Genomic DNA, 57,671 nt, shown 5'->3' on the forward strand with positions numbered 1-57,671 from the left:
TCTAGGTCGTATATTGACGCTTGGTTTAGAATTTATTGTTGCAGCAGATCTTATAAGTACTACCACAGCACCTGATTACTACACAATAGGAATTGTTGCTATTATTGTATTAATTAGAACTGTTCTAAGCTATACCCTAAATCGAGAAATAAATTCTATAAGCGAGAAAGAAGCAAGTTTAGATAAGCAAGGGTAGCCTGATTTCCCTTTGTTTCGCCTAAGCTACTTACTGCAATAATCAGATACGACCATCGCCTGGATACCGTGGTCAAGCCACGGTATTTCGATAGCGTAGAAAGAAGCCAAAGAGAAGCATAAAAACAATCGTTTATGATTCTGCACGCTATTTTTGTGTGGCTTTGATTCGCAATTTATCTTTGTACATACGTTGGTCAGCGATGGATAATAATTTCTTCATTTGTTTGCTATCTTCAGGATAGCGCGCCATGCCAATAGCAATGTTAAGTTGGATATCCTGTTTAATACTACGATAGGGGTAGCTAAAAATATCCCTAATGCGTTCCATAATCTTATAGGGTATCTCTTCTTTATTGCTATTTGAAACAATGCCAATAAACTCATCACCACCTAAGCGGGCTATAAAATCTTCATCACGAAAGCAATGGCTTAAACGTTTGCTAGTTTCCACTAATACTTGATCCCCTATTTCATGGCCATAAGTATCATTGATATCTTTAAAACCATTTAAGTCCATGTATAGTATGGTTAAATTATTCTCACTGCGTATTCTTTTTCCTAACTCTTCATAAAAATACTTGCGGTTAGGTAATTTGCTTAATGGATCATGTAAAGACATATGAAGCAGCTTTTCTCTATCATTTTCTAGCACTCTTTTTTGCTGCAAATTTTGCTGTTCAAAAGCATGAATCTCTAGGAGGAACGCCGTGAGCACCGATAAGATTAATATCATGGCAAATATAAAATTCATCACCTGAACATACCACATCATTGATTCTGGCGGGTAGAAAATAGCCTCATGTGGCAGCACTACAAAGGCGATTACGGCTAGAATGCTTATCCCTCCATAAATTATCAGGCCTAGAAATCCAGTTAACGTCGCAGCAATAATGGGTATCAAATAAAACCAAACAAATAAAGACGTATTAATACCACCTGAAATATAGTTAACGCTTATAATCGTCAATAAAATCAAAATAGTTAGAAAGTGGCTAGAAAAACGAGCGCAATGATATATTTTTAGAATAATCAAATTGCTTATAGATAACACCATGCCTACCGATAAAATGACAATAGTTAGCCAATGATGCATTGAGGGCAGTAATAGCATCAGCATGACGAATAGAATAGTTTCTATACCAATTACAAATGTCATTCGACATTGACGCCCAAACTGTGGGCCATTGATAATTTCTTCCAATTGACTGGGCATTTTCCCCTTGGTCATTTAAAAAATAATTTATGGTAATTATTTGTACAAAATATAGATTATTAAGGAGATGAAAGCAAACGTAGACTGGATAAAAGAAGTAAATTGGCGTGTCGCTACGGTGGCCTATATCAAGGCTCTTCACTCATTTAATTTGAATTACTGAATTAAATTTATTAATTTTAAAAGCTTTGTATTATTAAGCTGTCTTAAAATAACTATAAAGTAGTTGCCATTTATCTCATAGGGTTATTCCAAAATGATAAATCAAAGGAATAATCATGACTGGAATAACTTATTTTGGGCATCCTAGAGAAGGTGCGGTTTCTTCCATTTGCTGCCGACGTAATTCATTATAAGTTTTTTGAACGACATAATAATAGTCTCCAAAATCTTTTTTGTTTAGTTCCTCTAATTTTACATCTAACGATTTGAATACAGTTTTTAGGTAATTATAATCCTCATTTACATAAGCAATTACTGTGGAATTGGTAATGAATTCTTTGCGATTTATGGGCATCTGGTTATTATTGTTCAATAGTTCTCTTGTTTGGCTGTCTCCTTTGCGCAACTGCAATTCCTCAATTAGTTTGCTCATTATTTCAAATAAAGCGATGTTTTTTTCTGCAGAATTTTCCATAGCGTATTCTTTACTAATTAATCGAATTAAATCGCCTTCTTCATCAAAAAAATGATGAGTTTCTATATACGTTGTTAAAGAATCAATAAGGGTTTTACAAGTGTTACTCTCTTGTAATCTTTCTAAACATCCTTTTAAAAAGAGCTGTAGAGGACAAAAAGGCGCGACTGGCCTAAAAGTATTTGTGTCATCAAAGAGACTTAACACGGATAAACTAAAGCTATCATCTGAAAGATTGTCTGGGTCTTTTACAATATGCACTGGAGCATAGTCATTATCGATAAATACAGCATGTTTGCCACGAATTTTATCAAGCTGAGGAATAATGGATGCGGAGAGTACAAAATGAATATCTACTATTTCTTGATTATCCCGAGGAACAAACAAGTTTAAACCGTGCTCACGGCAAATTTGTAAGAGTGCACGTGTATTTGTATTAGACAGTTTAAAAAAAGAATTTTTTCCACGGCCTTTCCCTGGTTGAAAAACCGTATTTGGAGTAGGCGCTAAGTTCTCAAGAATAAAGCCACCGCGACTGTAATCAAATGTGGTATGACGATTTACTTCCATATAGGGTGCTTTTTTTCCAATCGGTTGGACAACCAATTGTTTCTCATCCCGGCTTACATAGTACGCAGAATTTTTAACCGAGTTAAATGGACCTTTAATATTATCTACTTCCTTTAAATTTGCTGTAAAGTGTTTATTTTTAATATTATCAAAGACATCTCTGTGGCTTAAAGGCTCTAAATCATCTACCCATGCGAGTTCCCGATAATAGTTTTTTACTTTAGCAATATTATTAAATTCCCGTTCTTTTTTGATTAAAGTAGGACCCACTAGAATAGAGAGATTGGGGTTCGCTGCAACTAATTTTTTTATCTCATCTAGTAAATATTTTTTGTCATTATTGGTAATGTATTTTGCGTCCTTTGCATCCGTAATACCATATTCCCGCCATGTAATTAAAATATTAGCATTAGAGTTAATAGCTTGTGCTTTTTCATAGGCGGTAATAATTTTATTAACTAGTAATTGGATTTTTTCCTGCGCGCTCTTGTGACGTTTATAAGAAATAAATGCAGGGTCTTTATGGCCTATATCTATAGCAATAACATGTAACTTCTTATCTTTCATTTTACAACTCGATGAACTGTTTAAGAGCTATTTTAAGTAAATTAAATATACAAATATTGTAAAAATACGACATATTATAACATTTTTGAAAATACTTGGGGTAAAGCAATAAATAATTTAATTAGTGCATGCTTAATGAGATTGCTTCCCGTGTGCAAGCAAACGAACTACACTTGCTTAAATTTTTAGGCAGCAATGATAATCATTGATTTGTTCCTGCCTCAAAAAATCTGACAAGTCGAGTTTTACTAAAGCTTATTTAGGTTTATGAGGATTGGAAGCGGTTTCAATTTTTTTAGTTGCGCATGCTCATTAAATCTAATTAGTTAGGCAGGAATAGGGAATGAAAGTAATACATGATGGTGATGCTGCTTATGAGGATATTATAGCATTAAGTTTGTTATTGCTTAATGCAGATGTGGTAGCAGTCACGGTAACTTATGGTGAGTCAACACCGCATATAGGGGCTGCAAACATGGAGCGAATATGCCGAATGCTGCGGCCAGATGTGAAAATTCCTGTTGCTTTTGGTGTTAACTTTGCCCTTGATTTTCATGGAGAGCCTTTTCCTGAATTTATTAAAATAGAAGAAGATAGTATTTTAGAGAGCACAGAAGTACCGCTAGTAACTGACTCGCAAGTGACAGATTCAGCCGTGCATTTATTGTATAACACGTTAATGGTTAGTCATGAAAAAATAACTATACTTGCGACAGGTCCCCTTACTAATATTGCAGAGCTGGTTTCTACCTATCCGGAATGCATAGAAAAAATTGAAAAAATAGTCATTATGGGCGGTGCGGTACATGTACCAGGTAATATTACTGATTTAATTTTTGATGCAACAAACACAGTTGCTGAGTGGAATATTTACGCTGATCCAAAAGCTGCAGAAATTGTTTTTAATACACCTCTGCTGCCAATGGTACTTGTCCCACTTGATATTACCCGCCAAATGCCCATGACTAGAGACTTTTATGCACGATTAGAAGGTGAAGTGTTACCCGCATTAAGATTAGTTAGACATATGCTAACTTCCTTATTACAGACCATGGGTGAGGATTTATTCTATGAAAAATTACAGTTTTGGGATAGCTTAGCGGCCATGATAACTTTAAATCCTGCCATGGCACAATTTGAGGAACTTTCACTTACCGTTGATTTAAACACAAGTCAGGTCATAGAAAATACTACCTTAAATAACAGCTCGCCTAAAGTGCAAATTGCAACGACACTGATTGATATTGAAAAAGCTTATGATACCTTCTTGACACTAATGAAAAAACGCTCAAAATCTTCATCTATGCTCGCCAATTATGATAGTCATTTCTTTAGCAAAGCTTCGTCTAACGCACCCTCTGTAACATCAAGTTTAGAGTTTAAACCAACAACTATGTGAAAGAAATTCTTCGTCTAGCTTCATAAAACAGGTATTCAACCCAAGAACGCTATTGTGGGCCTGATTGTGCTTACTTCCTGTTTGCAAACAATTGGGCTAGGGTTTCTATCTGATTTAAAAAAATTAAAATAAGAACGGCTTAATTTACTTTCGCGCTTTAAAAGTAATGATTCGGTTAAGGTAATCTTTTTCATGATGGGTATTAGGGCATGCTTTGTTAATTTTTCTTGCATTGAAATAAGCTCGGTATAAGCTGAATTTTCTTGTTTAGAAAAATAAATTTTCTGTTCATTATAGTTAAGGTGTTGTTGCAGGCGAACCCTTAAAACATAGCTTAAATTAATGAATAAAATGGCTTTCATTTTTTCATTGATAAGGCCATATTGCGCTAATAAATTAATTTTTTTTGTGCTAGACAGATTTCTATTTATACCTAGGGCGATAATTAAATCATCAATGAAGATAACCATAGGACGGTATAAGTATTTCTTATGATTAATCTGGTGAAGTTGGTTTAATTCTCTAAGACACGGGAGGTATTTTGCGAGATCATGTTGTATGAGGGCTTGGCTATAAGCCCTTGAGTCTAAGGTGCTCGTTTCTAAAGCGCTAATAAATTCGCCATAAAGCGCTTTGTTACCACAAATAAAACGAGATAAGCGCATTAATTGTGGGAAATAAATATCGAAATTAAAGCCTTGTTGGGAAGCAAAATTATTAACTAATGTAGGTGCTGTTCCTATTAATCTAAAAATAACGTCTGATCCTACTTTTTTACCCAGTGGTGTTTTACAAGCTTGTGGTTGATTGCCATCAAAGCAAAATCCTTCTTTAGTATAATAATCATAAAGCGCTCCACTAAAGCTAAATAAATTTCCTGCTTCATCTTGAATAGTAATCCCAAGCATAGGAAGAACAGTTTCTCTTAGGTTTAAAATTTTTAACAAAATTAATTTAGTGACTTCTTTAGCAAGGTGAAACAAATCATCATGTTTAATGATGATAAAAAATTCGATATCAGTAAAAGGCGTATTTTGTTTTCTAGCATTCGATCCTAAGTAAACAAAGGCAAAATGCATAAGATCAATATTGAGTAAATCACATGATTGCTTTACGATTAAGGTAAAAAATTTTTGCATATTTTTAGTAGCTAACTTATATAATTTTTTTAAGGATAAATTTTCCTTAAATGATAATGACAAGGATTGCCGAATGTTTGCTAAAAATTTTTTATTTAAATAATCTTCTGTATGCAATCTATTGATTAAAGGCTTGTAAGAAAAATATAAGGGTGTTGGTTGAATAAAATTTTCTATATTTTTTAATGTGGCACGGCACAATAACTTTTTTATAGTTGCCGTTTTTTTATCTTCCAATCTTTTTGCAACATTGATTGCAAAATTTAATAAACCGCCTGTCTTAACGAGGTCTTTGTGCTCAAGCTCGCTGTTATAATTAAAAGAAAAATCTACCGATGAAGAGGTTAGTCGTAGGTAATCTTTAAATTGATGATGGTGGATCATTTCTTTAATAAAGCGCTGAGGATATTTAAAGCGATAGACATTTATAAAGGCGTCAATGTGGCGCTTTATATTATTTTTTAATGGGAAAATAGCCTTAGCTAATGCATCAAATAACCAATTCTCATTAAAATATCTACTTTCTGAGGCATAAAACTTAACTTGTTTATATTGTTTTCCAGAAAGTTTATCTACAAAACTTGCTAACTTATTTTCTAAATTTTTTTTGGTGAGCGCATTTTGATAAGTCGCTTGATGCAATAAATATTGGCGTGCAAAGGGTAAAATATGCATTCTATTATCTAGGATAAAAGCGATTTCTTCTCCTTGCTCGATTAAATTAAAACCATAGTCGTTAAGCCAGGTAGAAATGGTATCATCCATGGTTGTTAGTTTATTTCCCTGGCCTAAAGCCACAACTGGGATAAATTTTAGAGGAAAACGGCCATTAAAATATTTTTTTAAATAATAAGCCCCTAAATCAGCGGCGACTGGCCAGGCTCCGCCTAAGCAATTTAATGGCTCTCTACCTGCAAGCTTTGCTGCTAAATCATACTTATCTTGATGCAAATAATAATAGCTTTGTTGGGCTTCAGGCCACTTTTGTAAGCCTACTCCTTCTAAGATTTTCTTTTTTAAACCCGATAAATTTTGATGCCATTGCAATGGATCGCAACTATTTTTATGCTGGTTTAAGAGAGTAGCAATTGCTTGTTTTCTGTTGGGCTTATTAAGCCAGTGAGCTAAAATTGCAGCTAGGCTTTTTTCATGATTAAACACACCCCTTGGTCCAGTTAAAAAATATAGATTTCCTTCGATATCAGGTAAACAATCAATTCGTTCTTTAATAAATTTACTGATTGAACTAATTAAAACAATATGCTTAACATGAGATTCCTTTTTTAGAGGTTTGGCATTTATAAAACCTAAACTTTTTGCTGATTGATATAATTGAAATGCTTTAGATTGCGGATGCTCTAAAATGCAATCTATAGACTCTTCTTTTTCTTCCCAACGCTTCGTATTAATGCCCTCTGACTCATCGGTTATACTTTCATATTTCATGGTTTGTCTTAAACAGAATTCATCTAAGGTATTTGCCAGCCAATGAAAGCCTTCTTCTAAAGAATAAAAAGGAAGCGTTAATAAATAATTTGCAGCAAAATCATCAATGATATTGCCTGCATATTGATAAGCTAAGGGTAAGTTTTTAAAGCAGTTCCTATAAGCTAATAGTTTTATATAGGCTAATTTCTCTAATGTTGCGTGATAGCCAATTAAAGACAATACAGTGCTTAGTGTAACGTTTAAGTGTTCTAATTTAGTATTCATAGGCAGGTGAGAATTAATAATTAAAATATAATCTTCAAAAACTATAAACTTTGTGTTTAGTAAGGCAGGTTTTGCTAATTTATTTTCTTAAAAAGCCGCAATAATAGTTGGAATATAAGTTAAGCTCAATGCTTTGAAAGATTATAATATTTTCCCTACAGCAGTATCTTCTGGCGAACTTTCGTAGCCATCCGGATCATTAAAAGGCATGCTGATATAATGATTATCTCTATAAAATTTTAGTGCCTCTGGCGATGACTCAATATGCAAACTTTTATACCCTTGGCCTTTGAGCCATTTTTCACATAATGCTAAAAATTGGCTACCATAGTTATGATTTCTTTTTAACTCATCAATAACAATAATACGCATGGCTGCTCGCTCATCAGGCCATAGTTGCAAATGTGCATAACCGATGATTTCTGGGCCTTGATAAACCACAAAATGGATATGGGTATCTTTAGTGAATGTCCAGGTATAGGGATCTAAAATTCCTGCCTTATCAAAAAAGTAAAATTGCCTAAAATGACGTACTGCATGCCATTCTCTGATAGTTAAAGCTTTGACTATTCTTAATCCATTAAAACCTGCTTTTCTATCAATGTCGGCAATGAATTCATCTTTACCTAGACAATAGGCATTTATATCCTCAGAATATTGACGTGCTAAGCCTTGTTTTAAACGAGCATAGGCTTCTCTATCTTCTGGATGGTTTCTCATCCAGTCCCGAAATTTTAAATGGCGCTCAATTTCAGGACTACCTGCCTCAAAAGCATGTACGTGATATGTTCTTTGGTTACCTCCTTTTTGAAAATAGCGACGAAAAGGCATGCCATATTCACCTTTAGCCTCGTATCCAAGTGCTAACATTGCAGTATTAGCATCATCTACCTTTGTAATATCCAAAACCACCGGCACCATATCAATGACAGGTTTGGCAGCCAAGCTTGGAACGGAAGTTGAGCCAATATGATGAATCGCAAGGCAATTATCGCCTAAAGCAATTTTGATTTTTTCTGCTTCTTCGGCAAAATTTATAGGCCAATTAGCATTGTAAGGCACTACTTGAACTCGTCGATTTTGTGGTTTGATTGTCATCAGTTAAACCTTTATGTTTCTCATTTTCTATATTCCATACTATCCTTATCAATTCTGCCATTAACAAAGTGTCGTAAATGGGTTACAAGGAGGTAATCTCTATGAAAACCAACTATTTTTTGGGCGCGTCAACCGATGGTTTCCATCGGATTGTCTACACTGAATGGGGACAGCCTAGCCCAACAAAGCCCGCGGTATTTTGTGTGCATGGGCTCCTTCGTAATCGACATGACTTTGACGCGCTGGCTACTTTTTTAAGCCAACAAGGACGCCATTTATTTTGCCCTGATATTGCAGGTCGTGGCGATAGTGATTGGTTTAAAAATCCTCAACATTACAATTTTGAACAATACATTGCCGATATGACGGCTCTTATCGCCAGGTCAGCAGCTACAGCAGTTGACTGGATAGGCACGTCAATGGGCGGGTTAATTGGTATGATGATAGCCGCCATGCCTAATTCTCCCATTCGCCGTTTGGTACTCAACGATGTTGGCCCGCAAGTTCCCCTGCATGGTTTGCGCCGTTTATCCAAATATGCTGATACTCGTGTTGTATTTTCTAGTAAAGAAGAAGCAAGGCAATATTACCAGAAAATCTATGCAGATTTTGGTAATTTAAGCGAGTCGCAATGGATGGATTTTACCGAGCATAGTATTAAACTTCAATCTGACGGTAAATACACGGCCAAATGTGATCCCAATATTACCCATACTAAGACAACTACGCAATTTATGTGGGAACTCGTACAGCATCCTCACAAGACCTTGGAAGGAATTTTCTTCGATATTGATTTATGGCATATATGGCAGCAAGTCACCTGTCCAGTACTCATTATCCATGGCCGCCACTCAGATATTTTATTACCTGAACATATTGCTAAAATGCAAAAAACTCATCCACAGATGGACTTGCTACAAATAGAAAATGCCGGCCACGCCCCAGCACTATTGGAATTGGCAGAGCATGAGAAAATTAAAAACTGGTTACAGGCCTAGAAGCTGTCTTACCAGTTTAATTGGAGTATAAAGAGTAATGAAAAATTGAAAAGCAGAATTAATTGGCGCTTCGTTGAGTCTAGGTAAAATTATAATTTATTCAATTGCAGCCAGTATTCAAGTAATCCAATTTGCCATAATTTTGATACCCCTAATGGGGTTATATTTTTTTCTGAATTCTTAAATAAATCTTGAATCATATCCCATTGAAATAGACCACGCTGTTTTATATTAGCGCAGGAGAGGATATCTTGCATGAGCTCGAGGGTATGGCCTTTTAGATGCTTTAGAGCTGGAACAGGAAAGTAACCCTTAGGCCGGTTAACCACTTGATGAGGAAGTAGCTGTTGCCCAATTTTCTTTAGAATATACTTACCTTCATTAGGCAATTTATAGCGAAGTGGTAAAGAAGCTGCAAGCTCAAGGACTGCCTCATCTAAAAAGGGGACGCGGGCTTCAAGGCTTGCTGCCATGGTCATATTATCTACGCGACAAAGCGGGCCATTAGCTAGAGCAAATGTGCTTTCATAAAGAAGTAAATTATCTATGGGATACGTAGAGCCATTTTGCAAGCAAAGCTCTTCTAAAAATAAGAGGGATTGCGGTGGTGTTTGAAAACTAGGTGTAACCAGTTGCTGGTATTCTTGGTAAGAACGATCGGCAACTAAGTTAAAAATCATTTGTGCTGATTGAGGTAAAGGGGCTTGCTTATCTTTAAGTGCATGAAACCAATGATAGCCTGCGAAAATTTCATCTGCTCCTTGTCCTGACAAAACAACCTTAACATGTTTAGCAACTTCTTGAGCAAGGAGATAAAAGCCAATATTATCATGACTAAGCATCGGTTCAGACATGGCTAAAATACAATCTTTTAAAGAATAAGCCAGTTGCTTATTGGAAATAAACAATTGTTGATGATTGGTTTTAAAATGAGAAGCAATTAAATTTGAATAAAAGAATTCATCGCCTTGCTCATTTAAGCTGCTTTCAAAACCGATGGAAAAAGTATGAAGGGGTTGGCTGTATTCTTTGCTAGCCATTGATACAAGTAAGGAGGAATCTAATCCCCCTGATAATAATATCCCAATAGGGACATCTGCAGCTAATTGGCGTCTTGTTGCTTTTGATAAAGCACTTTCAATAGTTTCTAACCAATCTTGCTCAGTTAGGACATGATTTGCTGCCTCTTCATCGATCTTTAATTGCCAATATCTTTCTTGCTCTACTTTTCCATTCGCATGCACCGTCATTATGGTGCCTGGTTGTAATTTTCGTACACCAGCAAGAATGGTAAAAGGCTCAGGAACCGCATGGAAGGTAAGGTAATAATGCAGCGCTATTTTATCAATCGTTGTATCAATATTGCCAAATTCAAGAAGCGCGGGTAGGGTGGAGGCAAATTTAAAACCACTCGTGTAATTGGTATTATAGTAAAGTGGCTTTATACCTAAGCGATCACGCACGAGGATTAATTTACCTGTCTCTGTCTCCCATAAAGCAAAAGCAAACATCCCTTGTAGTCGGGAAATACCTTGCTTACCCCAAGCGTGATAGGCTTTGATAATGACTTCTGTATCGCTTGTTGATTTAAATGTATAGCCTTTTGCCTCAAGCTCTCGACGTAGCTCTAAAAAATTGTAAATAGCACCATTAAAGACTAAGGCTAAGCCTAAATCTGCATCAACCATAGGCTGAGCAGCTAGGTTTGAAAGATCAAAGATTTTTAGCCTTCTGTGCCCAAATGCCAACCTTTCTTGATGGTAGATATGGCCATCATCTGGGCCCCGGCTATATTGTTTTGAAATGACTTTTTTCAAATTAGGCAAAGAGACTTGTACATCAGAAAAATGATATTCCCCAGCAATCCCACACATAACGCTCCATTTTGTTGCTCAGTAATATATAAAAAATTTGCGTCTTTATTTGATAATGTCCAAAATTAATTATCATCGGACATAGGTTAATGACTTTGTTGATAAGCTTAATTAAAGCGAATAAAAATCTTAAGCGATTATTTATAGGTATTAAACAAACTATAGCCTCTAATTGCTCAAAAGGGAAACTCAGGCTTAAGAAGCTATAAAAAATGATATAGAGCTATCGCATTATGCAGCGAATCTTACCTTTACTCATAGAAAGGTTTTTGTTGTAAAAATTCTTTAATATTATGTTTAACGACTTCTTTAAAGCAGCCTGTGTTCTCCAATACCTGTTGTTGCCGCTCTGAGCTTGTGCCCTTATTCATAATCGTTGCTAGGGTTTCGAAATAGTTTTGATAATTCAATTGCTTGATGTAGGGCGTTAACTTACTTAACCATTCTAAAATATCTTCCCGAAGAGGTTTTAATTTTCCCTCAGTATTCATGACTAACTCGGCATCTAAGCCATATCGAATTGCGCGCCACTTATTTTCGCGTGAAAGCCAATAAGGTGGATAAGCAACAGACTCAAGCCAACTGCCATTGTCTCTAAACCAATAAGCAAGCGTGTGAATGAAGGCAATGATAGCTAAGGCTTCAGCTAAAGTAGCTGTGCCATCACAGACACGTATTTCTAACGTGCCTAAAGTAGGACTAGGACGCAAATCCCACCATAAGTCATGCAATGATTTAATAGAGCCGCATGCTTTAAGTGCTTGACACATACGCTCAAATTCCTGCCAATTTTTTACATGATAGGGATGTCCTGCGGTTGGTAAAGCTTCATAAGTGGTAGGTCGGCAGGATGAAAGCCCGGTATTTATACCTTGCCAGAAGGGTGAGCTTGCCGACAGAGCTAAAAGGTGAGGTAGAAAGTACATAAAAAAATTATTGAAACGAATGCATTCCTCGCCACTGGTCATACCAAGGTGAAGATGCAGTCCATAAACGCTCATGCGTCGAGTAACCCACTGGGTGCGTTGGATTAACTCTTGATAACGCGCCGTAGGTGAGATAATCCAATCCTCATACTTAGAAAACGGGTGGGTGCCTGTGGTTGAAAGCAAAATACCAAATTTTTGCGTGATAAGCTGTAGTTCGTTAAGTGTGCTACCTAAATCTGCTTCCGCTTCCTGCACTGTTTCACATTTGTCGCTGTTGATTTCCAAGGTACTTAAGAAGAATTCAGGTTTTATTTTTGGCAGATGCCGAGAGGCGATTAATATCTTTTCGGCACATGAATTGAGATTATAATCCGTTTGGTCAATTAATTGCAGTTCAATTTCTACCCCTAAAGTAAGCGCACCTGCACTTTTAAAATGAAGTTCCTCATCGTCACTAATTGATGACTTAGAAAGTGAGTTTTCGTTAATGTGCAAAGTATTATTAAGTTCGTTCATTTAATGTTCGTAAATAAAAATTTACTCCGTTGTATACATAAAAAGGTTTAAAAGAAAGTTTATTTAACTATAAAGTGAAACTTTTATATAAAATCGTTTTGCTTTTAGACTGATAGAATTGATTTATATCAACATCTATAATTTCTTAAGTAGCTATTTTTCAATTCTAAATGGCACATCTAATTTTAATGAAAAGCCTGTTTATAAGCTTAGTATTAAAAGTAATAATTTGAGAAATATAAATTTAACTATACTTATATAAGCTAGGCAGAAGAAGTAAGACTAAGAAAAGCGCTAAGACATAGTAAAATTTATAGGGAGATAAACCATGGTCACAATGGTTGGAACACAAGCAGAGTTTAGGGATGCACTTTATGAGCTTTGTGAATTAGATTACGACGCAATAGCTGCTTATGAAGCGGCAATTAATCTCCTGGAAAAGGAAAATCATATAAAAAAAATGGAAGAATTCAAGCAAGATCACCAACGCCATGTGATTGAAATTTCTAATTTATTGCACAAGCACAAAGTAGAGGCGCCTGATGGCCCAAGCCCTAAAAATCTTTTAACTCAAGGGAAGGTCTATTTAGCTAATCTTATGGGTGACGAAGCAATTCTCCAAGCGATGTTATCAAATGAGCAAGATACGAATACAGCTTATGAGCGCTTAAATGAGTTTAAAGATAAGTGGAAAGATGGCATTACTATTTTAAAACAAGGCCTTAAAGATGAAAAAAAACATAAACAATGGCTGCAGTTAACTTTAAATGGGTATAAAAATAAATAGCTTAAACAGGTAACCTTTAGTTGTTCAAGAATCTATACATTTGAAGATAGTTTGCTACAGTATAACTAATTAAATAAAGGCGATTATTATCCACAGGATTTATTATGAATACAAACAATATTAACCCTATAGAAATTGATCCAAATGTTAAAACCGCTATCATTTATTCCTTAGAGGATTTATTTGCCTACACTGTTGAAATTAGGGAGGCAGACAAACGCTATTATGTGGCTAATAGTGAAGGGCCCATATCCTTTGGTAATATGAAAGATGCAAGAGACGCGGCTATAAAAGAAGGTGCAGTGGCAGCCTATCTTGCCTTAAGTAAAACATACGATAAAACGGGTATAAATAATCCAAATCAAAATCCTCAAGAGCGGTTTGATTATAGCTCTATAAATTTAGATGAAGCAGATGAGTAGCGATAAAAAGACATAGCCAGCAGACGGGTGTTTTAAATTTAAGCAAATTTACATATAATGATCACTTTATAGTAATTAATCATTAAAACGTATAGTTAATCCCGTGAAAATTTCCGATATTTTAAATTTTGAGCTTTATTTTCGTACGTCCATAGTCACACTATATGCATTAGCGTTATTCAGGGCAGGCTCTTCACGTTTGTTAGGAAAATACTCTCCCCTAGATTTAATCATCACCATTGTCATTGGTGCGGTATTAGGAGCATCTATTGTTGGCACGTTACCCTTAATATCATCCTTAGTATCAACAGGCCTTATTGTTATTATTCATCGTGGCTTATTATTAATTTCGTTTAAATACAGTTGGGTTGAGCGATTTATTAGAGGTAACGAAAAAGTAGTGGTTAAAGATGGTAAATACATAGAAAAGAACTTACAAAAAACGCATTTGACTGCGGCAGACGTATTGCAAGCTTTACGAGTTCAACAAGGAGAGATTAACATAAAAAAAGTATACCGCTCCTTTGTTGAATCCGATGGCCGAATTTCCTTTATCATGAGTAATGACTAATTACGCCTACCTTTTAATTAGCTTGTTCTTACATTTAAAATGGTATTCTCCTTGGCAGGTTTAGCAAAGGTTTCACGAATACCAAATAAAATAATAAATAAGCTAACTAAAGGCATTAAAACCAATAAGCTAAAGGAGTAATGATAAGCGGTAAGTAAAGGGACTTGCTGGGATTCCCATAATAAAATACTGCCTATAATGGGTGCGGTTATTGAAACTAACAACATGATAAGGCCATTATTAAGCCCTAAGCCTGCTGCTAAATAACGTGTTTTACATTGCTCACCAATAACTACAATACCAATGCCTGATGCACCGATTCCTAAGCCGAGAAGAAGAAAACAAGGCGCTATGATGGTGTTTAAGTTTGGTAGATAAATAATGCCAATAAGGGCTATAAAAGTAGCTAGAGCACTAAAGAGTAGGAAAGGTTTTCGTCTTTTAATTTTATCTGAAAAATAGCCAACGATAGGGGAGCCAATAGCAAAGCCTAACCAGGCTAAAGTAATCATATAAGATGAAAAATTAGAGGAAAAACCACGATGCATTAAGAAATTTTTTCCTTCATTTTCTGACAAATATTCCAAGCTAAAATAAATAAAAGCACCACCTAGCATAATACACCAGATTTGTGGCTGCTTAATTAATATACGCAGATTATCTAATGTTGCTTGCGGGCGAGATAAAATAATGAAATTACCGGCGTGCTGTTTGTTTTTCTCGACAAATAATAAAATAACTAAAGAAAGAATAATACCAATGCCTGCTAATGCAATGAAAATTTCACGCCAGCCTACAATGCCCGTACTCGCCAAGGTATTTAGAGGTCCTCCAGCCAACATAGGGCCTAGGGTACCAAAAAATTGTGATAAGCCAATAAAAAAAGCAATATTAGGCTTGGGCATCCAATCATAAACAGCGACTAATAAACAGACGAAGCCAAAAGATGAGCCAAGCCCCATAAGTATGCGATTAAAAACAGCCATCTCATAAGTCGTGACAAAGCCAAATCCTAAATTAGAAAGCGCACAAATTAGAACTGCGACAAACATGGATTTTTTTAAGCCGAATCGGTCAACGATTATACCCACAGGTATTTGCATAAGGCCATACACCAGCAGATAAGAGGTTGAGCTTAATAAAGCAAATTGAACCTGCGTAAGATTTAATTCATGCATAATTGGCTGCTGAAAAGTACCCAAAATAGTACGCAGCAAAAATTCATATAAATAAAAAAAGACACATATTAACCATACTAAAATGGCTTTAGCCGTTGGTTTAGTTAAGTTCACTGTTTTCTGCCTCTTGTTGCTCAGTCCAAGCCTCTAATGTCATTTCAGCCTGGTTATTATCGATAAAGGAAGCAATTTTAAAGATGCTTTGCCCTTCATGAATTAGGGGATTACGATTTATACCAACAATGACCCCATCTTGACTGGCTTTGACAGGTTCTATTGTATCGGCACAAAAAGGGTCAGTTATTCGACCTATCGTTTGTCTTTTTTTAATAAATTGCCCTAATTCTACTTCAACCACCAACACGCCACTGCGATGAGCACGCAGCCAATCTTGCTCTTGTGAAAAGACCGGTTTGACATTACTAGGCACTTTTGGCTCCTCATTATCAATCATATCTAACGATTCCATGATATTTTTAATGCCTTTAATACCTAGGTTAATAGCTGATTCGTCAAAACGCTGCGCTTCACCCGCTTTGTACACTAAAAGAGGTATATTTAAATCATCAGCAGTTTTACGTAAAGAGTGATCTTTTTTAACATGGTTAATAACGGGTGCTGAAAACTGTCTAGCGAGTCGCTTACTTTCTGGCTGATCTAAATCACAATAAATTTGGGGTAATAAGTCATGATTGATTTGACCGGTTACAATTTCAAGACAATAGGAAGCTTTCGCTAGTATTTCGCGCGTAAATACTTCAGCGATACGCTCGCCATAAGAACCCTCGCTATTTCCTGGGAAACACTGCTCTAAATCAGTTTCATAGGGAACAAGATTAGACTTATTAATTAAGCCAAAAACATTTAATACAGGGACTGCTATTAATGTGCCGCGAATCGTTTGTAATTGTTGCGCTTTAAGTAAGCGATTAATTATTTCAATGCCATTAAGCTCATCCCCATTAACACCAGCGAAAATTAATAAACAAGGGCCTGCTTGTTTGCCATGGAGCACTTTAATAGGCATGTAAAAATTTGTACAGGAGTAATACTCGGGCAAAGGAAGCGCTAAATTTGCAGTTTCACCTGGGTGAATGATGGCATCACAAATCATTAAATTGGTATTTTTCATAGTTGTTTGGCTTTTAGAATTAATAATCATAAAATAAATATGATTATTTATGTTAATAAAGGTATAAATTGCTACATTATACCAGAAATTGCTATCTTAATTAACAAAAATGAAATTATGTATTCCTGGCAATTATTGCTTAAATTTTTGCTAATTAAACTAAGATTTATACGAGTAACGATGTTTAAACAACGACGCTTAATGTCCTGGCTCAATTGGGGGACCGCGACGATTTATGTCTTTTTTCAGTTTTTCCTGCAAGCTACGACAGGGTTAATGGCTGCGGGCTTAAGCCAGGATTTCCACTTAACCAAGACGCAGGTAGGCACGCTATCAGCGGCATTTTTTGTAGCCTATGTGGTGATGCAAATCCCAGTGGGACTCGCTTACGATAGACTTGGTGCACGTAAAATTTTAATAGCTGCGTCTATCTTGCTAAGTCTTGGGATATTTGGCTTAAGTTTAAGTCAAGCTTATTGGCAAGCCTATGTTGCTCGCTTAATTATGGGCTGTGGGAGCGCTTTTGGCTTTGTTGGCATGCTTTATGTGACTGCATCGTGGTTTTCCAATCGTCAATTTACCATGCTAGTTGGAATTTCCGAGACTCTGGCATTAATGGGGGTCGCTTTTGGTGAAGTCGGTATGGCGTCCCTGATTACCCATTATGGCTGGCGTTCTACGCTTTATATAGCTGGTTGCTGTGCCTTCTTAGTTACCCTGTTTGTTATTTTTATAATTCGCGATCCAGAAGTCAATTTGCAAGCTAAAGAACCTGAAGTAATCCCTTTAAAGCTAGCACTTAAATGCGTCCTTAAAAATAGACAAATATGGTTAGCTGGATTATATGGCTTTAGTTTAGTTTCAATCATTAATGTATTTGCTAATTTATGGGGCGTACCCTTTTTGGCTCAGCGTTACCCCACGATGTCATTACATTTGGTTAGTACGTTAATATCGGTAATATTTATTGGCACGGGGATTGGTGGGCCATTTTGTGCATACCTCGTGCAAAAAAAGATAGATAGACACCACGTGATGGCTTTATTTGCTTTGCTGGCAGGTTTATTTTTTGCAATTGCTGTCTATTGGCCTATTTCTCCACTGGGAATACTCTATTGCCTGTTGTTTTTAACAGGTTTTTTCTCCGCTTCTTATATTTTGGTTTTTGAAGTAGTTAAAGACAGTATTGCAAAAGAACTACGTGGTACCGCATTATCCGCAGCAAACATGATTTTAATGATGAGCGCGCCAATACTACAGCCATTAATTGGTAAGCTATTAGAATTAAATTTTAATTTTAAGCAAGCATTGTCGCTTATTGCAATGATGCTGATCACAGCGACATTCTTAGCGTTGCGATTAAGTAACAAAGAAAAAAAGCAAAACTTGATAAGGCGCCACGTCATCAAGGCTTCTGTATTTAAAAAGTAACCAAAAAAAACTATGTTTACCAGAGCGGCTCTTTTAAGTCATTTAACGCCAATGTAAATTGCCACTTGTTCAGGAGTGGTGTAACGCTCAAAATCCGTGGCAAATAGTCGCTGATCGTTATTTTTTCCTGCAAAATAACGCCAGATTTGCCGCCATAGATCAATAATAAGAGTCGGCATTGGGCCATTGCCTCTAAAAACAAGGTAATTGCCAGGGACAATGATTTGGCACTTGCTGGTTGATTCAACTATAAGCTGTCCTACGGTAACTGTATAAAAACCATCGGCATCTGCTTCATAATCTGAGTACACCCCAAAGAGGGGCATATCAGCTGTCGCAAAGCTAGAATAGAAGTGTTGCCATAATACGGCTATTTTAGCAGTTTGCGGATTGCTTTCATTGCGGTTATTAGTGCGCATGCTTAAACCTACTACTGTCATTGGTTCTACATATTCTATGGTTGGTTTAATAATTGTCACGTTAATTTTCCTTTTCGCCTTAAGGCGTAGCTATTTGCTTTAATACACCCGTAAGTCTTTGCGAGCGAAGCAATCCAATTTGAGCTTTAAAAACGTATCTAATTAGGTTGCTTCACCTTTGACTGCGTAAACGTTCGTAACGACTTAGTTCTTCTAGCTTGGCATAGTATGTAGCAGTGCCGCTACGCGCAGTCGATTGCCATCAGGATCAAGGGCTACGAAAGTATAACCGAAGGGTAAGTAGACTGGTTCGGAAACAGTTACGCCTTTTTGCTGCCATTCTAAAAATAATTCATCAACCTGTTGGGTATTAGCGAGAGTGAATGCCAACTCGCCGCCACCATGCCCTTCAGGACTTGGGTGCACAGTTTGTTTATCTTTTAATCCTAGGTGCATGCCGTTTGAGAATGCAAAAGCTATAAACGTAGAAGAGTGGGTATCAGGTTTAATGCTGAGTAAGCTTTGGTAAAAAGATTTGCTTTTGGCAAGATCATCAACATAAATAATAATAGTACTTGGCTCTAGCATGATTAGATTCTCCTTGGTTAGTTACAAGAAGTATCTTAATTGCAGACGCTGACAATTTCTGTCAGTAGTCATTGCTCAGGGATGTGGTATCTATCACGCCATCGTTTTAACAGTACTGCGCGCCTTTGCTTAAAAGGCGTATCTGTTAAAGATAATTGGATAATTCGGTCAGTGCGAAAATGGCGAAAGTCTTGTCTTAGCTCACACCAAGCCACAATGACGCGGGTTTCTTCAAAAAAACCTAATGCTAATGGCCAGATGAGACGTTGCGATGTTTCTTCTTTTGCATCAGCATAGCATAGTTGCACTTTATATTCTTTGCGCATGGCATAGCGAATTAAAGCTTCATAATCTTCTTTAATAGGATTAGTCTGGGCAGGGCCAATTAATAAACCTGACGATTCGAGTTGATGACGCAAGTGGCTAGGAAGAATAGCTGATATTTTAGCCAATACCTGGGTAGCTGCACGTTTCAAATTCGTGTCAGCCTTACGAGCTACCCAACGTGAGCCAAGCACCAAGGCTTCAATTTCTTCTTCAGAAAACATCATTGGTGGCAGCATAAACCCTGGGCGCAGCACATAGCCTAATCCTGGCTCACCTACAATATCAGCTCCTTGAGCTTGTAAAGAGGCAATATCACGGTATAAGGTGCGCAAGCTGATGTTAAGCTTATCAGCCAAAAGCTGCCCTTTGATAGGGTAGCGATATTGACGCAACAGCTCAAGAAGCGCTAAAAGACGTTGGCTACGAGACATGGACTTCATGTAAGATTTATATAAAACTCATGACAAGGCTAGTGCGTTACCTATGCTAGCCTTTGTCATGTGCAGATTAGACACTATAGCGAATACCTAAAGCACCCATATTATAGTGTTGTGTACCAAAATTAGCTACCCAAGCAGTGGTTGGTGCATGGCTTGGATAAACGGTGGAGCCAAAGGTAAAGTGGGTATTGGCAAGATAAAGCCAGCGATACTCAGCAAAGACACTGAACTGTTGGCTTAAGTCAACGCTTAATCCAACCTTTGTTTGAGCAGCAAACGTTGAAACTTTATCATCTGGGTAAGCATTATAGTGATTAACCCCTAACTCAGGCGGAGCCACTTGTAGTGAATAGGCATCTGAAACGGATAAAATAGCACTACCAATACCTGCTGCAACATAAGGATGCCACATACTATTGGCAAGATTAAGATTTAACACAGCGTTGCCAAGGAAAACACCCGTACTGAGAGGATAGCTTACACGGAAATCATGCTCAGGAAGCCGAGTGGACGTATCATTAATTACATACCCCTTAAATGAACTTTTACCTAAATAATAACCTTCTAATTCAACTGCAGGCGCTATACTCCACTGCGTATTTAGTGAATTTAAAAATATTTCCATCCACTGATAACCAACGTGCCCACCGACAATTCCTACATCACGATGATTGGCATGGCCAAACGCATTCACTGCTAAAGGGCCACCGCTGTCTTCATCAAAAAGGGCTGTTGCATATTGGTTAATGCGTACACGGTTGGAGGTTCCACCACCACCAAAAACGCCTATATAAGCTTTGCCAGGCGCAGCCGTTTGAATCGGCCCCATGGTGCCTGCTTGTGCGTTAGCATTGATTAAAGCAAATAAAATACTTGATGCAAAAATTGGGTAATTTATTCCTTTCCTTAGGTAATTTGATTTCATTCGGTTCTCCTGACCAAAAATTAAGAAAGTTATTATAATTATATTATTTACTTCTACTTCGCTTTGCTCAGTTTATCTTAGGTTATATTACCAAGACAATGAAAAAATTAAGGCTATATTACTCTTAGAATTTCAAGCTTAGGAAAAGCAATAATCGCTGCATGGAGATGATTGCATAGAATAAGAAAATAGTAACTAATAGATATTAAGTAACTAAAAATTGGTGATTTTTGTAGATTTTCTAATTTCTAAGAGCTAGCTATGATATGGACCTTATTTGCTTTGTTTTTTTGGTGGTTAATTTATCGGGAATTAAAAGGCCCTCTACTGCATTTTTTTGGCTTTAAAAGAAATGTGGCAATGCCCGTTTTTAAAGGGTATCTGGTGTTATTATTTGTTTTAGCATTATTATGCTCTTGGCCCCCGTTGCATCGGTGGTATTTTCAACGTTTTTTAACTGATATAGCGCGACAATTATCACAAAATCCAACAGCTATTGTTCATTGTAACACCTTGTTTGATACATTATTTGATGAAGATGTAGGTGTGGGTGGTCATGCAGATATTAACAAAGGGTTTATTGTTATACAGTATCCTAGATGCAAATTATTAGCAGATTATATTCGTCATCCTGAGCAAGCAACACGCGAAGAACTTATTAGCCTAAACATATTAACGCATGAAAGTATGCATGTGCGCGGTGAGTATGATGAAGCGAAAACAGAATGCCAAGCTGTACAGAGGAATTTTCTTACGGCAAAATTACTTGGTGTTCCTGCGCTAATTGCTAAAGAAAATGCATTAAATTATTACGTCCATATTTACTTAAAGCGTCGTGATAGCTATTTTTCAAAAGATTGTGCCGCTGGAAAAGCACTAGATGAGCATTTGCCTGATTCTATCTGGCCTGAACAATAAAATATCGTCGAACAAAAGGATTTCATATGAAGGGACAAGTATTAATTGGTTTTCTTATTTCTGCTATGTTGTCTCAAAATAGTTTAGCAAAAATAAGTCATACTGTAGCGCCAGTCCTTGCACCTGCGCCTACTAAATGTATTATCGGTACTTTTAGCTCAACAGGCGATCAATGGTGGCGCAATATTGTATTGGAACTAAGAAATAACTGCGGAAAGAATGTCGATTTTAAAAATACTACCATTACGTTTAACAATAAAAATGCGCTGAACACTAATTTTTGGGGCGATTTTTATCCACTACCTTATCCTGATAATAGTTTAACAATTACGTCTCAGCCTAGTCAAAATGGTATCTTTTTAGCAACTTTAAAACTACATTTCGCGACCTATCCAGGGTCCACAACATTGCTACCTGCAGGCCAGGCTATTTTTATTAAATATGGCGCACCAAGTGATGGCTCTATTGCAGGATCAGCTAATGTTTACCTAGAAAGCGCTGTTAGTGAGACTGGAAATATCGCTCTCATGAATAATGCCGCTAAACCGGCAGAGGTTACCCAAGGTTATGCCTTAGTACATGTGACTGCAAATGGCCAAAAAGTAAGCGATGTTCAATTACCATGGGGTAGTCAACAAACACTAGAAGGCCTGCCTGTGGGAACTTACAGTATTACTACGGATAATGTCATCGCAACCAGCGGTAAAGTCTATCAAGGTAATGTCACACCGCCTTCAGTCACTTTATCTTCCAAGCAAACTGCTCAAGTCCGCATTAACTTCAATACCGCGACTTTTGATATTAATCAAATTCGCTTGAATTATAATGTTCCTGCTTTAGGCGGTTTAAAGCGGCAAAATGGGGCTTCAGCGCTTTATATAAGTGGTTATCGAAAATGGGGTGATTCGACGTTAGCGACATCTGCTGATCAATTTCATTTAGGCTCTTGTACTAAAGCGATGACGGCAACGTTATTAGCTATATATGTAGAACGCGGCTTGCTCTCTTGGGATACTACACTTGATAAATTATTTCCTGAACTCAGTGCCACTATGAATCCCGCCTTTAAATCAGTTTCATTAGGAATGTTAACAACTCACATGTCAGGAATTGGTGTTAATTCTTATGATAATGCCAGCTTATGGGCCTATATTAGTAATCCAAATTTAGACCCAGTCGAAGGCAGAAAGTATCTTGCTAGAGTGGTTTTATCGGCTGCTCCTGACAATAGTCCTGGTAAAACTTATGCTTATAATAATTATAATTATGTGATTGCAGCAGCCGCTTTAGAAAATCTTACAAAAAATTCTTGGGAAAATCTCATCACGAGTCAGTTATTTATTCCGCTCGCTATGAATAGCTGTGGTTTTGGGCAAGCAGGTAATAAGCAGTCAGTTCCACCTGACCAACCCTGGGGCCATAGTACTGATGCTAATCTTAATCCGGTGCCTGTTTTTTCTGATAATCCGCAAACTATTGGCCCTGCAGGCACTGTTCATTGTTCGATGAGCGATTGGGCTAAGTTTGGCCAGGTGCACCTGGATGGATATAATAAGCTTGATACACCTATTTTAAAAGCTAGCAGCTTTGTTAAGTTACATACCCCCTATCCAGGACAAACCTACACCTATGGTGGCTGGCTCAAGTTTGATTCTGCTGGGGGTGACGGGCCTACCTTTTGGCATAATGGCAGCAATACCATGAATTTTGCTCAAATTTGGCTTGTCCCTCTTAAAAAGACTCTGATTCTTTCTGCTACTAATATTGCCTACAAAGGTGATGAGGCGACTAACGAGGTCTATAACGCTTTAAGTAATTTAACATTAATGCCTTAAGTTTGCCGACTAAGGATTCCTATAACCTCGCTTTTATGTATTAGAAGCGAGGTATATTTTTCCAAAAAGAGTGGTTCTTGGTTAAAGAGAGTGGTTAATTCTAGTGACTATATCATCCTCTGCACTATAAACCTCTTCTGAGTATTCAGCGCTTGGCTCTTTTATCGTTGCACTATTGTCAAGATCTTCTAGGCGTTCAGCATCTTGCTCTTCTATCATATTATCTGCTGCGAGTATTTTTTCTCTTTCTTTTATTAGTTTGGAAATCTCTACAAATGATTCCGGATCTTTTCTTATTAATTGAGAAAAAAGATTGCTGTGTTTATTAAGCACGGTGTTTACTTTATTTTTTTCATGCACAAGCGTTTGATAAATCTGCTCAGGCGTTTGCTTTTCAAAAGTTAACAACCAGTTTACAAAAAGGCCTTTCTTTTCTTTAACAGAGGTGTTTTCTTTACATTTTAAAAGCATAGATATCACTCTCTCTTTCCAGAGAAAATCATAGCCATCTAGTTTTTTAATTGTACCGTCTTTTTCTGTGTAAGCAACTTTAGTGCCGTATTGACGGTGCCTTTGTTCAGCCCTTAATTCGTCGGTTAATGCTTTTTTTTCTCCACTACCTTTTGGCGCTTTGCCTCTTTGCTTCTCTTTCTTTAAATATGCTTTTTCATCTACCTCTAAGGCAAGCGTTACTTTTCTTTTAAACTTTGGATCAATAATGGCAAGGGTTGTTCTTGCAATGACAGGGACGGGAGTTGACTTAGGATTTTCTGTTTTTCTTAAATTATTTATAGTTCTATATAACTTGGCTCCATAGGATGAATTATTGTTATTATCTGCGCCTGCTTTGCAAGATACTAAATTAATCGTTGCATTCCTATTATGGATAAGATAATTACTTACTCTAGCAATGTCTTTATCGCTGATTGGTTGACCGCCGGGCAAGCATATCTCATCAGCTTTGGAACTATAATGGCCTATAATATATACTCTTAGCTTGGCGGTATCTTTTGGATCGGTAGCGCGCTTAAATTCCGGAGGGGATTGTAATCGCTCATTTAATTGACGAAATTCTTCATAGGAAAACACTCTACAGGAATCTTTTGCACTAGGGTGCATAATATCCCACTTCTGCTTTAACACTTTTCCACTACTAGATAATTTAGCACCTGGCTCAGACAAATCAATTATAATTTGTTTCTCGTGCATATATTAAACAAGTTGGACAATAATATTTAATTATAATGTTTTTTGTATATAAAATATACTCATAAATTAAAATATATATAAATTGATTGTATGTACTTAAGTTAGTTACTGGGATAAAGCCGTTACAAAAGGCTTTTTTAAGTCTCACTAGGACTTGTTGCCTAGAGACCTAGAAGAAGCGGGCTACGAGGCTAGCATCGTTCTCGCTTCTTGGCGAGCAAAGGGCGACACAGGATTTTTACGCAAGCTATTTGAACCGCATTATTTTAGTCAATATATCATTGGTAAAATGAGGGATGAGAGCTGGAAAAACTTAGCGAAACCTGATCCATTTTGCAAATATACGAGGTAATCGTGCACTTGAAATTAAACACGGGCTAGATACGCATGGTGCTAAATTGAATGGGCATGATTTAATTGCTTAATTACTGGTATTTAATAGTGTTGTAGATACTGCCTTTAGCAATGAAACCCTTTTAAAGGCAATATCTAGGCTTACTAGTTTTAACTTATATTGAAGGTTGATCCATTTGGCTAATAAGAATGCCAGTTGCGGCTGTGGTTACACCCAAAACGCCTATAGCAACTGCTCCTTTATTATTCCAAAGTGCCTGGAAGAATGACGGCTTCGTGTTTTGTTTTTGATCTACTAAGTGTTGCGGTGCTTTTGCCTTATTTACAACGGCTTCTTTCTGTTTAAGCGGATTTTGACTTGCTAAGAAAGGACAGCGCATAAACGCTTGGGTTGAAATACGGTCTCTAACCATTGCCTTGTCAACTGCTTTCGCTTCAGCGTGAGCCAGCGGTTTTATGTCTAATTTGTTAGCCAAATTAGGATTTAGATGAAGAATTAATGGGTCTAAGCCCGCGTTAATACCACGTGATAGTTCAGGTTGGCTACTCGTTAATGGCGATTGCTGAAGTTGAGAGCCGATACTACGTAATACCTCTAAAGTTCGGCTCAATTGCTGTTGTTCATTATCTGTTAAATTAGCTAAAACTTCAGCACTACTCACGCCAGGCTTTGAAAATTTACATAAGAGCTCGGCAGTATTATTTGTTCCAAGACTTTTACGAAGCATGTCTATCAGATTTTGACAATAATCAAATTGGACGCCAGCAATAGGTTTACCCTGATCATTGGTAGGTATCTTTGCTACTTCTGAAATTAACGAATTAAGGAGCTTTTCACCTTCCTCTTTTCCAAGAATATCCACAAGAATACGATATAATGTACTATTTATAGGATCTTGTTGAGCAGCATAAGCTTCTGGTAATAACTGCTCAAGAATCAGCTGTTCAGCGACTAATTCCGCTGTGGCAACAACTGCTGCCACGTGACTGCCAGTGTTAAATGAGGGTGCTACTAATGTCCCATTGACTTCTGAATCAATAAGCGTCACAGCTTGCGAAATAATGGGCATATCTTCAGATGCTCTTAATAACGGCTGTCCTGTACTGTCTTTGATATCAAAGGCATAGGCAATCGCTTTTAAATTGTTAGCTGTTACGGCAAACGTGTTGGTAAACCTTAAGGGCAATACCGAGCGTGTACTGTTAGGTTGGCTTACCCTTAATCCTTGCACCATTTCATCTTGCAGCGCGCCCACTAGAAAATCATCAATTAAAGACGGGTCTTTATCTATGGCAGTTTGTAAACGCTTGTAAGCAACTTGCAGTGAACTATCAAGCATGCGGCGAGGATCAAAGTTATATTTTTGTAAGTAATCAAAAATGACATACATCGCATTAAAAGCTTGATTTTGAATAAATAATCCTAAGCCACGGGAGTTAGTTAGGTTACCGGCTTGAAGAATTTTTTGTTGAGCAGGGCGTTTTTCATAAAATCCGCCCTCAGCAATTGCTGATACACGAATAATATCTTCAGTGACTTCTTGCGGAAGAATCTCACCGGTTTCCTTATGAACAATCCATCCTAAAGGACTATAATTGGCGCTATCTTTTGTAATTGCAATTGCTAAACCGTTGCTTTCTTGAGTAAATTCGTGCTTATCGTCTGTATAAATAGTTAATTTTCCAATATCAGCTTCAACGAGAGGAATCTGTTGTTCTTCAAAAACAACGTGATAAGATTTTCCTGAATGACGTAATTGCTGATCTACTTTCGCTCTATTCTCTAGACCAAAGTTAGCTGGGCAAGGTAAATAAATAAAGCCTTGTTTATTTAGTTCATATTTCATAGACCGTCCAACATTCCAGACAGGCGCATGAATAATATCCCACAACTCTTGCTCTCCATAAGTCGTCATTCGATTTACATGAACTAAGGGTTGAGCAAATTCATTTAAAACTTTAGAACGTCCTAAGGGTTGGTGGCTGGCAAATTCAAGGGTTTTTTCAATAGCTTTATTGTTATTTTTACTTGTAAAAAATAAATTTGTTTGATCATTACCTTGAGCCACCCGTTCAATGGGATCTTCGACATAATTAGTTTTAGAAACTTGCTGTAATAATCCTGCGCGCTGCCCTTGCCCTAAATGAAAGCGAATGACTAATGCACCAATATTTTTGAATCGCTCAGTAAATATTTGTAAGGGCGTTAATTCTAAATTATCAGCGACGTAGTTATTATTCTTAAATGAGGCTGGGGTAAATTGGACACCGCTATAAGAGAGCGTTATTCCTTTGTAGCTCTCTTTATCGCGCCTGATTTGCTCAACAATAGATTCATTGTTCTGCATTTAATTACTCCTGACATTATTATTTATGAAAAAAACATTTACTTTAAGGATCTTATAAAAACAGTTTGTTAAAAAATTCACGTATGCTATCAGTGAATTCTTAAGGAATAATTAATAGTGAGAGGAATAACTGTCTTAGTTTTTTATTTAAAGTGCTTTAAAAGCTCACTTATTGGGTAAGAGTTTTTGCTGATATAAGCTATATGAGGTTAACGGGAGGCATTTAGGTAAATCATGTCTATTGGCCAAAAGTGCCTACTTCCTAGCTAGTAATTGCGCCATTTTTTATCTATTTGGCGGATAATGCACCTGCCTAAGTCTCTGCTATAATGTATAAAAATGTTGTAGATTTACCGAGGTTGTTATGCAGTCAAGAGACACATACCCTGAGGCATCTAATTTACCAGGAGAACTACTAAGGGATATGGAGTCCCAAGCTAAGAATGTTGTGGCTTATTTACAAGAAATATCGAATATTAATGGTGAATCTTTCCTTGCGGCTTTGAAAGGTAAAGAATCGTTACGAGGCAATAATTCTAGTGGCCGCTTATTTTATGAGGCAAAAATTTATAGACCATCTGGCGAAGACAGTAAGAGTGAAAAATCACGAGAGCAAATAGTTCAAGAAGAGATGGACGATTTTTTTAAAAATGAAAGATTGGTTGAATATACCATGCAGCGGGTAGCACGTTTTGAACCTATTATGAATGAGAAGAGCATGGGGTTTACGAAAGATTTTGTTGAAGATTTTTTTAAGCCCATAGAATCAAGTCAAGAGTGGCAAGCATTTTATGAAGATAGAAAAAGAGCTTTAGGAGAGGCAGAAGCGGAAAGTTTAGCTCATGGCATAAAAGGGGCTTTTGCTTATAAAGTGATTGGTATAATCCCACAGGAAAGACGAGAAGCAAGAAAAGATAAATTATTAGCTAAATTTTTTTCTAATTACCCTAATATGAGTGTTCCAATTCAGGAATATAAAGAAAAAACGCTATATCAACTTACTAACTTGCAAGACGAGATAGAAAGAAAATCTAAGCAGCTTAGGGATTTAACGCTAGGAGATACTGCAGCTAGGGAACAGCATGGGGATTATTTGCTTGGTCTCATGCAAAGCTTAGAAGGAAATATTACTAGAGTATTAACCATGCCTGAATTCGCTACATTGGGAAGCGATACACGTGATCATTTTCTTCTTAATGATATGGCATCAGTGCTTTTTGATATAAAAGCAAGCTTAAGGAGTCTCAACGGGATTGTCCAAGAATCTACATTAAAAGCTTGTCAAACCGAGCTAGCTAAAAGCATAGTTAGGCTTATTTCTGAGCATAATCAAAAAGGTGAGTTAGCTAATCTAGATTGGGACAATCCAAAAATGATGTCCTTAGCTGACTTTGCAATACAGCATAGATCGGATTTTCGCGATCATTTTCTAGGAAGATATGCAAAAACTTTTGAGTTATTTAAAACTAAAACAGCGCACGGGAACTTTGCACCTGAGGAATACCGGAATGAAACGCTATCTAGACTTAATATGTTAGATGAAGAGATAGCAAGAAAGGCTAATCAACTAAAGACTTTAACTTCCGATAGTGGGCACCTGGAAGCTGATTTACTTAGCTTATTAAAAAACTTAGAAAAAAATATAATTAGTGTATTAGCAATGCCTAAATCGGATGCATTGGGTAGTCATACACATAGCCATTTCTCTTTTAATAATATAGCATCAGTACTTTTTGATATAAAGGCAATATTAGAGAGCCTCAGGAAAGTTGTAAATGAATCTACATTTACATCCTATCAAGTTGAGTTAGCGAAATGTGTGGTTAAGCTTATTAATGAGTACAGTCAAAGGGATGCATTGGATGATTTAGATTGGAACAATCCAAAAGCGTTGACTTTAGCTAATTTAGTAACGCAACATAAGTCAAATTTTCACCATCATTTTATTGAAAGATATGCAAAAGCTTTTGAGTTACTTGAAACTAAAGTTAATCAATATAAAGAAGAGACCAAACTGAAAGCTCCGGGTAGCTTCTCAGTATTTAGTTCTAGCGAGCAAGGAGAAACTAAGGGAACTGACCACGAGCCTCCTGAGTATAAAGGCTAAATACTTGCACTAAGTGGCATGTTTATTAATTTTCCAAATAAATAGTTACTTAAATAGAAATTTACTTATTTGAGAACTAATTAGCTATATTAGTTTTGGTGTAATCTGATAGCTCACCTGAAAAATTAATTAAACTAATTTAGAGCTTATTCTTGAAATCCTTACTCTTATAAAAGCTTATTATTAATAACAGGTTCTTCTTCATTTATCTCCTCTCTGCCTGGAAGGCTACCTGATGGTTTAAATACGCTATTTTCAGCTAGATGTAAATTCCTATTAGCCGGCTTATTTTTTTTGTTATATTGTTCATGCTCCTCATCTAATTTTCTTTTAATATTTAGGGATGATGGAGGCTCTTTAAGCTCTTCTTGAGATATAGGATTTTTAAAATCAGTCGTAAATTGATTTTTTAGGTTTGTATATTCTGGTTTGCCTTCTAAATTAGAAGAATTATTGAGGATTAAATCCATGTTTAGATTATCATTATCTATTATCTCTATCACATGGTCTTGTTCATTAAAGTTATCAAAAAGATTTATCTTTTGATTTTTCTGAATCACTAAAAAATCATGTTTCATATCAATAAAGGTAGGCGTAACGGCAAATTCTTTCATGAAATAGTCTTTATACTGAGCATCTACTTCTGCAAAGTATTGCTCTGTATTTGGTCTTTTGAATTCTCTATTATTTTGCAGACAAAATTTTTTTTCATCTTCATAATCTTCGGTATAAGCTTTAAAATAACGAGCTAAAGTCACTTTTAAAGTCCCTTCTTTTAAGCCTGAGAGATTATCCATTGCTTCTGTAATAAATTCTTCAGACATAAAAGACGAGTGCATAATAGCTAGTTCAGTCCCTTTACTTATAATAACTGCATAACAAGAGCTATGCCCATAGGAGCAAATGCCATATTGACTGTCACTAAGCCACTTTATTTCTTCATCTTGCTCAACATCATCTAACTGAGTCATCATAAAACTATCATTAGGATCTAATTTACTTCTAACTTTAATAGCAATCATATAAAAATAGCTTGTAATATTTAGTTAAATATAACTATAGGCTATTATTCAAAATTTATACAATAATTATAATTTTTACTCAGAAAGTTGCAACTAGTAGTAGAAGGTAAATTAAGATCAATCCAGTATGAATATGGAAAATTTGCCAGTAATTTAGATCGGCTCAGGACACCGCAGTCAAGCCGTAGCACATAAGCAGCAGGTAAAAGGTCAACAGGCCCCAATAAGACCTTTTTAAATTACTTCATCTAAAAACTTAAAAAACTTTTCCATTGCAATTTTAAAATGAGCAGGCTCTACACCAAGCCGCATTCTAAAAAAGCCGGGTAAATTGAAACACTCCCCAGGTAATACTGAGACGCCTGTTTGAGTAACTAATTTCTCGGCAAATCCATAAGAATCGTTGGTAAATTTTAGCTTTGGAAAAGCAATTGTTCCGGCATTGGGTTCAATCCAATCAATATATTGAGAGTAATGCTCCTGATATTGTTTAAACAATTTTTTATTTATTAAAATCCATTGTTTGTATTTTTTGGTTAAAACAGTGTGGTTTTTTATAATTTCATAAGCTAAATAATCAGCCCCTTTAAATAGAGAGTGTGTTGTTAGGCATTTAAAAGCTAAACAACGATCTAAGAGTTCCTTTTGTGCAACCATCCATCCTACTCTTAAACCGACACAGCCATAGCATTTTCCAATAGAGCCTAAACCAATAACCCGAGGAGAATAATTAATAAATGAAGGCACTGTATCAGTATCATTATGCGGCAGTAATCTATAATGCTCATCAACTACGATATCGCACTGATAAGCTTCTGTGATAGTTAACAACTCCTCAAACTCTTGCTGCGAATAAGTTACACCTGTAGGATTGTGCGGAGTATTAATCAAAATGGCTTGTGTGTTTTTATCTAAATTATTTTTTATTTCCGAAATCGGTAATCTAAATTGCATATCAGCTGAAATTGCCACTTTACGTACTTCAAAGCCGATAGATTGCGGAACGTCATATAGGGAATGGAAAACAGGAACAGTGACAATGACATTTGCACCCGGCGTAAACCGAGTACTAAAATAGAGAAGGATTGCTTCAATCATTCCTGTCGTTACCAGTACATTTTCAGCTGAAATTTGCTGATATAATTTGCTAATTTCGTTTCTAAGCTGTAAAGAGCCTCTGGTGTCATTATGCTCAAAATCAATGTGTAAAAAATCTTGAATTTTTTTATCAGAATCCAGAACATCTTCTATCTTTAAACTAGCAACATCACTTTCACCAAGGTTATAAGGTACCTTCGCATAGGTATCTAACCATTGATACAATAAACTCAATTCCATATGAAGTCTCCTTTAGTCATTATTTCTAAAATTTCTATTAAAGTTGATTTTTTCAGCCTCAGCATAATTCTTTAATAAACTAACTATGCTGGGTTTATTATTTGACGAAATGAAAATTCCTCCCATGTTGGCATTTACCTTGGCATATTCCTCATCGTTTAGCAAAATTGCATGTAATTGTTTAAGTTTCCAAAAAGGCACCTTCGGGAAAAGATGATGGGCTAGGTGTAAGGTCTCCATATGAATCCCTGTAAAAAAATACTCTAGCCAATGACTATTGCGATTACGTGTCATATAAATATCAGTGCCATTTTTCATTAACGGCGCATGCTCTGCTAACTCAATAAACCAATTAATTAATTGAAAAGTAGTAAATAAAGGAATTAACCAGAATAAGAAAAGAAGGGTTAAATACCCAGTGATATAACAGATAGTTAAAATAATAGACCAATAGATGCCAAGCAATAATAACTCCCATTTCTCCACAGCTATTCTACCTGTATATAATCTTGATTTTATCGAAAAATAGAAATGACTTGGTACTGTAAATTTCAGACAAGGTATAATAAAAAGTTGACGTAAATATTGAGCAGGGGATAGGTTAGTATCATAAACTCCTTTTTCTAACATATAGCGGTAATCATCATCCTTTTCAGGATCACCAAAATTACCATGGTGCATACGTAAATGAGTATCTTTATAAGCAGAATAAGTATGGAAAATAAGATACCCACTCATAAAAGTACCTAAAAATAAAGTAAGCAATCTGCTCTTAGCAAGAGAATGATGGGCAGACTCGTGTAAAATCGTTGCCAGAGCACGCTGCCGCGAGCCAATAATAAGAATGGATAAAGGGTATAAAAGATAATGAGAATAAAGGGTTAAAGTAATAGCCAATAAAATGACCATATAATCAGATACTACTGCTACTAAGCCATGATAATTATCAAATTGGTATAACTTACTGATGTTGGCACGAACTTCGGGTGAAAAAACATAACGCTTGCAAAACTTCTCCATACTTATTCCTAAGTATTATTACAATTATTACGCTCCTTTAAGTGTTTAAATCCTTTTTTAGAATACATAGATAAAATGTATAGTAGTAAGGTATAGTATATGTGCTAATTTTAGTCAAAATGTTTTAAATAAATTAATACTACTCCCATTTAAGATTGGCTATTTAAAAAATCTTCATAATTAAACGTTTTAATTAATTCAATGTGGCCATTTGGTTGTTTTATAGCTATTGAAGGCATTCTTAGGCCATTAAACCAATTTTGTTTGACGATGGTATAACTACCGGTGTCTTTAAAAGAAACCCGACTTCCTGGCTTTAGTTCTTCTTTAAAATTAAACTCTCCAAATATATCCCCAGCCAAACAGGAGTTTCCAGCTAGAATATAAGTATAAGGGCCTTCATTCGGCTCAACCTGTGCAGGTATAGGAAAAGAAAGAATTTCTGGCATGTGGGCGTCTGCAGAACAATCTAATATGGCAATTTTTCTTTCATTTTCAATAATATCGACAACCGTAGTCTCAAGGCTTGCTACTTGATTAAGGACAGCCTGACCTGGCTCAAGATAAACTTGAACTTGATATTTGGTTATAAATTCTTTTAGCCGCTCTGCAAATTGATAAATTGGGTAATCTGGATTGGTAAAACTTATTCCCCCGCCCAAATCTATCCAATCAACTCTATGAAATAAATGGCCGTATTTGTTCTCTATTAGACATAAGGATTCATCAAATTTCTTATAATTATTATTTTCACAATGAATATGAAACATAAACCCGGAAATATCATCCAAAATCGCTTCAATATGATTAATATTACTTTCACCGAGTCTGCAATAAGGCCTACATGTATTACTAATATCGTGAGGAGAAAAACTGTAGCCAGGATTTATTCTTATCCCACTAATTTGCTTATTAACCTGTTTTCTAAAATATTTTACTTGGCTAGCACTATTAAAAATAATTTTATCTGCGTAATCAATAACTTGCTTAAAATCGTCATCACTATAAGCGACGCTATAAGAAATACCTTCGCCACCAAACTTATCATAACCTAATTTCACTTCATAGGGAGAAGAGGAGGTAAAACCGTCCATATATTTATTGATTATGTCAAATAATGCCCATACCGAGAACGTTTTTAAGGCAAATAAAAACTTAGCCCCGGATTTTTCTTTTATTTTTTCAATAATTTCAAGGTTCGCCAAAAGTTTTGCTATATCAATCACATAAAAAGGGGTCTTCACTTACTTCTCCTTATGAAACTTAAATCCCTAACTACCTTTTATTTATCAAAAGTTTATTTATCAGTGTTTGTGGTGCTAACTTAATTAAAGGGTAGACCGCTTTCTCTGGGACTCTGAGCCATGTAAAAATATTAGGATTTATTTCTGGCGAGTAGCTGATACTTTTTGATAGCGCATAGCCAACTACTTTTAATTTATTGATATAGTTAGCATGTGTTGCAACATCCTCTCGTACTTGATCACAATCAATAAATGCTGGGTAACTGCATTCTGAGCCTAAAAAAAACTTACCAGAAGTACCTTTAATGATGTTAACGGCAAATCCTATTTTCTTTAGTAAATGAAACAATTTAATGTCCATGACCGAGGCATAATAGCGCATGTCATTTTTTAATGAAAATCCTAATATAGAAAGATACACACCCAGGCCGATTGCAAACCCTGAAGATGCGCGGTATTCCTTTACTATTGATAGGGTGGTTATATCGTAAATAGAATTTAATACGTTGGATAGATTATTTAAATGAATGATTTCTTAAATATCACAAGACCAAGGTGGTTCCACGATAGTATGAAATGTTTTAAGGCCTAATTTTGAAGGGCGCATCATCCTTACCGAACCAATGGGCAGGTGCTTTTCATGGTCAATAACTAATAAAAAATTTGAATAGGGCATATAAGCTTCATACTCACTATTGAGTAATTCTTCATCATTGTTATAGGTTTCCCAAAAGACTTTTGCCTCAACATATCGAGCTAAAAGACAAAAAGGACTATCTGGCTGGAGAAAATAAATTCCAAATCTTTTTTTTGCGTGTATATTAAATTGGGTCATGCAGTCTGAGGCCATTTCCTTTAAGGTTTCATCTTTGATTGTCAATAGGGAATTTGGCATACAAGAGGCTCCTAAAACAAAAACTAGCTGACTAATTATAGCACAGCATAAGCTGTTAATTTTTTATGGGAAAAGTATGGAATTGCTAGAGTGGAATATATTTAAGTATTTATTTCTAAAGAAGAAATCAGCATATTAATTATACTGGGAAATTAGGGTTAATTAAGTCTGACGAATTTTTTATCAGACTTATTTAGGGTAGTTGATACTTATTAATCTATTTTAGATATGAGTATTAATTTCTAGTAATATCTTTATTTTCATTGACATACCAAACCCCTAGATCCCCACCTGTTGTACGATAAGTGCAAGACCATTCACCAAAATAATAACTAGGGCCATATGCAAATTTTAATGAACTCAATTCTTTTTTCATTTCATTTAAAGCCTCTGTCTCTGTGTCAGCGGAAATGGAGGAAAAACTAAATTTCCATTTATCGATAGTATTATAATTATCAAAAAAATAATGCGAATCCCACAGTCCTTTAATGTGATAGGGAAAGCCATTCGCATCACAACATTTATTTTCAGGCTTCCTTGTTTCAATTAAATGTTTTGCTTCCAGGACAACCTTTTCTTGCAAAGCTGAAACTGCAGGACACTTTTCTGGCCTACTATAAGCAAAGTCCTTAGCCACTACATTAGCAGTACAACAAATACCTAAGGTAATCATCAATGTTGTATTTTTTATGTCCATGTTTATCTCCGGATAAAAAATTAACATTAGATGACACGAAGTTTATTTTCAATTAGTTACTGGCGGGTAATTAGCGTTAGTTGTAGAGCAAATTACCCTTATAGTTCTTTAAATTCGATGTTAAATTTGCTGTACAATCTATTTATTAATAGTTAATTAATTTTAGATATTAAGGCTAATTTCAGAATCATCTTCGTCAGATACATCCTCTTTAAACTCTTGTTGGCTTATTTGCAATTTTTCTTTTAAATTAGTTATAAGTTTCTGAGTAGATGTTTGCTTTGAGCTAAATTCAGGTTTTAATATATTTCTTTGCTGAGCAATAATTTCGCTAAGTGGAGCGCCTTGGTTGGTTTTTTTGCTCTTAAAGTGAATACTGTTTTCCCAATTACTAATGACATCAAGAAAATTAGTTTGAGCCAAATCCGCATTAATTATATCTTGCTTTAATTTTTCCAGCGCAAAAATTTTACGTTCAGGGCTACTAAGAAAGAAATTGCGTTTACTTTTTTTAAGTTGCGTAATTTCTGCATCAATTTGAGCAATTATAGGAAAAGGGTCGGCACTTAAATGTTTTTTAGTTTCATTATTATAGTAATTATAATTATGTGTATTTGTATTTTTTTTATCTACGTGAATTGTAGAAATAGGTATGTCTGGGTTATTTTCAGCTTTATATTTTTCGCAACTTTCAATTACTTTCCGATTATCATCAGCAATAATGATACTACTAACCCATTCAGGTTTATTAGCCATAAAGGCTTCTAGCAGCAGGCCTTTTGTATGACTGTATCCTTCATGAATTGCTCGTTGATCACCTAGTAGCTTTGCTACATCTCCTCTAGGGTTCATGTTGTGAGACAAATGAAACCCTGGTTCTTTTTTAGGGTCTGCTATATCAGAATTATAAACATCTAGAGCTTCTTCAAATGCGCTGCCAAGTCTGATTTGGTCCAAAGGCCTTGGATTTTTTAAAGCGTCACGATAGGCACTAAATTCTTCAGCAATTTCTTCATCATCCAGAATTGAATCAAGAGCTTCTCCTGCTAAGTTTTTAATTGCACCAAATCTAGGAGAATATAATGCTTCTGTAAAATTATATGCTTGTTCACCCTCTTCCTGCCTGGCTTCCTTATCATCTAACTTTGTCCATACTAAATCTAAGGGCGTAATAAACCCATGTACCTTAAACCCACTGTTTTCGAGCTGCTTTTTTAATCGTAATCTTTCCTCTAGAGATGAGCTTTTAAAAGTCATATCCGTAAATAAATATATATCATTTACATGATTATCTTTTAAACTTTCAAGTAATGCGGTATTTAGTTCATTTTCTATTAAAAGGGTATCGTCTATATCAAGCAGGGCAACTGGGCGGGCCATATTAAATCCTAATTTTCTTTTATAGTTATGTGATTATAACATACAGAGAGCATTGTGAAAAATAATTGATCTTATTGTTGGTATTTTATAACCAGAGGCGGCTTTCCTAAAACGGCGCTTAATTAAGACTCTTGCAAGCTAAAATATCATAAATTCCTATGGATTAAATTCAGAAGTAGCAGACTGATAATCCAACTCTAAGTTAGCAGTAAATTAATAGACTCAGCCTATTTTTAGACATATTTCACAAATTAATGATAACATAACTTGTTTTATTTTTAAGGCAATAATCTTTATGCATCTAATTCATTTTAATAAAAAAATAATGATATCTTTTCTTATTATTTTTGGAATAATCATTACCGTTTATCAATCATTTAAGCCCGTGGAAATTAATTCATTTGTGGATGAAGATAAAAAGTTAAAGCAATTCATTGCAGTTTATCAAAAGGCTGCGCAAAAGCCTTGGGAAAAGCTTAAGCCTAAGCAATTATTGCAGGTTGGTGTTACCGATAAGAGTGTAATTTTGCTGCGCGAGCGCTTGCAGTTTACAGGCGATCTTGCCAATTCTATTGATGTTAACAATTCAACCTTTGATAGCCAATTGCAAGAAGCAGTTTCGCTTTTTCAAAAACGACATGGGTTAGTTTCTAGTGGAAAAGTTGATAAACAAACATTAGCTGCCTTGAATATTTCGCCTCAAACAAGATTAAAGCAATTGCAGGCGAATATCAGTAGATGGAGTGAGTTTACAAAAAAACAAAGCACGCATTATCTGTGGGTTAATGTGCCTGCTTTTCAAGCGCAACTGATTGAGCAAAATAGAGTGACTTTAAAAGAGCCTATTATCGTAGGAAAACCATCCAATCCAACACCTGCGATGTTTACCGAAATTACTGATGTGATGTTAAATCCTTATTGGATTGTGCCGCCGACGCTAGCTAAAAAAAATGTTATTCCAAAACTATTACAAGATACTGATTATTTAAAAAAACAAAATATTCGTGTGTTTGATGCTAGTAATGGTAAAGAGTTGTCGGTTAACGAGTTAGATAATTCGCAGTTAGATAAAGACGCAACTAATTATTTTTTTCGCCAAGAACCAGGACCATGTAATCCCTTAGGACAAGTGAAATATACCATCACTAATTCTGAGTCAATTTATCTCCATGATACTAACGCAAGAGATCTCTTTAAAAAAGAGAATAGGGCACTTAGCTCTGGTTGTATAAGATTGCAAAATCCTTTTAATTTATTTTCTAAAATTATGGCTAATGATAAATCTATCAATAAAACAAAAAGTGATATTAAAAAAATACTAGAATCGGGTGAGCCGTTTAATATTAAATTGCATGAACCGCTACCGGTATTTATTACCTATATTACCGCTTGGGTTGATGAACAAGGCAGGTTAAATTTTAGAGATGATATTTATAAGCAAGATATAGGCTAAAAACTATTGCCATCTGGGTAATAATTTATTTTTTAAATCATCAAGATGCGGTGGTTAGCAAGCAGTTGCGTTGGTAAAAATGTATCCATTATGATATAATTTTTCGTTTTTCAATAAAAAAATTTGTAGCAAATTGCTAATCATTTTCTCTTAATTAAATCATTAAGTGAGTATTTTATGTTGTTAAATAAATTTAAATTATGTTTTTTTGTATTGCTTATTACAGGTAACTCTGCAATTTTTGCAAAATCAACCACCGATAAAGACATTGATACCCAGATTGATATGTTATATGCGCGTAATCCAGTTTTAAAAGAACATGAGGTGTGCAGCAAAACCAATGAGCATCAAGTGACTCTTAAAGGTTGTGTACAAAGTCATGCCGAAAAAGAATTAGCCCAAGACTTAGCAAGTTTAGTTGAATATGTTGATAAAATTGATAATCAAATTAAAGTAAATCCTAAACTTCCGGCAGCTAAAAATAAAGCATCCGTACCAGATAAAATGTCAGATGCTTTAATTAGCCGATTAGTACATGCAAAAATTATACTTAATCAATCAATCCATGCATCCAATGTTCAAGTTAAAACGCTAAATGGAATTACCATCTTAACTGGCAATGTATCTTCTGTAGAAGAAAAGAAATTAGCTTATACAATTGCGCTTGAAACGAAAGGAGTGGTTGACGTAAAAAATAAACTAAAAGTACGCGCTGGTGCTTAATTTTAAGGGTTAAATAAAGAAGTAGTCTTGATTACGCTGTGCTGTACCAAGACTACTATATTAAGCTAAACGCTTTGTAATCCATATTGCTGATCGTATTTTGCTTGTACCTGCGGATTACTATGTCGTTGCTCTATAAGATAAGCTTTAAAGAGCTACGAAATAATTAGCAACAATAATAGCTGTTTTAGTAATTAAATTAAGTTAATTGGTAAAAAGCGCTCAATGGTCATTTCTATTAGCTCAGCTTTAGATGAGGCGCCCATTTTTATACGTATATTAATTAAATATTCTTCAACCGTTCGATGTGAAATGCCAAGTTCACGGGCAATACGTTTGGCAGTATAGCCTTTAATTGTTAATTGTAAGCATTCCATCTCTCGCCTTGATAAATAGCTTTGCTTTATATTAAAACTTGAGAGAGGTTGGCCTTGTTTTGCTGAAAGCTGCATGGCATTAAACAGGCCAAGCTCAATAACTTCTGATAAAGAGCTGGCTAGCTTATGTTTGCCAAGCACGATAGAGCAACCAAATACACCAATTATGGTTGTTCCTGTGTCATACCAGGGGCATTTTATAGTTAAAAAATCTAAGCCTAAGCCATCCTTGCGAAGGTTTTCTTCTTCAAAAACCTTAACGGTCTGGGAGTCGATAACATCTAAACAATTATCAATTAAATTTTTTGCACTATTTTGTTCAGAAACGTCAAAAAGTGATTTTCCAATCGATTCTTCCACAGAGTCAAACCCACAAATTAAAGCGCATTCCTCATTCATGAGCTCAGTTTTACCTTGAAGATTAAGGAAATAAAAATTAAAAGGTAATGCTAAAACGCTAGCAACAGTGTGAGTTGTTGCATATAAGCCTTCTAGAGATGAAAGAGGGGATGGTGATTGGCTTATAAGCTTAATGCCATTTTGGAATCGATAAATTCGCGAATTAAGATCAATTGTTTTCCACATAAATTACTTTACTCGATGTTGTCTACAGTTAGTTAAAAACACTAGGATTAAATACTTTTAAAAACCTTAACCCCGTAGCTAATACGGGAACCTAAGTTACTAAAAATAAGTAAGATGTACGAGAAGTTTTTAGTTTAGGGAGTTAACATGAAGATTATTTTATTAGCTGGTGCACCAGGTAGCGGTAAAAGTACACAAGGGTCAGCTTTAATGGCTATGAATCTTAAGTTCAAACATTTAGCTTTAGGTGAAGTTGTTCGCGGTTATTTAGACTCTCCAAACCATCCAATCACTAAAAACTATAAAGAATTTATAAGTCAGGGTAACTTATTGCCTGATGATGTCATTAAACAAATTTTACAAGAAGAGCTAGCAAAAATTTCTGACAAAAACAGTATTGTTTTGTTGGATGGGTATCCGCGTACTTTAGCGCAATATGATGATTTCAAAAAAGAGTGGGGTAAGCCGGATGGATTAATTCATTTAGATGTGAATAAAGAAACGCTTAATCAACGGCTGTTGGAACGCCCTAATTCTCGCTTAGATGATAATCAAGAAGCCATTAAACGACGTTTAAGTTTTTATCAAGATACAACAAAACCTTTGCTTAATCATATTAAGCAAGAGTTAGGCAAAAATGCTATTGTAGTTAATACAGATGAGTCAGTTCGAGCTACTAGTTTTTATCTCTATGCTTCTTTGCAACGATTAAGTTCTATTCATGATGTCTTACAAAAAGAACAGGTATTGCTTAAGCAAGAAGAAGAACCTAGCGCACAGATAAAACCGATTGGGTTTACCTCGATGCTTGTACAATGCTGGAAGACGGGTATTGAATATAGCTCTATTAGGGCAATTCAAGCCGATTACCAAACAAAAAACTTTTCATTTTCCCTATTTAATAAAAGGGTTGTTTATCTTGAAACACCAGCTGAAGTTAAAAAGGTGTTAGAAGGAAATAGTCATTTAGGTTATGTCTATAAACATTTCTCAACTGCTGCCGGGTTAAAATATGATTTTCTAGCCACTGATCCTAACAGTGAAAATTCTTTTAAAGATGAACACAATGAAGTGAACTATTGGAAGTTGATTCATCAAGGTCTCGGAAAAACAATTAAAGATGATGGCAAGCGTATCGAGTATTTAATTGATAAACAGTTAATGCAAACGTTTTTTGCGGAGAAAAAATTTATACTAGATACTACCTTTGATAATTTTTTTTGTAGTTTTTGGGCAGAATATCTCTTTGGCAAAGCGTGTTCATTAGAAAGATATCAAGAGAATAGAAATCAATTATTAGGGGCTATGAAACAATGCTTTTATAATAATTATTATAAAAGCATTGACCCAACCGGTTTAACATCGTGGCTATATCAAAATCCCGTAAGTAATCAATTACAAGGTGTTAAAAAAACATTGCAAGCCTTTATCGCCAAGGCAGGCTCAGATGCAATGGTTAGTCGTTTTGCAGAAAATCTAAGGGAATTGAATGTTAAAGAAAATCTTGATTTAAACGAAGAAAGAATCAAAGAAATTGTTGCTGATTGCACGTTTGATTTGATACTTGAACCTGATTTTCTTGAAAATGTCATGTATGAGGCCTTAGCATTTGCAGTGAAGGAAAATGCTGATCTGCATGATTCTTTAGTACGGAATAAAGTATATAAACAAGGACTAGAACAAGGCTACCTCTTTCCTTTCCGCACGCGCGTGCTGGATAAATCTGTCGTTCTAGACGATGGTAGCGAACTTCCAGCAGGTAGTATGGTCTGTTTGAATTTAAAACAAGCAGGTGTTTATCATTCCGCTGGTGCGAGACGTTGTGTAGGCCAAGCTTACACCTATTTTTTTAGAGAACACTTTTTTAATTGTATTGCGCCAATTGACTTTAAAGTAAAGAAAGTAAGTGAACCTTTAGAAAGACAAGCCAGTAATGAAAATGTTCCTAATTCGCCTGAGCGCTACCAGGTTAGTTGGCGCTTGAAAAGGAACGAAGCAATGCGACACATGCCACATCATCATTATAAGGGAAATAAGTTTTTTGATGTTTTAAGCTTACATCAAAATACTAATTTAAACGCATTAATGGTCAAGCAGCTGACGCTAAAAATTAATCGATATATAGAGAGAAATAATCTTGATTGGCAAGATGTTGTTATGGCCGCGCCAGAAGTTCGTGGTCTGCCAATAGCTGCGCAAGTTGCAGGGAGTTTGCAGCTACCTTTATATACTATACGTAAAAAAGGTGGTTATAAAATGGCTGAAGATGCGCTTTTTTTTGCGAGCTTTAAGAAAGGTTATGGTGATTCTGATACCGTTGAATTACCTATTGAAAAAATTAAAGCGCTAGCGGGTAAAAAAGTTATTTTTCTTGATGATGGCATAGCTAGTGGTGGTAGTGCTAAGGCGTGTATAAAATTGCTTGAAAAGCAGGTTGAGGGTAAGGAACCAGCGAAAGTGGCGTTAGTATTAGCATTATTGCAACATGATTATGTAAAAAGCCCAGAAAAATTTTCTGAGCATCGATTGGTTAAAACTTTATTTGATTGTCGTGCGGAAATGCCAAACCAAGAGCTTAAGGATGAGGTTCAGGCACTAAATTTACCTTAACTTAAAAGGCCAGGTTAGGACTGATGATTAGTGTTGATTCGGTAGAGAACATGGTTAGATAAGGGATGGTCAGTGGCGAGTTTTGGGTGAGCAAATGAACCAGTAAGATCATGCGTCATACCAAGTCTTTCCATGACTTTTCGTGAACGAAAGTTATCTGGAACAGTAAATGCTACTATTTCATTGAGTCCTAGGCGATTAAAAGCATAATCTAATACAGCTAATGCGCCTTCGGTTGCATAGCCAAATCCCCAATACTGCGAGCCTAAGCGCCAGCCAATTTCAGTGGCTGGCGAAAAATGCGTGGGCTTATCAAAATAATTAAGGCCTATAAATCCTATTAGTTCACCGGTATCTTGTAGCTCTGCGGCCCATAGCATATAACCGCGGTCTTGCAGCTGTTGATTTTGATAGTGCATAAAATCATCGACCTGCTCTTTAGTTAAAGAACCAGGCAAAAACTCAAGGACTTGGCTGTCTTGATTAATTTGCCAATAAGGTACTCGATCATTTGCTTGCCAAGGTCTAAGAATTAATCTAGCAGTTTTAATTGAATGCATTATTTAGCTATCCTAAAGGCCATGAAAAGGAAGTTTGATTTAAAGTGGATTATAAAGCTTACTGATAATTTTATATCTAGAGCGCTCCAAAAAAAACCTATTGCAAATCACACGTGATATTATCCTAGCCCATACGGTTTAATCAATTATAAGCTAGGGCTTATGACGATGGGAGAGTGACAATCAATGCTTATTATCTTTGGTGGTTTACCTGGCGTAGGAAAAACAACAATTTCTAGAGAAATTGCTAAGCATTTAAAAGCGGTATATCTGCGTATTGATACCGTAGAGCAGGCTTTAAAGAATTCTGGAAAGGAGTTGATGGGCCCAGAAGGGTACTTGATTAGTTATGCTATAGCAAAAGAGAATTTAAGTTTAGGGTTAAGTGTTGTGGCAGACTCAGTCAATCCCATTGCCATCACACGTCAAGATTGGCAAGCAGTAGCAATCTCTAGCCAAGTTAAATTCTTAGAAATTGAAATTAGTTGTTCTGATCTTCTTGAGCATAAAAAAAGAATAGAAACGAGAACGCCTGATATATTAGGCCATAAATTACCCACGTGGGAAGAGGTAAAAGCTCGAGATTATGAGACATGGAATAATGTGTCATTAAGAATAGATACAGCCAAGTATTCTACAGAAAAAGCTGTGCAAAAGATTTTGAAGTCTATAAATGTGCTTTAAATAACGCAAATCATAGACTATAAAATCTATTCATCTATTAGCAATTAGAGGCTCTTACTGCTCAAAATCAGTTTTTTTATGGATAGGGTTTTGTCCTTGATATGCAGCGCGAGCTTTATTATCAAATTTTAGCTTTTTCTTAGGGATAAATTTTAATACGAATAACCAAAATAGCGTGTAGCCTGCCGCATAACAAAACGAAGCATTTTCTGGTGAGAAACGATTGAATAATAAATCCGTGATATATAAGCGTAAATTGATAAGCTCACCTTGCGTATTATGAACTAAAATAATCGCTTGAATCTTTAAAAATAGAACATGCAATATATAAACTAGTAGGGCATGCCTACCAAAAAGCGCAAAAGGTTTTGACCATGGGAGCCGGTGCTTAATTTCAATTAAGGTAAAGCAACATGCAAAGACTAGAAAAGCCAAACCCGTTGTCCATAAAACATAGGAACTAGACCAAAGAAATTTATTAAACGGAGAAGCAAGACTCCATACGAAACCAAGCAATGCTAAAATCAACCCAGAAGAAATGAGCCATTGTAGTTGCTGCTGTTTTGTACGTGAAGAAACTAAAACAAAGCCAAGAAGATTTCCAAACAATGCGGAGGCAATCGCTGGTAGAGTACTTAAAAGCCCTTCTGGATCAAACATTGGCCTGTATAAATGATGTGCTGAGAGAAGCCATTGATCGAAATAACTTACTAAATTATGATCAATTGATATTTGATTAGGTGAAAAAAAGCTAATTAAAATCCAATAGCCAATCAGTAAAACAGTAATGATAACTTTTTGGGTTTTTATCGTGGTAGTTAAAAACAAAATAGATGAAAAAAAATAGCAAATGGCAATTCGCTGTAATACACCTAAAATTCTAAGGTGCGAAAAATCAAAATGATTGGGTAAACTATTTAGTAATAACCCTAAAATAAATAGATAGACGCTGCGGTTAATAATTTTGCCGACTAATTGCTTATTAGAAGCTCCCTTTATTTTGAGATTGGTCAGTGCTAACACTGATGACATACCAACAATGACAATAAAAAAAGGAAAGACTAAATCCGCTAAGGTACAACCATTCCAACTAGAATGCTCAAGCCAGGAATAAGCAACCTGATTTCCTGGGCTATTAACAAGAATCATGATAGCAATAGTTAGCCCGCGAAAAACATCAAGAGAAAGCAAGCGCGTTATGGTATTTTTTTGCTCTACCAATGGTAGCTCCTTGGTATTATTAGGTAGGTTTTAGGGATTGCTTCAAAGCGATAATATGCTGGTATGCTTCGTTTATTCTTTCGGGATTTATTTTACCTGATAAAACATTAGCTTCAATGAGATCAATTAATTGTTTTGAGTCTTGCGGCGCAGTTGTTAAATTATTACCAAATAACAACATATCTGCTCCAGCATTTATGGCTAAAACGACAGCTTGTTCAAGATCATAATTATCATGAATAGCCTTCATTTGCATGTCATCGGTAATGATAACCCCCTTATAATGTAATTGCTGACGTAGGAGGCCTGTTAATATTTTATGGGACAAGGTAGCAGGCAGGCCTGTTTCATCTAATTGACGATTGACAATATGCGCAGTCATGATTGCACCACAGGTGTCGTTTAAGTTCAATAATTGTCGGTAAGGCTCTAATTCATAGGCATGCCAAGTATCAGTCACATCAACAAAACCAAGGTGTGAATCTTGAGTAGAGCTGCCATGGCCTGGGAAATGCTTGTAGGCACATTGAATTTTTTGTTGTAAAAACTGGCGTGAATAAACATGAGAATACTTAATTACTTTATTTGGATCGCTTGAAAAGCTACGGTCTTTTTTGCCAATAATTGGATTATCTGGGTTAACGTTTACATCCAATATCGGCGCAAAATCTAAATTAAATCCGGCGGTTTTCAATGTTTGAGCCATAGATTTAGCGATCGTTTCTGCTTCCTTTAAGCTTCTCTTACCCACGTCAGCGGCAGATAAAGTTGGCGGAAATCCATATTGTTCACCCAACCTAGCTACTTGCCCACCTTCATAGTCTACCGAAATTAATAAGGGTAGCGGTAGCCGGTGATACTTTAAATTGCCCTGCTTATTAAAGTATTGTAAATCATGATTGAGCTCTTTTACTTGTAGGGGGTTTACAATATTTTTATCATAATTTTTTGTGTGGGAGTTATAATCAAATAGAATAACGCCACCAATATTATTTTCTTCAATCATTTTTACGATTGGCGAGTGGGCGTCTATTTTTTTGCCGTCAAAACCAATGAGCAGCATTTGGCCAATTTTATCGCGTAAACTTACATCATGGTTACTTTTAGCCATGGTATTAGCTGAAAAGCACAATGAAAAGACTAGGAAAAAATTAATAAATCGCTTCATAAACTTTCAATTAGTATATAAATTAAGCCAATATTAGCATTTATTAACTGTTAGGACAATTTTGTTTGCTCCTAACATTCTCTACTAGGTAATAAAAGTAATAATTAATCAAGGAATTAAAATAGTCCCAAGCGCTTAAAAATTTTCCGGAATAGCTTGTTTAAATTAATTGGCGTCTGCTTGGCTTAATTTCTTGCGCCATTTTCTTATATAAATAGTTTGAATAATACTAATTAAAATAACCCCAAGACTAATGCCATAAAATTTGAAGTTAACCCAAGCGTTAGTGCTAAAATAATAAGCAAAAATTAGATTCAAAAATCCAATTAAAACAAAGAAAATAATCCAGATATTGTTTAATTTATTCCAAATGCTAGCAGGTAAGTTGTCACCATCTTTAAGCATGGAACTAATCAAAAATTGTAACAATGATTTTTTTAAAATAAAGTGACTGACTAAGATTAATAAAGCAAAAGTCCAAAAAATAATACTAGGTTTCCATTTTATAAAAATAGGATCGCGAAGATATAAGGTTAAACCGCCAAAGACTACAAAGGTAAGCAAAGTAAATAGTTGTACCTTATCCCATTTCTTTTGTATTAATCGGGTCATTATAACTTGTATCGCAGTGGCAATAATCCCTACATAAGTTGCCAAATAGATATCATAAAATTTAAAGGCCAAAAAGAACAGGACAATAGGAAATATCTCATACAGAAATTTCACAAGCTCGTTCCTTATGAAAACTAAGACCTATGATTTATTTTAGTATAAATGTTTCCTTTTAATGTAAGACGATAAATTTGGACTATATTTTTGCAATTTATTTAAACAGGTAAAAAAACAGAAAATATATTTTACAAATGAATAGCTTGTGATTAATTTAAGCAAGAATTTTTTTTAAATTTCTTTACTATTTCCTGACTCAGGTTATGAATTATTTGACCACTTGAATCGCCGTCTTGATCACCTTCAGTTAGCATCCAAATAAAGAGAGCATCTAAATCATCACTTGATTTTGTATTAATCAAATGCGAGTTAAAATAAACAGTTGCGGTATAAGTAAACATCTTATTCTCCAAGAAATGCATAAATCCTACTAAGCAGGCTTTAAAAGATTAAAGAAACTCAAGAGAGTATAATGTGATTACAGTTTCTAGGAAGAATTGAAATGTTTATACTATCTGATGAAATTATAGTCTATTTTTAATGAGATTATTCTAAAAATCCTATATTAATTCTTAGTTGAAATTACCAATTAAATAACCGATAGGTTTTAAAGTTTTAATTTCATCACAGATAACCTTAATAATTGCCAGAATAGGGAGTGCCAGCATAATACCTGTAATGCCTAATAATAACCCACCGACAGTTAAACCAAGCACAGCTGCAAAGGGGTTAACACTTACCTGATTGCCTACAATATTAGGCGTTAAAAAATTGCCTTCAAGAAACTGTACAAACATAAAAATAAGAATAACGCCTAAAGCATACCAAATGGATCCCTTGCTTAATAAAGCAAAAATTGCTGGAAGTAGGGAGCCAATAAAAATACCAATATAAGGAATCAAAGTAAGGACCGCAGCCATTACACCAAAAAGAACAGCGTGCTCAATTCCTAAAAACCAAAGACCTAGGATATTTAATACGCCCACAATCACAATAACCAGAAATAAGCCAACTATATAATTGACTACCACGGATTGTACCCGCTTTAAAATTCTTCGTAAGGTAGCATGATTTTTCGAATCAGTTACTTTAAAAAGAAATAGAACAAGATTTTTTCGATAATAGAGTAGGAAGAACAATACAATCGTAAAAATTAAAAAAGCGGTAAGCACAGAGGCGGTAAAAGACATTGTTCGATTAATTAGCACGGTGCTGTTTTTTACGGCTGTTGTAAATGCTTCCATAAGAATTGATTGTTGTTGTTCCTGATTGACACCTAAAATAGTGGTTATCCAATTTTGAATCTTTGCCGGAATGCCGGTAATGTTTTGGCTAAAATTAGTGAGTTCAAAATCGATGCTACGTACTTGTGCCTGAAAAAATAAAACAAGTGCAAAAAGAATGATAATAAGTAGTGATACGGAAATAATGGTACTTAGTAGTCTAGGTATTTTATATTTCTCAAGTAGCGAGGCAAAAGGTTTTAAAGCTAAAGCTAAAATAAAGGCGGCTAAAAAGGGATTAAATAACGTTGCCAGCACGACTAAAAGATAACCCGTAAGCACAATGCTAGCTACAAAGTAAAAATACTTTTTTAAAAAGACCATTTTTTAATACGTGTGATAGGCGAATCCCTATCATATAGGATTTATTACAAATTTTTCTACACTATCTAACATTAATTGATGTTCTGTTCTTTAAACATCCGGCGCTCTACCCCTTGCCCACGCGAGACATTGAGCTAGTATGATCATGTCGTTCGTGGGGGGGGAGAGGGCATGGCAAGCAGAATGATTTATTAAGCGCATACTTTTATTGATGTTCTGTTCTTAAGGCACGCCCCAATCTACCCCCTCGCCCACGTGAGACATTGGGCTAGTATGATCATGTGGTTCGTGGGGGGGGAGAGGGCATAGCAAATAGAATGATTTATTAAGCGCGTACTTTTATTGATGTTCTGTTCTTCAGGCACGCCCCAATCTACCCCCTCGCCCACGTGAGACATTGGGCTAGTATGATCATGTGGTTCGTGAGAGAGGGTTGGGGAGAGGGTATAACAAGCAAGGCAATGAAGTATGCATTTTCAGTGTGCCCTGGTTTTTAAGAATACTTCGGTTATCTGGCTTAACTTATAATGAAGATAAAGCGTCCATGATGACTTCAACTACTGCGGCGGTTTGATGCAAGACAGCATTGTTCCAGAATCGTAATACTTTAAAACCATGCCCATTAAACCAAGCTGTACGCTCTTCGTCATATGTCTGATTGTCAAAGTGTTGACTTCCATCAAGCTCAATGATTAAGCGTTTTTCTAAGCATGCAAAATCAACAATGTATTTTCCTATGGGAACTTGCCGTTTGAATTTATAGCCCAGTCGGTTTGCACGAAGGTGATACCAGAGATGCCGCTCAGTCATAGTGCTTTGTTGTCGTAATTTTTTTGCATGTTGTCTTAGAATAGATTTTTCCATTTCCCTCTCCCCAACCCTCTCCCACGAACCACATGAGCATACTAGCCCAATTCCTCGCGTGGGCGAGGGGGTAGAGTGAGGTTACCTAGAGAGCGGGACATCTGAGCTTAAAATATTTCATTGTGAAAATTTAAATAATAGGCAAATGATAAAACGCAATTCTTAAGAGATGCCTATGACAGTTAGTTGTTGTGTTAAAATCCAGGCAGTTGCATAATTTGTTTTTGTCATGTGAATAACATTTGTATAAGTTATTCATCATGAAATAAATTTCAATAGGAAGTAAACACGCATTGAGTCTGCTATGGATAAGCTAAGAGATATCGTTGTTAGTCGCTGGTTTTATAATTTTGTTGTTACATTAATCATTCTTAACGCTATTGTTTTAGGGCTTGAAACTTATCCTGCCATTACCCAAACATATGGCCCTTTGCTTAGCGCGTTAGATAATACCTTTACGGTGTTATTTGTGATTGAACTTTGTTTAGAAATGATAGTTTTGCGTAAAAAATTTTTTAGTAATCCATGGCACATGTTTGACTTAATTGTGGTTTCAATATCTTTGATTCCTGCAGGTCAAGCATTTACCGTCTTACGAGCGGCCCGGGTTTTAAGGGTGTTACGATTAGTGTCTGCTTTTCCATCTCTACGGCGAGTTGTTCAGGGTTTGATTAATGCAATCCCTGGCATTAGTTCTATCGCAGGTATTTTGCTTATTTTATTCTACGTATTTGGGGTGATGGCTACGAGATTGTTTGGCCAGAATTTTCCGGAGTATTTTGGTAGTTTACAGTCTTCTTTTTTTAGTTTATTTCAAATAATGACTCTAGAAGGATGGCCTGACATTGTGCGCAAAGTCATGGAAATTTATCCTTACGCTTGGGTATTTTTTATTACTTATATTTTAATCGCAACGTTTTCCGTATTAAATTTATTTATTGCAGTCATTGTTGATGCTATGCAAACTCAACATGAAATGGAAGAAAAAGAAGAACAAATAGAATTAAAAACTATTGAAGACATGTTGACAGCGATTAATCAAAAGTTAGAGAACTTACAAAGCAAAGATAACTCAGCTTGATAGTTCTCTAATTTATGATTAATTTATTATAAAAATTTGTAATTAGACGTAGCTTATAAAATAGTACACGATGGTTTATTTTTAGTAGCTTGTAACTCTATAGCTAGTGCTTGCCGGTTTTCTTGTCCAGATTTAAAAAATAAATTTCTGTCTGCTGCTGGCGCATTTTTAAATCGTTCTGCGGCGTCTTCAAATTCATAAGGCCGAATAATATCTTCTTTATTAGTACATTCAGTTAATCTTTCGACTAGCCGATTACCTGCGTTTGAACTTTGCCCAATGATTATAATGGGCTTGTTATTGGAAGATTTATAACAAACCACGACACCATAAGGGGAAATATGATCTTGTTTTTGAATATTTATAATCGGTTGTTTGCGATTGGTATCTTGGTAATATTGTATAAGATTTTCGGTAAACTGCTTTACCTTGCCAGAGTTCAGCACGTGCCCTTTTTCGAAGAGTTGAATTTCTTCAAGATCATCTCTTTCTAATAAATCTTTAATTCTATCTAGTACGACACACATACCATGAAAAAGCCCAATGTCACCATTTTTAAATTTAAATACTACGGGAAAACAAGACTGCAGTGACTCTGTCCAAAGGCAGCCATTATGATTGTTTTCTAAAATTCCTACCTCGCTAATATCAACATTTATGGCATTAGCTCGTGCTTTTTTACTAAGCGCAATAGCGGTAGAATGATAAGTTCCTGATTTCTTTATTTTTGATATAGGTGCTCCGTCAGCGGATAACTTAATAAGAGGCATTGTATTTCTCCATCGTTTTAAATCATATTTCTACTTTTTAATTAGTCTAGTTGGGTAAATTATTAAATAACTGTCAATAATTTCACCAAATTTTTATTAGCATTTTATTAAGCGCTTTCCTGAAAATAATTTGTGATTGATTCAGGAAAAATGGCCTTTATCAATATTTTTGGCTGGTAAAAATAGAAAATTTTATTTTTAACGAACAAATTACAATAAAAAAGTTTATAATTTAATCAATCATCGTATTAGTTGCTATCTAGCAAAAGAGAGACATCCATGTCAAGCTTTGTTCTTTTTAAACGAGCTAATTTAATTTTAAATGATTGGGATGAGTTACAAGTAGGCTATGATGTTTTAATTAAAGATAATAAAATCCTGACTGTTTCTGCAACACCAATCAATCATGATGAAGCGACTGTCATCGATGTTAAAGGCATGACCTTAATGCCTGGTTTAATTGATTCGCATGCGCATATTACAGGCTTAACCTTATCCCCTAAAAATATTACGTCTTCTTTAGAAGAAATTGCGCATGCCGAAACGCTTTATTTAAAGAATAGCCTGATGTTTGGTTACACGACGCTGCGTGAAGCCGGTGGCGCTAATTATGCTATTGCTCGCTTACTGGAAGCCGGCGAAATCATTGGCCCGCGACTATTTTATTCTGGCATGGCAATTACTCAAACAGGTGGTGGCGCTGATTTTCGCACACCAGCAGAAACAACCGATGCCTGTGGGCATGCAAGTACTTTTTCAGTGATGTCGGTTATTGCTGATGGCGTAGATGCGGTTCGCAAAGCAGCGCGAGAAGAATTGAGAAAAGGGGCTACTCAATTAAAGCTTTTTTGCTCTGGCGGGGTTGTCTTTCCAGCGCAGCATCCTACGATTTATGAGTTTTCCCTTGATGAATTAAGGGCAGCCGTTGAAGAAGCGCAAGCTTATAATACGTATGTGATGGCGCATGTGTATTCAGATGAAGGCGTACGCCGGTGCATTAAAGCAGGTATTCGCTCTATCGAACATGCTAATTACATTACCGAAGAAACAGTAGCACTTATGGCTGAACATAACCTTTATTATAATCCTACTTTTATTTCTCTAGTACAACGAGTCGAATCAGCGGAGAGTAATCATTTATCGCCTGTAATTGTTGAGAATCTTAAGAAAACAATTGCAATGGGTAAACAGGTTTATAAATGGGCTAAAAAATATCAGTTGAAAACTGGATTTGGCACTGATTTATGGGGCCCTGTTGCGCAAAAAGAGCAACTACGAGAATTTGAAATGCGCAAAGACTTAGATTCTCCAATAAATATTATTCGCTCAGCCACAGCAGTCAATGCTGACTTATTAATGCAGACAGGCAAACTAGGCGTCATTGCACCAGAAGCATATGCTGATTTGCTCATCGTTAAAGGTAATCCCTTAAACGATTTAGATCTATTATGTAAGCCAGAAGAAAACTTAATGCTTATTATGAAAGATGGGGTTATCTATAAAAATCTACTGAATTGAGGTTATATGAGATATCTAACCCCAGTCCGAAATACCGTGGCTTGACCGTGGTAATTCGGTTGTGATTTATTTCATACTAAGTAAATGTAGCCTGGGTGAAACGAAGTGAAACCCAGGTTTAGGCCCTTTGGGCTGCACCTAAACTACGTTTACTAACCATATGCTTTATTTAAAATACAAACAAAATAATTGTATATTTATTGCACATAAAGTATAATATGTATCTATTTCATCTTTGCACAATAACTTATTGTAAAGTAAACAAATGCGAGGCAAAAGAGTATGGCAGCTAATGAAAAATCAGTAAAATTGACGATTCACCAAGCAAAGGTTAGCGTTCCTAGTCCTATACAGAAAAAAAGTTTCGAGAGTTATCTTGCAGAAGTAGAGCGTAATTGGCAGCGTTTAGATAATGTGCCTGCGGAAACTCCAGGCTATAAAGAAATTTGTCTAGCAGCGATTCGAAAAAATTATGCTGCTTTTAAATATGTGTCGCAAAAAATGGATACAAAAGAATACAAAGAAATTTGCCTTGAAGTAATGAAAAAAAATGGGCTATTTATAAAGTATGCTTCTCAAGCTATGAAAGAGGATAGAAAAGTTTGCCTTGCAGCAGTTCAGCAAAATCCAGAAGCTTTTCTGCATATTTTTGAAACTAGACAACACGACAAAGAGATTTGCCTTGCTGCAGTAACGCAAAATTGGGAAGTGTTAAAGGATATACCGCCTGATCAAAAGGATAAAGATATTTATCTGGCGGCAGTAAAACAAAATGGGCTGCTGCTTAAAGATTTCCCGCAATCCATGAAAGAAGATAAAGATATTTGTTTTGCGGCAGTGAAACAAAATTATGAAGCATTTCAATGGGTATCTGAAGAATTACGAGTGACCATTTTGCAGGAAGATAACTATGTAGAAGATATGCTGCTTAGGCATTCATATAATCTTCGGCTTTATTTCAGTCCTGAAAAACAGCAAGAACTTGCAAGTTATTTAGATTATTTAGATGCCCGTTATCAGGATGTTCTCAAGACTTGTAATATGATTATATTTCAACCTCATGAAGCCAGTGCTCAGTTAGAAGATATTTCGCACATGTACACCCATACGCATGGCGCAGGCCATAGTATGTATGTAAGAAATATTAGTCAGTTGCAGGAAGTATTAGACCAATTAGGTCAAATGGGTAAAGGGGCAATCTATTTTTCGCTTGTCGGGCATGCGCATCTTGAGGGCGCTACTATCGCAGGCTTGCCCCCTGATGAAATCGCTTCTCTTGCTAGCAAATACCCTATTATCAAACAAATTACCTTATTGGGATGCAAAACTGCAGGAAGTAACGAAAGGTTAGATGCTGAAGTGCAAAATGCGCAAGAATTTGCTAATCAAAGAGCAGTATTAGCAGAAAAAATAAAAGCCCAATACCCACTATTGTTTACTGGTGATAAAGAAAAAGAGAATGAAAAAAGATTAGAAGTGTTAGTTAATGATCTCATCTGGCAAACTGGTGAGCGTTTTTGCGGCGTTCGAGTTATTTCGGAAGATGAAAAAAAGATAACGCCAAAGATGCTTATAAAAAAAGGATTACATAAGTCCTTAGATGCAGCTTATGTATTTGTAAGGAATAATAAAACTAATTGCTTTGCTGTTTATTACTTAACTCGGGGTGCCGATGGTGTGGAATGTACCTGTCTTACTAAAAAACTTAAAAACGAGCAGGTACTAGCGCTACAAGCAATTCCCGATTTAACAACGTGTGTTAAGGGCGAGAGAAAAGCGAAGAAACGTTTATTCGCAACAGGGGAGGCAACAGACGGGTGGTGCACTAACAAAAAAGGTGATGCTGCTGCTTTAAATGAGACAGCAACCTTAAACGCTTTAGCAACTCTTTTAAATCATAGCCGTGATAAACACTATAGCGAGTTAGCTGACTTTCTAAAAGACCACAAGCGATCTTTTAGAAAGTGTGTGGAACTCAGCGTCGCTAGTAACGATGTTTTAAAGTTAATGCCTTCATTCGCTGGCAGGCTAATTAAGGAATTGCAGGCACTCAAAACACCGAGTTCAGTTAAAGTAGTTAAAGGGTACCGTGATCTTATCTATTCAGATCAAAGAGGATTAATTAATACCATTTCCTTACAGCCATTTAAGCAGCCTTATAATCAATCCTTTTTTGGCAGGCCAAGTTCTAATATTAACCCCGATGCTATAAAGAAAAATTTAATAGTAACTGAAAAGCAAGGTGGTGTAAAAAGTGTAAAGATAAAGCTTTAATATTGGAAACGCCTCCATAAAGTAGCCTGCGTGAAACGAAAGAAAACCCAGGCTCCGGCCCTTTGGGCCTGCACCCAGGCTACGTTTATTTAGTATGAAATATAATCACAACCGAATTACCGCGGCTTGACCGCGGTATCCATTGAAGTGGCACGATGGGTATGGATACCGTAGACACGCCACGGTATTTCGGACTTAAGTTAGATAAAGCAAGTAGAGACTGTCTTAAAAAAACAAAAAACTTTTAATAAGATTTTGCTTGCTTTTAAAGACAGTCTCTATATTTACTAAAAAACTTGCAAAAATCATAGGCTTTGTAAAGGACTTTCTTCAGCTTCAGGTAATGTAGCGCCAGATAAGTATTCACCAATAGCGAGTGTCGTTCGTTCTTCAGCCTGTAATATCCCAGATTCTTGCATGGTATAATTCATAGCAATAGGATTAGCAATCATAGCACGAATGACGCGCTCTCCTTTGCCTGGCATGCCGGCGTGCATGACTTTTTTATTGTCAATCAATAAAATATCTCCTTTTTGCCATAAGCATGAGCAATAATACTTGCGCATGGTTTGCGCCAGCTGCTTAATATCATTTTTAGTAAAACAGTTTCCTACTTTATCAAGCGTGGGTATATCAGTTTTTTTCTTAGCAAAATGACTAGATAATTTTGTACGCACCATGTTGTAAGAGTTTTTAGGCGAATGATAAAAAGCAATGGCGGCGATTGCTAAAGATTCAATGCTATTAAAAAGGGTAGGCGGCAAGCTCCAAAAGAAACGATGCCAAAACCAGTTGCTACCTTGATAATCGGCTCTAAAGCAGGTTCTTAAGTAGTCATTGAGAGTGGGTAATTCAAAAAGATTAATTTGTAAGGCTTTTTCTTGGGTAAGGGGGTGGATAAAAACACTAGGCTTATACATTAAAATAAAACGGTCTTTTCCAGTGCCTACAATTGGTAAGTCAAAATAGGTGGCAATTTTTTCTATAATGTCTGAGTCTAACTGATAGCGTTCTGCTACTTCTGAAACTAACCATTTGGAAACAAAAAAACTATTTTTTTCAAGTTTATTTTGTAATGATTGGTCTAAGTTTTGGTAAATTTTTTGGGTATTAATTAAACCTGTTTCGCCGCCCAGGGGAGAAGGTTTTGCGCAGTAGAAAAAAATATACCCTGGTACATCAGCAGAGTAATAATTTTCGGTATGGAATCCACCTAAATATAAAGTGCCACCGGTTTTATATACACTGTTAGTGTGCAGAACAAATTTTAAGTCATCAACATGGGTGCGCCCATTTTCTGCCATAAAGGCTTCACTAATTCCACGAAATTGAGGAACGCTTAATACCGTTTTTTCAAACTCTTTATCGGAAGCGACATCAAAGCCTCTTAATAATACAGCGCCATATTTTGCCATGTCCTTAATTAACTGCTTAGAATGAGTCGCAAGAAAGCGCTGCAAAAAATCTGTATCGGTTTGGGTGGTTGGCTCAATCACTAAAGGCATTTCTTTTTCTTCTGATAATACGAAGCGCTCATCATCCCTTAAGAAACGGGTACTGACTTGATTATATTCATTATGCATATCGTATTCCTTTACCTGTGTCTGGTTAAGATAACCCTATACCTATAATCATAGATAATTTATCGCTTATTAATCAAATTATTAAAATTTAAACTTAATTTTACGTGAAAAATTTAATTGCCGTACCTAAAAATCCAAATAATTTTTAAAAAAATTTGCGTCATTAAATAAATTATTTATTAAAAAATTTTAACTAATAAATATTATTTTCAATAACAGAAAAAATATCATTTTATTTTTAATTTTTACAAATTAAATTGCTTAATATTTGCATAATTTTTGTACTATATAATAGGTTTTACGCAGGATTTTTTAATATGTAAATAGACTTTTATGAAACAACCTTTTGAACTAAAAAAGACACCAAATACCCGACTTGCTAATAATTTAAAAATTGCATTAGAAGCTTTAAAAAATACAAGGCAAATTATTCCAATTAGTAATTCTTATACCCAACCACTGATTCAAGATAAACAACGGATTAAA

The 57,671-nt window shown here is 35.7% G+C and carries 50 protein-coding genes (2 of these 50 running past the window's edge); 18 read left to right on the plus strand and 32 right to left on the minus strand.

All coding sequences use genetic code 11. The annotated features are described in order from the left end of the window. Positions 1-196: the 3' portion of a DUF1622 domain-containing protein gene (locus DYE47_RS05135; protein ID WP_115302235.1), read on the plus strand. 179 nt of this gene lie to the left of the window's left edge; the window shows 196 of its 375 coding nt (coding positions 180-375); its start codon lies beyond the left edge, outside the window; the stop codon is at positions 194-196. Positions 197-343: 147 nt separating this feature from the next. On the opposite strand, the gene DYE47_RS05140 is transcribed toward DYE47_RS05135, so the two are convergent. Both DYE47_RS05140 and DYE47_RS05145 read right to left on the minus strand, forming a co-directional pair. After that, on the minus strand, positions 344-1,411 hold the full coding sequence (locus DYE47_RS05140) for a GGDEF domain-containing protein (RefSeq protein ID WP_160149848.1): 1,068 nt from the start codon (positions 1,409-1,411) through the stop codon (positions 344-346). A 292-nt stretch (positions 1,412-1,703) separates the two neighbouring features. Then, complete coding sequence (locus DYE47_RS05145) at positions 1,704-3,185, minus strand: hypothetical protein (protein ID WP_115302237.1); 1,482 nt, start codon at positions 3,183-3,185, stop codon at positions 1,704-1,706. Between the two features lie 343 nt (positions 3,186-3,528). Here DYE47_RS05145 and DYE47_RS05150 point away from each other — a divergent pair, with 343 nt between their 5' ends. Continuing rightward, on the plus strand, positions 3,529-4,584 hold the full coding sequence (locus DYE47_RS05150) for a nucleoside hydrolase (protein ID WP_115302238.1): 1,056 nt from the start codon (positions 3,529-3,531) through the stop codon (positions 4,582-4,584). A gap of 35 nt (positions 4,585-4,619) precedes the next feature. Here DYE47_RS05150 and DYE47_RS05155 read toward each other — a convergent pair whose 3' ends face one another. Both DYE47_RS05155 and DYE47_RS05160 read right to left on the minus strand, forming a co-directional pair. Further along, positions 4,620-7,436 (minus strand): hypothetical protein, encoded by a 2,817-nt coding sequence (locus tag DYE47_RS05155; protein WP_115302239.1) that lies wholly within the window; start codon positions 7,434-7,436, stop codon positions 4,620-4,622. A gap of 141 nt (positions 7,437-7,577) precedes the next feature. Then, positions 7,578-8,534, minus strand: a complete 957-nt coding sequence (locus DYE47_RS05160; protein ID WP_115302240.1) for a bifunctional GrpB family protein/GNAT family N-acetyltransferase — start codon at positions 8,532-8,534, stop codon at positions 7,578-7,580. A 101-nt stretch (positions 8,535-8,635) separates the two neighbouring features. Between DYE47_RS05160 and DYE47_RS05165 the strand changes: the two genes are divergently transcribed. Further along, entirely contained in the window at positions 8,636-9,532 is an 897-nt protein-coding gene (locus tag DYE47_RS05165) for an alpha/beta fold hydrolase (RefSeq protein WP_115302241.1), read from the plus strand. 89 nt (positions 9,533-9,621) lie between these two features. Here the strand turns inward: DYE47_RS05165 and DYE47_RS05170 are convergent, their stop codons facing one another. Beyond that, positions 9,622-11,406 (minus strand): N-acetylglutaminylglutamine amidotransferase, encoded by a 1,785-nt coding sequence (locus DYE47_RS05170; RefSeq protein WP_115302242.1) that lies wholly within the window; start codon positions 11,404-11,406, stop codon positions 9,622-9,624. 251 nt (positions 11,407-11,657) lie between these two features. Further along, positions 11,658-12,851 (minus strand): carboxylate-amine ligase, encoded by a 1,194-nt coding sequence (locus tag DYE47_RS05175; protein WP_115302243.1) that lies wholly within the window; start codon positions 12,849-12,851, stop codon positions 11,658-11,660. A 328-nt stretch (positions 12,852-13,179) separates the two neighbouring features. Between DYE47_RS05175 and DYE47_RS05180 the strand changes: the two genes are divergently transcribed. The 3 genes from DYE47_RS05180 to DYE47_RS05190 all read left to right on the plus strand — a co-directional run bounded on the left by DYE47_RS05180 (position 13,180) and on the right by DYE47_RS05190 (position 14,631). Beyond that, positions 13,180-13,638, plus strand: coding sequence for a ferritin-like domain-containing protein (locus DYE47_RS05180; protein ID WP_115302244.1), 459 nt, complete (start codon positions 13,180-13,182; stop codon positions 13,636-13,638). A gap of 104 nt (positions 13,639-13,742) precedes the next feature. Beyond that, positions 13,743-14,060: a hypothetical protein gene (locus tag DYE47_RS05185; RefSeq protein WP_115302245.1), complete on the plus strand. Its 318-nt coding sequence runs from the start codon at positions 13,743-13,745 to the stop codon at positions 14,058-14,060. Between the two features lie 103 nt (positions 14,061-14,163). Continuing rightward, on the plus strand, positions 14,164-14,631 hold the full coding sequence (locus tag DYE47_RS05190) for a DUF421 domain-containing protein (RefSeq protein ID WP_160149849.1): 468 nt from the start codon (positions 14,164-14,166) through the stop codon (positions 14,629-14,631). Between the two features lie 17 nt (positions 14,632-14,648). Here DYE47_RS05190 and DYE47_RS05195 read toward each other — a convergent pair whose 3' ends face one another. Then, a complete protein-coding gene (locus DYE47_RS05195; RefSeq protein ID WP_115302247.1) occupies positions 14,649-15,923 on the minus strand; it encodes an MFS transporter in 1,275 nt (424 codons plus the stop codon). Continuing rightward, complete coding sequence (locus tag DYE47_RS05200; protein WP_115304019.1) at positions 15,910-16,941, minus strand: succinylglutamate desuccinylase/aspartoacylase family protein; 1,032 nt, start codon at positions 16,939-16,941, stop codon at positions 15,910-15,912. Before DYE47_RS05200 ends, DYE47_RS05195 begins: the two co-directional genes overlap by 14 nt. A gap of 180 nt (positions 16,942-17,121) precedes the next feature. Between DYE47_RS05200 and DYE47_RS05205 the strand changes: the two genes are divergently transcribed. Then, positions 17,122-18,372 carry an MFS transporter gene (locus tag DYE47_RS05205; RefSeq protein WP_160149850.1) on the plus strand — a complete coding sequence of 417 codons (1,251 nt, stop codon included), beginning with the start codon at positions 17,122-17,124 and terminating at the stop codon, positions 18,370-18,372. Between the two features lie 38 nt (positions 18,373-18,410). On the opposite strand, the gene DYE47_RS05210 is transcribed toward DYE47_RS05205, so the two are convergent. The 4 genes from DYE47_RS05210 to DYE47_RS05225 all read right to left on the minus strand — a co-directional run bounded on the left by DYE47_RS05210 (position 18,411) and on the right by DYE47_RS05225 (position 21,071). Then, positions 18,411-18,851, minus strand: coding sequence for a GyrI-like domain-containing protein (locus DYE47_RS05210; RefSeq protein WP_115302249.1), 441 nt, complete (start codon positions 18,849-18,851; stop codon positions 18,411-18,413). A 153-nt stretch (positions 18,852-19,004) separates the two neighbouring features. Then, positions 19,005-19,379, minus strand: coding sequence for a VOC family protein (locus DYE47_RS05215; protein WP_115302250.1), 375 nt, complete (start codon positions 19,377-19,379; stop codon positions 19,005-19,007). 68 nt (positions 19,380-19,447) lie between these two features. Then, positions 19,448-20,137, minus strand: a complete 690-nt coding sequence (locus DYE47_RS05220) for a helix-turn-helix transcriptional regulator (protein ID WP_115302251.1) — start codon at positions 20,135-20,137, stop codon at positions 19,448-19,450. Positions 20,138-20,213: 76 nt separating this feature from the next. Beyond that, positions 20,214-21,071, minus strand: coding sequence for a hypothetical protein (locus DYE47_RS05225; RefSeq protein ID WP_242604175.1), 858 nt, complete (start codon positions 21,069-21,071; stop codon positions 20,214-20,216). Between the two features lie 261 nt (positions 21,072-21,332). On the opposite strand from DYE47_RS05225, the gene DYE47_RS05230 reads away from it, so the two are divergent. Both DYE47_RS05230 and DYE47_RS05235 read left to right on the plus strand, forming a co-directional pair. Continuing rightward, on the plus strand, positions 21,333-21,989 hold the full coding sequence (locus DYE47_RS05230; protein WP_115302252.1) for a hypothetical protein: 657 nt from the start codon (positions 21,333-21,335) through the stop codon (positions 21,987-21,989). 26 nt (positions 21,990-22,015) lie between these two features. Then, a complete protein-coding gene (locus tag DYE47_RS05235) occupies positions 22,016-23,824 on the plus strand; it encodes a serine hydrolase domain-containing protein (protein ID WP_115302253.1) in 1,809 nt (602 codons plus the stop codon). A gap of 81 nt (positions 23,825-23,905) precedes the next feature. Here the strand turns inward: DYE47_RS05235 and DYE47_RS05240 are convergent, their stop codons facing one another. After that, positions 23,906-25,033, minus strand: coding sequence for a hypothetical protein (locus DYE47_RS05240; protein ID WP_115302254.1), 1,128 nt, complete (start codon positions 25,031-25,033; stop codon positions 23,906-23,908). Positions 25,034-25,542: 509 nt separating this feature from the next. Continuing rightward, the gene (gene ceg17 / locus DYE47_RS05250; RefSeq protein WP_115302256.1) at positions 25,543-27,735 is read right to left on the minus strand and encodes a Dot/Icm T4SS effector Ceg17; all 2,193 of its coding nucleotides are present in this window, start codon (positions 27,733-27,735) and stop codon (positions 25,543-25,545) included. A gap of 448 nt (positions 27,736-28,183) precedes the next feature. On the opposite strand from ceg17, the gene DYE47_RS05255 reads away from it, so the two are divergent. Further along, positions 28,184-29,842, plus strand: coding sequence for a hypothetical protein (locus DYE47_RS05255; RefSeq protein ID WP_131750059.1), 1,659 nt, complete (start codon positions 28,184-28,186; stop codon positions 29,840-29,842). Between the two features lie 167 nt (positions 29,843-30,009). On the opposite strand, the gene DYE47_RS05260 is transcribed toward DYE47_RS05255, so the two are convergent. The 8 genes from DYE47_RS05260 to DYE47_RS05295 all read right to left on the minus strand — a co-directional run bounded on the left by DYE47_RS05260 (position 30,010) and on the right by DYE47_RS05295 (position 37,438). Further along, positions 30,010-30,864, minus strand: a complete 855-nt coding sequence (locus DYE47_RS05260; protein WP_115302258.1) for a hypothetical protein — start codon at positions 30,862-30,864, stop codon at positions 30,010-30,012. 234 nt (positions 30,865-31,098) lie between these two features. Beyond that, the gene (locus DYE47_RS05265; protein WP_115302259.1) at positions 31,099-32,202 is read right to left on the minus strand and encodes an aminotransferase class I/II-fold pyridoxal phosphate-dependent enzyme; all 1,104 of its coding nucleotides are present in this window, start codon (positions 32,200-32,202) and stop codon (positions 31,099-31,101) included. A 12-nt stretch (positions 32,203-32,214) separates the two neighbouring features. After that, complete coding sequence (locus tag DYE47_RS05270; RefSeq protein WP_115302260.1) at positions 32,215-33,222, minus strand: fatty acid desaturase family protein; 1,008 nt, start codon at positions 33,220-33,222, stop codon at positions 32,215-32,217. Between the two features lie 149 nt (positions 33,223-33,371). Next, positions 33,372-34,466: a carboxynorspermidine decarboxylase gene (locus DYE47_RS05275; protein WP_115302261.1), complete on the minus strand. Its 1,095-nt coding sequence runs from the start codon at positions 34,464-34,466 to the stop codon at positions 33,372-33,374. Positions 34,467-34,497: 31 nt separating this feature from the next. Then, a complete protein-coding gene (locus DYE47_RS05280) occupies positions 34,498-34,887 on the minus strand; it encodes a hypothetical protein (RefSeq protein WP_147285926.1) in 390 nt (129 codons plus the stop codon). Positions 34,888-35,001: 114 nt separating this feature from the next. Beyond that, the gene (locus DYE47_RS05285) at positions 35,002-35,361 is read right to left on the minus strand and encodes a hypothetical protein (RefSeq protein WP_115302263.1); all 360 of its coding nucleotides are present in this window, start codon (positions 35,359-35,361) and stop codon (positions 35,002-35,004) included. A gap of 235 nt (positions 35,362-35,596) precedes the next feature. Then, positions 35,597-36,058, minus strand: a complete 462-nt coding sequence (locus tag DYE47_RS05290; RefSeq protein WP_115302264.1) for a hypothetical protein — start codon at positions 36,056-36,058, stop codon at positions 35,597-35,599. 162 nt (positions 36,059-36,220) lie between these two features. Continuing rightward, the gene (locus DYE47_RS05295; RefSeq protein WP_115302265.1) at positions 36,221-37,438 is read right to left on the minus strand and encodes a hypothetical protein; all 1,218 of its coding nucleotides are present in this window, start codon (positions 37,436-37,438) and stop codon (positions 36,221-36,223) included. A gap of 295 nt (positions 37,439-37,733) precedes the next feature. Here DYE47_RS05295 and DYE47_RS05300 point away from each other — a divergent pair, with 295 nt between their 5' ends. Together DYE47_RS05300 and DYE47_RS05305 are read left to right on the plus strand one after the other, a co-directional pair. After that, on the plus strand, positions 37,734-38,891 hold the full coding sequence (locus tag DYE47_RS05300) for a L,D-transpeptidase family protein (protein WP_115302266.1): 1,158 nt from the start codon (positions 37,734-37,736) through the stop codon (positions 38,889-38,891). Between the two features lie 177 nt (positions 38,892-39,068). Beyond that, complete coding sequence (locus tag DYE47_RS05305) at positions 39,069-39,614, plus strand: BON domain-containing protein (RefSeq protein WP_115302267.1); 546 nt, start codon at positions 39,069-39,071, stop codon at positions 39,612-39,614. Between the two features lie 194 nt (positions 39,615-39,808). On the opposite strand, the gene DYE47_RS05310 is transcribed toward DYE47_RS05305, so the two are convergent. After that, positions 39,809-40,576, minus strand: coding sequence for a helix-turn-helix transcriptional regulator (locus DYE47_RS05310; protein WP_115302268.1), 768 nt, complete (start codon positions 40,574-40,576; stop codon positions 39,809-39,811). Positions 40,577-40,723: 147 nt separating this feature from the next. Here DYE47_RS05310 and DYE47_RS05315 point away from each other — a divergent pair, with 147 nt between their 5' ends. Then, positions 40,724-43,186, plus strand: a complete 2,463-nt coding sequence (locus DYE47_RS05315; RefSeq protein WP_115302269.1) for a nucleoside monophosphate kinase — start codon at positions 40,724-40,726, stop codon at positions 43,184-43,186. Between the two features lie 14 nt (positions 43,187-43,200). Here DYE47_RS05315 and DYE47_RS05320 read toward each other — a convergent pair whose 3' ends face one another. After that, on the minus strand, positions 43,201-43,746 hold the full coding sequence (locus DYE47_RS05320; protein ID WP_115302270.1) for a GNAT family N-acetyltransferase: 546 nt from the start codon (positions 43,744-43,746) through the stop codon (positions 43,201-43,203). A 186-nt stretch (positions 43,747-43,932) separates the two neighbouring features. Here DYE47_RS05320 and DYE47_RS05325 point away from each other — a divergent pair, with 186 nt between their 5' ends. Next, positions 43,933-44,430, plus strand: a complete 498-nt coding sequence (locus tag DYE47_RS05325) for a P-loop nucleotide/nucleoside kinase family protein (RefSeq protein WP_115302271.1) — start codon at positions 43,933-43,935, stop codon at positions 44,428-44,430. A 54-nt stretch (positions 44,431-44,484) separates the two neighbouring features. Here the strand turns inward: DYE47_RS05325 and DYE47_RS05330 are convergent, their stop codons facing one another. The 6 genes from DYE47_RS05330 to DYE47_RS05355 all read right to left on the minus strand — a co-directional run bounded on the left by DYE47_RS05330 (position 44,485) and on the right by DYE47_RS05355 (position 49,959). Continuing rightward, the gene (locus DYE47_RS05330; protein WP_115302272.1) at positions 44,485-45,651 is read right to left on the minus strand and encodes an acyltransferase family protein; all 1,167 of its coding nucleotides are present in this window, start codon (positions 45,649-45,651) and stop codon (positions 44,485-44,487) included. A 19-nt stretch (positions 45,652-45,670) separates the two neighbouring features. Further along, a complete protein-coding gene (locus DYE47_RS05335) occupies positions 45,671-46,819 on the minus strand; it encodes a glycoside hydrolase family 3 protein (protein ID WP_115302273.1) in 1,149 nt (382 codons plus the stop codon). Positions 46,820-46,984: 165 nt separating this feature from the next. Then, positions 46,985-47,545, minus strand: a complete 561-nt coding sequence (locus tag DYE47_RS05340; RefSeq protein WP_160149852.1) for an inner membrane-spanning protein YciB — start codon at positions 47,543-47,545, stop codon at positions 46,985-46,987. 152 nt (positions 47,546-47,697) lie between these two features. Beyond that, positions 47,698-47,889, minus strand: coding sequence for a hypothetical protein (locus tag DYE47_RS05345; protein WP_115302275.1), 192 nt, complete (start codon positions 47,887-47,889; stop codon positions 47,698-47,700). Positions 47,890-48,060: 171 nt separating this feature from the next. Then, entirely contained in the window at positions 48,061-49,095 is a 1,035-nt protein-coding gene (locus DYE47_RS05350; RefSeq protein WP_115302276.1) for an AI-2E family transporter, read from the minus strand. A 522-nt stretch (positions 49,096-49,617) separates the two neighbouring features. Then, positions 49,618-49,959, minus strand: coding sequence for an endonuclease domain-containing protein (locus DYE47_RS05355; RefSeq protein ID WP_115302277.1), 342 nt, complete (start codon positions 49,957-49,959; stop codon positions 49,618-49,620). A gap of 304 nt (positions 49,960-50,263) precedes the next feature. On the opposite strand from DYE47_RS05355, the gene DYE47_RS05360 reads away from it, so the two are divergent. Continuing rightward, positions 50,264-51,040 (plus strand): ion transporter, encoded by a 777-nt coding sequence (locus tag DYE47_RS05360; protein WP_115302278.1) that lies wholly within the window; start codon positions 50,264-50,266, stop codon positions 51,038-51,040. Positions 51,041-51,093: 53 nt separating this feature from the next. Here the strand turns inward: DYE47_RS05360 and DYE47_RS05365 are convergent, their stop codons facing one another. Then, entirely contained in the window at positions 51,094-51,810 is a 717-nt protein-coding gene (locus DYE47_RS05365; protein WP_115302279.1) for a hypothetical protein, read from the minus strand. Between the two features lie 279 nt (positions 51,811-52,089). Between DYE47_RS05365 and DYE47_RS05370 the strand changes: the two genes are divergently transcribed. Both DYE47_RS05370 and DYE47_RS05375 read left to right on the plus strand, forming a co-directional pair. Next, positions 52,090-53,328 carry a metal-dependent hydrolase family protein gene (locus DYE47_RS05370; protein ID WP_115302280.1) on the plus strand — a complete coding sequence of 413 codons (1,239 nt, stop codon included), beginning with the start codon at positions 52,090-52,092 and terminating at the stop codon, positions 53,326-53,328. A 282-nt stretch (positions 53,329-53,610) separates the two neighbouring features. Further along, complete coding sequence (locus tag DYE47_RS05375) at positions 53,611-55,602, plus strand: DUF4116 domain-containing protein (RefSeq protein ID WP_115302281.1); 1,992 nt, start codon at positions 53,611-53,613, stop codon at positions 55,600-55,602. A 305-nt stretch (positions 55,603-55,907) separates the two neighbouring features. On the opposite strand, the gene DYE47_RS05380 is transcribed toward DYE47_RS05375, so the two are convergent. After that, positions 55,908-57,185 carry a TauD/TfdA family dioxygenase gene (locus DYE47_RS05380; protein WP_115302282.1) on the minus strand — a complete coding sequence of 426 codons (1,278 nt, stop codon included), beginning with the start codon at positions 57,183-57,185 and terminating at the stop codon, positions 55,908-55,910. A gap of 333 nt (positions 57,186-57,518) precedes the next feature. On the opposite strand from DYE47_RS05380, the gene DYE47_RS05385 reads away from it, so the two are divergent. Next, positions 57,519-57,671, plus strand: the 5' portion of a protein-coding gene (locus tag DYE47_RS05385) for a hypothetical protein (RefSeq protein WP_115302283.1). The gene runs 1,029 nt beyond the window's last position; 153 of the gene's 1,182 nt are visible here — the first part of the coding sequence; its start codon is at positions 57,519-57,521; its stop codon lies beyond the right edge, outside the window.

Source organism: Legionella beliardensis (assembly GCF_900452395.1).
GTDB lineage: Bacteria > Pseudomonadota > Gammaproteobacteria > Legionellales > Legionellaceae > Legionella_C > Legionella_C beliardensis.

What these genes read in the sequence shown, in the direction of transcription:
- DYE47_RS05140 (WP_160149848.1), bottom strand. Translation starts at nt 1,411, where the DNA reads ATGCCCAGTCAATTGGAAGAAATTATCAATGGCCCACAGTTTGGGCGT.
- DYE47_RS05145 (WP_115302237.1), bottom strand. Translation starts at nt 3,185, where the DNA reads ATGAAAGATAAGAAGTTACATGTTATTGCTATAGATATAGGCCATAAA.
- DYE47_RS05150 (WP_115302238.1), top strand. Translation starts at nt 3,529, where the DNA reads ATGAAAGTAATACATGATGGTGATGCTGCTTATGAGGATATTATAGCA.
- DYE47_RS05155 (WP_115302239.1), bottom strand. Translation starts at nt 7,436, where the DNA reads ATGAATACTAAATTAGAACACTTAAACGTTACACTAAGCACTGTATTG.
- DYE47_RS05160 (WP_115302240.1), bottom strand. Translation starts at nt 8,534, where the DNA reads ATGACAATCAAACCACAAAATCGACGAGTTCAAGTAGTGCCTTACAAT.
- DYE47_RS05165 (WP_115302241.1), top strand. Translation starts at nt 8,636, where the DNA reads ATGAAAACCAACTATTTTTTGGGCGCGTCAACCGATGGTTTCCATCGG.
- DYE47_RS05170 (WP_115302242.1), bottom strand. Translation starts at nt 11,406, where the DNA reads ATGTGTGGGATTGCTGGGGAATATCATTTTTCTGATGTACAAGTCTCT.
- DYE47_RS05175 (WP_115302243.1), bottom strand. Translation starts at nt 12,851, where the DNA reads ATGAACGAACTTAATAATACTTTGCACATTAACGAAAACTCACTTTCT.
- DYE47_RS05180 (WP_115302244.1), top strand. Translation starts at nt 13,180, where the DNA reads ATGGTCACAATGGTTGGAACACAAGCAGAGTTTAGGGATGCACTTTAT.
- DYE47_RS05185 (WP_115302245.1), top strand. Translation starts at nt 13,743, where the DNA reads ATGAATACAAACAATATTAACCCTATAGAAATTGATCCAAATGTTAAA.
- DYE47_RS05200 (WP_115304019.1), bottom strand. Translation starts at nt 16,941, where the DNA reads ATGAAAAATACCAATTTAATGATTTGTGATGCCATCATTCACCCAGGT.
- DYE47_RS05205 (WP_160149850.1), top strand. Translation starts at nt 17,122, where the DNA reads ATGTTTAAACAACGACGCTTAATGTCCTGGCTCAATTGGGGGACCGCG.
- DYE47_RS05215 (WP_115302250.1), bottom strand. Translation starts at nt 19,379, where the DNA reads ATGCTAGAGCCAAGTACTATTATTATTTATGTTGATGATCTTGCCAAA.
- DYE47_RS05220 (WP_115302251.1), bottom strand. Translation starts at nt 20,137, where the DNA reads ATGTCTCGTAGCCAACGTCTTTTAGCGCTTCTTGAGCTGTTGCGTCAA.
- DYE47_RS05225 (WP_242604175.1), bottom strand. Translation starts at nt 21,071, where the DNA reads ATGAAATCAAATTACCTAAGGAAAGGAATAAATTACCCAATTTTTGCA.
- DYE47_RS05230 (WP_115302252.1), top strand. Translation starts at nt 21,333, where the DNA reads ATGATATGGACCTTATTTGCTTTGTTTTTTTGGTGGTTAATTTATCGG.
- DYE47_RS05235 (WP_115302253.1), top strand. Translation starts at nt 22,016, where the DNA reads ATGAAGGGACAAGTATTAATTGGTTTTCTTATTTCTGCTATGTTGTCT.
- DYE47_RS05240 (WP_115302254.1), bottom strand. Translation starts at nt 25,033, where the DNA reads ATGCACGAGAAACAAATTATAATTGATTTGTCTGAGCCAGGTGCTAAA.
- ceg17 (WP_115302256.1), bottom strand. Translation starts at nt 27,735, where the DNA reads ATGCAGAACAATGAATCTATTGTTGAGCAAATCAGGCGCGATAAAGAG.
- DYE47_RS05260 (WP_115302258.1), bottom strand. Translation starts at nt 30,864, where the DNA reads ATGATTGCTATTAAAGTTAGAAGTAAATTAGATCCTAATGATAGTTTT.
- DYE47_RS05265 (WP_115302259.1), bottom strand. Translation starts at nt 32,202, where the DNA reads ATGGAATTGAGTTTATTGTATCAATGGTTAGATACCTATGCGAAGGTA.
- DYE47_RS05270 (WP_115302260.1), bottom strand. Translation starts at nt 33,222, where the DNA reads ATGGAGAAGTTTTGCAAGCGTTATGTTTTTTCACCCGAAGTTCGTGCC.
- DYE47_RS05285 (WP_115302263.1), bottom strand. Translation starts at nt 35,361, where the DNA reads ATGCCAAATTCCCTATTGACAATCAAAGATGAAACCTTAAAGGAAATG.
- DYE47_RS05290 (WP_115302264.1), bottom strand. Translation starts at nt 36,058, where the DNA reads ATGGACATAAAAAATACAACATTGATGATTACCTTAGGTATTTGTTGT.
- DYE47_RS05295 (WP_115302265.1), bottom strand. Translation starts at nt 37,438, where the DNA reads ATGGCCCGCCCAGTTGCCCTGCTTGATATAGACGATACCCTTTTAATA.
- DYE47_RS05300 (WP_115302266.1), top strand. Translation starts at nt 37,734, where the DNA reads ATGCATCTAATTCATTTTAATAAAAAAATAATGATATCTTTTCTTATT.
- DYE47_RS05305 (WP_115302267.1), top strand. Translation starts at nt 39,069, where the DNA reads ATGTTGTTAAATAAATTTAAATTATGTTTTTTTGTATTGCTTATTACA.
- DYE47_RS05310 (WP_115302268.1), bottom strand. Translation starts at nt 40,576, where the DNA reads ATGTGGAAAACAATTGATCTTAATTCGCGAATTTATCGATTCCAAAAT.
- DYE47_RS05315 (WP_115302269.1), top strand. Translation starts at nt 40,724, where the DNA reads ATGAAGATTATTTTATTAGCTGGTGCACCAGGTAGCGGTAAAAGTACA.
- DYE47_RS05320 (WP_115302270.1), bottom strand. Translation starts at nt 43,746, where the DNA reads ATGCATTCAATTAAAACTGCTAGATTAATTCTTAGACCTTGGCAAGCA.
- DYE47_RS05325 (WP_115302271.1), top strand. Translation starts at nt 43,933, where the DNA reads ATGCTTATTATCTTTGGTGGTTTACCTGGCGTAGGAAAAACAACAATT.
- DYE47_RS05335 (WP_115302273.1), bottom strand. Translation starts at nt 46,819, where the DNA reads ATGAAGCGATTTATTAATTTTTTCCTAGTCTTTTCATTGTGCTTTTCA.
- DYE47_RS05345 (WP_115302275.1), bottom strand. Translation starts at nt 47,889, where the DNA reads ATGTTTACTTATACCGCAACTGTTTATTTTAACTCGCATTTGATTAAT.
- DYE47_RS05350 (WP_115302276.1), bottom strand. Translation starts at nt 49,095, where the DNA reads ATGGTCTTTTTAAAAAAGTATTTTTACTTTGTAGCTAGCATTGTGCTT.
- DYE47_RS05355 (WP_115302277.1), bottom strand. Translation starts at nt 49,959, where the DNA reads ATGGAAAAATCTATTCTAAGACAACATGCAAAAAAATTACGACAACAA.
- DYE47_RS05360 (WP_115302278.1), top strand. Translation starts at nt 50,264, where the DNA reads ATGGATAAGCTAAGAGATATCGTTGTTAGTCGCTGGTTTTATAATTTT.
- DYE47_RS05365 (WP_115302279.1), bottom strand. Translation starts at nt 51,810, where the DNA reads ATGCCTCTTATTAAGTTATCCGCTGACGGAGCACCTATATCAAAAATA.
- DYE47_RS05370 (WP_115302280.1), top strand. Translation starts at nt 52,090, where the DNA reads ATGTCAAGCTTTGTTCTTTTTAAACGAGCTAATTTAATTTTAAATGAT.
- DYE47_RS05375 (WP_115302281.1), top strand. Translation starts at nt 53,611, where the DNA reads ATGGCAGCTAATGAAAAATCAGTAAAATTGACGATTCACCAAGCAAAG.
- DYE47_RS05380 (WP_115302282.1), bottom strand. Translation starts at nt 57,185, where the DNA reads ATGCATAATGAATATAATCAAGTCAGTACCCGTTTCTTAAGGGATGAT.